Origin of the sequence: uncultured Sulfuricurvum sp. (assembly GCF_937936435.1) — a bacterium.
Taxonomy (GTDB): Bacteria; Campylobacterota; Campylobacteria; order Campylobacterales; family Sulfurimonadaceae; genus Sulfuricurvum.
Map to the genome: position 1 here is coordinate 1 of NZ_CALDDG010000068.1, position 49637 is coordinate 49637.

Sequence of the window (49637 nt, forward strand, 5' to 3'; positions counted from 1 at the left end):
CCAAGCCGCAATAATCGTGAGGGAATCCACTTTGTCAACCCCATTGGTCGCCCAGATTGCAAAGGTATCGGATATAACTACTTTTTTAAAAAGACCGATAGCAAAGAGAAAAAGAGCGGCAGAAATGTTGCGGTAATTAATAACTTTGCTTTTGAGTGAATCAAACTGAGGCATCATCTCTTTGTGATGGAGGATAGGTCCTGCAAGCAGATGCGGGAAGAAAGTGACGAAAAGGGTATAGTTGAGATAATCCATCTCTTTAACTTCATTACGGTATGCATCGACCAAATAGGCAATTTGAGTGAACGTAAAGAAACTGATACCCAAGGGAAGGACAATATGCATCAACTCCCAATGTGTCCCTGCAAGTATATTAACGTTTGTAATAAAAAAATCCATGTATTTAAAATAGCCCAGCAAAAGGATATTTGAGATGACTCCAAATATCAAAACTGATTTGGGTGAGAATCTTTTATACGAAGAATTTGTGTCGTTTAGTCGGGTGATGGTAGAACCGATGGTAAAGTTAAAAAGAATCGATCCTAAAATAAGAGGAAGATAAAGGATATTCCACCACGAATAAAAAAACAATGAGGCAAATACCATCCATCCTTTAGATGCTTGTGTCAGCCGCTTTTTATTGAGCCAAAAGTAGATACCGAATGTTATTGGTAAAAAAATAAAGATGAATTCGTAGCTGTTAAAAAGCATGGGGTGTATCCACACTAATTTTCTTGATCAATTTTGCTGGATTTCCGGCATAAACGGCATTGGATTCCAAACTTTTGACGACGACCGAACCGGCACCGATAATGACGTTGTCCCCTATTGTGACGGGACCGATAATGACGACGTTGGAGCCGATATCGACGTTGTCCCCGATGATCGGTGAAGCGGAAAAAGTCCCGTTGGAGAGTTCTTTGTGCCCGATCGTCGTATTATGGCGAAGGGTACAGTTGCTTCCGATGATGCTGTGGTCATTGACGACCAGTCCTTGGCCATGGTAGAGCTTTAGGCCCGAGCCGACCGAAGTATTCCACGGCAGTTCGATTCCTAATATCCATTCGACGATGATACGATAGAAGATTAAGTAGGGGATTGACAGAATAAGAATCGGTTTCGGTGCTCTACGGCATATCTGGGCCGATCGGAATAGAAAAAGGACGAGCCTACCTTTTGTATTTCCTATGTTGGCGCTATAGTCTTGAAAAAAATAATAGCAAAATGTCATAGAGTATTTTCTTTATAGAGTTTTGATATCGTTTTGGAGTAGAGATTAGCAATATTTTGCCAGCGTAAAAAGTCACGTGTTTTGAAAGTATTTAAGCCAGTCTGGCAAATTGTATTTTGACTCTTGTAGAGTTCAATTAATATATCAGCAATCTGTTGATCGGAATCGAAGAGAAAACCATTGTCACTTGGAATAATAATGTCTTCTGCAATACCTGTACGTCTGGAAATTACACATAATCCTAGAACAAAAGGTTCAGCAATCGCATGACCGAAAGTTTCAGAGTTGGAAGGGATAATTGCAATATTTGATTTTTTGTATAATGAAAGAATTTCATCTCTGCTCATTTGGCCCGGGAAGTGAATATTGGAGGATAGGTCTAACTGAGATGTGAGTGATTGATAGCTTGACTTTAAAGGTCCCTCCCCAGGTAAATATACTTGAATAGTGTTGTCCTTGGTTTTTGCTATATATTGAGAGACCGCATTAATAATGAGGTGTTGATTTTTACCAACTCTAAATTGTCCAGGAAAAATTATTGTTAATGGAGTAGATGCAACGCAAGTTTGGATATCAGAACTGAAAAAAGATTCATCAACACCTAGAGGGAGGATAGATGTTTTTTTCTGGATAAAATTAAATTTTTTGTAAACAGCTGTGGATGCTGCGAAAACATGGTCTGCAAAGATTGAAAGTAAAAATTGGATAACTAGTAGTGCAATGTAGGATATATACTTTTTATTGTGTCTATATCCGTGAATAGTGTAAATAATTTTAAATTTTTTGGTTGAGCGGAGTTTTACGAGTGCTGAAATGATGAGCTGCCAATTGGTTTGTACATGCACTATGTCTGGTTGATTCGTGGCGACAAAGCTCCAGAATTCATTAACCAGTTTCCAAAAATCTTGATGATAGTCTAGGCCATTGATAATCGTATAAGCTAGATGACAATCAATCAGTTTTTTCTTTAATCCTTTTTCTTGTTCATTCTCTCCAGTTAAAAAAACAAATTCTAGATCATGTAATTTTGAAAAATGAATGGCCTGTTCTGTGAGTAACGTCGAAAGACCAATATTGTGGCTTGAAAGAAACATTGCAACTTTCATAACTATACGGCCTCTCTATATTTGAATGCTTTCCTAATAATTGAATCAGGTGTTAAAGTAAGAAGTAAAAACACGAAAATTTTAGGGTAAAAAAATCGCATACGTAATGCCTTTAATACTTCTTTAAATGCTTTAAACCGTTTTTTATGACGTAAAAAAGTTGAGGCTCTCATCCCATACCAGTGGGCAATATAGTATTTATAAGATTGTAAAGATTCTTTTTGGACTATGGGGATTAAACACAATAATTCATTTCCTACTACATCAATATCTGAGACAGGACGTCCTGGTTCCCAAGCTTGTATTTCGTTGTGATAGATACTCATGTTTTGTTTGGAATAGGCAATACCATTGTGGATAGAGAGTTTTGCCCATGTTAAAAGATCTTCGCCTGATTTAATTCCAATGGGAAAGCCACCGATGTTTTGAAGGCTCTCTTTTTTTGCGCATACAGCCGACGTCCAGAGTGGTGGAAGATTTTTAGTAGCAACAGAAAAATAATTATCGAGTATACCGTCAGGAGATGAAAAAGAGAGCCCTTGAAGCTGAACCATTGTAGAGGAGGAATTATTTTGAATAGTATAGCTTGTCGCATAGACATTGCAATTCGGATACTTAGTAATAAGTGAGTAAATTACAGATAGGTATTCTGGAAGCCATTCATCATCAGCATCTAAAAAAGCGATGTAATTAAATTGTGCTTCTTCGATTCCGCGGTTTCTCGCGGCTGAAACCCCAGCATTGAATTGGGAAATTAGGCGAATGCGTGAATCATTGAATTTTTTAACTTCAGTTGTGCTGTTATCAGTTGAACCGTCATCTATGACAATAATTTCAAAGTCCTGATAGGTTTGTGCTAAAACAGACTTAAGTGTTGAAGCAATATCTGCTTCTTTATTGTATAGAGGAATGACAATACTGATCATACAGTAGACCTTTGTTCTTTTGTAATTTTCGTATATGCTACTGCTATCCCTATGAAGATAAAGGGATAAGCATGCGCTGCAAAACTATAATTTACCACGTTATCTGTATACATTGTACTAAGTACAGGGATGTATGATAAAAATGCTAATGCATGGGTGATTTTCAGACTATCCATTTTTTTACGCATAATAATGTTATGGGCATATAAAAAAAATATCAAAGGAAAGGAGGCGTATAAGATTAGTCCAATATTTCCGGAATCCGAGAGTATTTGTACGTAGTCATTGTGCAATACTTGCAAACCACCGAATACAAAATTTTCATACATATATTGTTGGACACTTCCGAGCCCTGAACCTGTCCATTCGTGTCCGGTGTAAAATTTGTCAAGTGCCCATTTCCACATTGCAAAACGGGCATTACTATCAATATTATCTGTAGAAATGGAAGATAAGTCACTAATGTTGCTCACTTTTGCGGTTTCATTAAACATTTTTTCTCGTACTTGAGGGATGAAGACGACGCTTGAGACTGCTACTAGCGCTATTAATGCAATATAAGGGAGAGAAAGCGCTTTATATCGTAGATAGGAGGCGAACATCATGACTAAAATAATGGCCAATAAGCCTGTACGAACACTTTGCAAGACAGAGGATAGGAAGAACCATCCGATTAAAATAAGGTATTTTTTTTCTCCGGTATGCCACCACATAACAAAGGAAAGAGCACTCATGATTCCAAGAAAATCAGCCAGTGTGGACATAGGCCAGAAGAGTCCATCACCATAAAAATACCAAATTTCCAAGACATGTGTCATCACACCGCCGAGAAGAATAGAGAAAATAAATGCGGCGAATATCATCCAGCGCATGGCAACATAGATAAATAGAGGAGATCGAACAAAGGTGGCCGCAAAAAGCATAATAAGAAAAGGATAGAGATATTTTAGATATGCGCGGATACCGTATCCGATATCAACAGTCCATATTAGCGATATTGCCAGCCATGTAAGAAATAGTAGGTAAGGCAAATAAATAGGTTTGAGTTTAAGAGATTTACTATAAAAAGCAAAGGCTAACAAGATCATGGTAATCCAGACCATCAAACGAAATGCCGATAAGCTGACGCCTACATTAACGCCGACTTGTACCATCCCAGTAACCATCGTGACGAGAAGGAATCGCTCTCGTCCACTGAGTAGAACTTTTTGAGTTTTAGAAAGTCTAACATAAGCCGGACTTGAAAATAAAAGTTTAAACGCATACCCTGTTAACGCTAAAAAAACAATAATATTTAACAAGGCAAACATGAGTTTTTAAATCCTTTTTAAAATATTGCCGTAGATGTCAGCTATTGTTTTTTGGTAAATATTGTATGCAAAAGTAGCTTTAACTTTGTTATGTCCATTTTCACTCATCTGGTCCCGTAATACGGGATTTTTAAGCAATTCGATAATTGCATTAGCAAAGATAACTGGATCGCTTGCATCAGTTAAAATACCTGAATTATTATCTATAACTTCCATAAGACCGTCGACTTTTGAAGCAACAACGGGGATTCCGTAACTCATAGCTTCGATGGCTGTGAGCCCAAAACCTTCGAATCGTGAAGGTATAACGACAATGTCCATCTGCAAATAATGATCTTGTAACACTTCTTTAGGCTGGAGACCTGCCCATGTAATAGCATGGGCAATATGTAGTTCTTGTGAAATATTAACTAGTGTTTCTCTTTCACTTCCGTCTCCAATGATAAGAAGTGTGAGTTTTGGAAAAACGGAGAGTATTTTAGGCATGGAAAATAAAAGTCTGTCGATCCCTTTTTCGTAGCTGAGCCTGGAGACAACACCGATTGTAAAAGAGTCAATGGTTTCTTTTTGCAGAAGTTTTTCAGGAATATCGGTGCAATTGTATACGGTAAAGTGCTTTCGCCCCTGTTTATGGAGTTGCGGATTGTACAGACTGGGGTTTATTTCGAAAAAAGCTTGTTCGGAAGATTGTGAAACGCATAGAAACAGGTCGCAAACATAGCGGCTGAGGAGTCTCGGAACCCATTTTCGCGTGTAAATATGGCCGGGAACGTGCGCCGTGGCAATGATACGGCGTGCTCCTAAAAGTTTGAAGATAATAATTGCCAGAGATCCCGGTGCCATGTACTGTACATGAATGATATCAGGTTTAGACGTATGAAGGGCATTTTTAAAACCCTTCCATAATGTTATAAATGTAGACCAAGGCCCTTTCGGACGTTTCCCGTCCGGACTCATCAAAACGACTTCGGCACCTTCGGATTTCATATAGTTGACCATTCGAGGATCGTATTCGAAATAGCATAGTACGACGGGAAAATAGCCACTGTCTCTCAGTGCATGTACAAGGTTAAGAGTTTGGTATTCCGTTCCACCGAGCATGAGACATGGGATGGCGATAAGAACTTTATTTGAATGTTGATTTCGCATTTTGTAACCACTGTTTTAGTCTAGAAGTCGGTGAAAATGAATAAACTGTATAAGAATAAATTTCTTTTGTTTGATCTGTAAATAAATTTTTATAAGATTTAGCCCCTCTCATTAGATCATAAGTGTGGTACTTACGTTTTAACATATCTTCTATTGTTAGTAATAGATGGACTTTACTAGGTGCAAATTTGGCATATGTCGAATCAAAAACAGGCATATACGAATAATACACTTCTTTAAAGGTGAAACCTATTCTCCAACTGATGATATTATTTTCTAAGATTAGTACGGAAAAATGTAATAACCCTTTTGTCAAAAGATATTTAATGAGATTTTCATGAAAAGAGGGAGCTTTATAAGCATTCGGGTATCTTTCTTGATGTGTTTTAATCATAATCGGTAGTGTTTCCAATGCTTCTTCTGTATTTAAAACTTCATAGCGTAAAGTTCCATTTTCTCCTAATATACGCGCTGAGCGCTTCAGATCTTTTCGGCTACTTTTCGAAAGGGTATTGAGATATTCTTCTAATGTTTGATGGTTTTTCAGATCGATATAAGGACAAAGTTCATTACGTTGTTTTTGAAATAGAGGGTTCTGTATTGCATTAAATATGTCATCGGTCAATAATTCATCATATTGGAAGTTTTGTAATCGGCATTCTTCTAATAGTGCAGTCCAAAAAAAAATCATATCTGTCGTTTGACCGATAAGTAACGGTTCATGATAGTCAAAATCAGAGTATCCTGCAGGAATAATTGTGTGCATGAAAGCATTTTTCCAATTTTTTTTCCAGAGGATTAGTGGAAGAAAAATGGTTGTATTTTCATTATATGCGACACAAAACATTGGGTGAAGTTCGCGTAGAGAGAAATAGGTATCAATCCATACCCGTACCATTTCAGGATGGAAAAATATATGAGTATTTTCTGCTTTATCAATCCATTCTCGCCAACGGGACTGAAAAGGTTCGGACCAGATAGTATCCCAGTTGGTGATCCATTCAAATTTCATTGGTAATCCACCTTTTCAAAAATTTCATAAGGCCATTTAAAAGCGCTGATAAAGCGGTTTGGAAGAATCCCGCAATAGGGACGACCATCGGAAGTTTGATCTTTAAGATAACTTTGAATAGCAATGTTTTTTTCATGGATAACATTGTCGATTGATAGTCGGAAGGTATGGTCGAAATTAAGTGCTTTAATATTTCGTAGGGGAACTGAAAACCATACCCACACCCAATATTTATATAAATCAGCCGTGCTATTCATCTGTCGAAGAGTATCATAGGTGAGCTCGAAAGCTGCTGTATGATCAGACCATCCCTCGGCATCATGAGTACAAAAAACTTCCTTCGGATTGATATCGCGTAATTTTTCTAACAGTACACGCAAAGCGCTTTCGTAACCAAATTCACCTCTATTTGGGATGGAACCATCTGTTAAATTGAGGCAAAGTATTTGTCTTACACCGAGTTTCTTGCAAACACGATAGGCTGTATTGAATCTATGAAAAGCGATCTCATCTGTCGAGATATCAGATAGGCTACTTTCTCCTCGTGTCAAAAAAATAACTGTCAGATCAGCATTTAGGAGAGTCTTTTGGCAGATAAGTCCAGCACATCCAAATGTCTCATCATCAGGATGAGGGGCAATGATGACTGTGGAAGAAGAAGTTGGTATTATAGCTTTTACTTTGGAAAGCTTATGTCGGAGGATAAATTGTCTCAACAAACGAAAAGTATCTTTTGCACTCATTGGATTATTCCGTTGCGGAGAATTTTGAGATAGAAATTCGCAACACATTGTGCGGAATATTCAGGGGAAAGGAGCGGTTTGAAACGGTTGATTCCATTTTGTATGATTTCTTTTGTTCGAAGGGGATTTTTAAGAATCTCCAAGGTTTTGCGAACGATAACTTCTTCGTCAAGAGGATCGGCTAAAAATCCGGTTTCTCCATCCACAATGAGTTCCTGAGCTGCTCCTTTGGCCGGAGCAATGACGGCCGTACTGCAAGCATTAGCTTCAAAAGGGACTCGACCGAAGGCTTCTCCCCGTGTAGTTAGAGAAAAAACAATATCGCTGGCCTTATAAACACGGGCTACTTCGGAAATTTGCTGTTCAGTGAAGTGTACTTTGTTTGTAATTTCAAGTTCACGGCAGAGTGTCTTAAGTCTGGAAAGTTCACTTTCATTTCCACCTCCCGCGATCATTAATAAATGTTTCGGATAATCTGTAGCAATTCGAGCGAAAACACGAATGGCCATATCGTGCCCCTTGTGTGGAGAGAGCAATCCTACGGATGATAATAAAAATTGATCAGCTGAGAAGCCGAGACTTGCTAATGCTTCATGCTTTGTGTATTTTCCCTCATATTGATTGTAGTCAATCGGATTGTATATTGTAAATGCAGATGTGTTCTGCGGATTCTTAAGAAGAACTTTTTCCCGTACAAATTCAGATACGCAGATAACTCCATCAAGTATGGTTTGAAGATTTTTTGAGGGAATCCAGTGCATTGTATCACTACGTGAGTGACCAACTACTTTTATGCCAAACAACTTTGGTAGCCATACACACCAAAATGTGTTCGGTCGAAGTAAATTAATGTGCAATATATCGATCTTTTCTTTTTTGGTAAAAATAGCAATTTTTAAGGCAAAGAGAAAGCGTTTCAGCATATCACTGCCACGCATAGGCTTTTCCCACCGATCGCTTCCCATCCACCATTTTTTTTCGTTTGCAAGATAGTGGAATCTGCAGTCAAGGTCAGCATAGCGTTCTTGATGAGGTAGCGGATATCGAAAAATAATTATAGGTGTGAAATCATTACGATTGAGATGTTTAATCAACGAGTACATACTGCCTTCTGCACCTGAAAAAATATCGCTGTACTCAAGGTACGCTATTTTTATGGATTTCATTATCAGAGCCTTTTCTTATGCATATGTGAATGTTCTTTTCAGCTTTAGAAGATGTTTTTCAAAAATCTCCCAACTAATCCAGGCAAAAAGAACACTAATTAAAATAGATAATACGGTATATGCCGCCGTAATTTCTAACACATGTGACGGACCATATAAAATAACCCACTTTTGATAGAAATAAGTTTTATAAAATGGCCGTAGCCATGCATGAAAAATATAAATACCATAACTTATTTTACCTATGAAGATAAGCCATTGTGCAGTCAAGATTTTCGATTTTTGATGGAGACTTAATATCAAAACGGCACTAAAACCGATCAAAGCTAATATGTGTATAAAAAAATCTCTGAAAAATCCTAGGCTTCGAGGGATAAAAATAGCTATAAGAAAGATTGCAATGAGTAAAAACAAATTTGATTTGAGCCAAGCTGTAAGTTTTAGCAAGTAATTTTGGTTTGAAAACTCGTAATAAGCAATGATGCCCCCTAGAACTAAACTTCCGGATTGAGTGAGTGTCGTCCATCCAAAAAAAGGATGAAGAGATGCTAAAAGCCAAGATATAAGAGATATAAAGAAAATTCCCCACATCCATTTCGCTAAAGTGTGTATAGGTATAAAAAAAATTAAAAACGGCCATAATAGATAAAAGTGTTCTTCGACACTCAATGTCCAGAAATGCCCAAAATTTACGAAATTTGGAGTATCCCATGCGACAAAATGAAAAAAATGGACATTTGATACATACAACCATAGTTTCCACTGTTCTTTGAATATAGGTTCAGCATCTGTCGGTATAGAAGAGAAAAAGGGAATTATAAAAAAACTGATTAGAAGAATAAGATAATAGAGCGGAAAAATACGCAAAATTCTTCGGATAAAAAAAGATTTGAAATAATTTTGCGAATCTGTACTATGTATCAATATCCGAGTAATAAGATATCCTGAGAGGATAAAAAACAGTTCCACACCTTTTGTTCCAAACATTGATATTTTAGTTAAGAAGGGCCCTAAAAAGGGATAATGAATAAGAAGCTGTGCTTCGTCAACATTAAAAAAATGGGCCATCATAACCATAAGGATAGCAATACCGCGCAAACCATCGAGCTCAGGAATATGCTTGGATCGAGAAAAATCTTTATTTTTCATAGTTTGTCATGGTGATTGAATCTATCAAATGCTGATAGTTATTCGACATTATCGACAGTGATAACACTGTCTTGGCCTGTATTGCAGCGTTGAGAGAGAGTGTGTTTTTTAGTATTTCATTGCTGCCGATTAAAATACATTTTTCAGCGAACGCATCGATATCGTCTTTGGGAACCAGATAACCCGTTTTACCATCCGTGACAGTGGCATCGGTAATCCCAGGCAGCAATGTAATGACGGGAATAGCCCCTTCCATCATTGCTTCAGCGATGACGAGACCGAATGCCTCGACGCGGGTTGGAAAGAGGAGAATATCAGATGACGCGAGTATCTGCCTCACTTCATCATGCGGTATTACACCCATAAAATATACTTTCTGAGATAAGCCTTTGTTTTGAAAAATATTTTTAAGTTTACCTACCATTTTACCGTCACCGATAATTCGTAGACGGGCATGGGGGAGTGCTAAGACGATTTTTTCGAAAATGGCTGGAAGCAGGTCTGCTCCTTTGTGTTCGTAGACGGCTCCGACAAATGTGATTGTAAGATCGGAAGGATCAGTGAGATGCTGAATAGTGCTCTTTGAAACGCCGTGAGATATAACATACGTATCGGATGCAGCACGTTCAAACTGACTGTAACGGATAAAACCTTCTTTGATTCCAGGTGTTGGAGCGACCCATGCATCGATATACTTTTCATTGATTCCAGAGATGCGGTAAAAATCATTGATATCGTTATGGATGATATCGATAACGGTACATTTTGGGATAAGCGGAAGGAGAAAATGAATAACCGCATTGTAGTTGATAATAATGACATCGGGACGGCTTATTAAAATATGCCACCAAATGGCAATGTATTTGAGTAACTTCGGATAGTTACCGAAATAAGCAGTAGAGTTCGTAATGGATGAAAAATTATGATAGTTATCTTTGTCCGAATGGGTTACGAGTCCTATAACGGTTTGTCCGTATTCACGAAATCCTTCAGCGAGAGAAAGGGTAAACTGTCCCAATCCACCCCAGGGGATGTGACTGTTTATAATCATGATTTTCTTCACTCAGTTGTCTCCATCGGTTTGATTATAAGTTCAGTTTTTCCGTAAACAATGGAATTAGACGGGATAGACCTTGTTATGACGGTATTTGCCCCGATAACAACATTACTCCCTATTGTAACACCTTGACCGATAAATACACGACCGGCTATCCAGACATTATTTCCGATAGTGATTTGTGCTCCTTTATATCCTTGAGATTTAATGGATGTATTAGGATCCGAAAATACATGATTATGATCGATGATCATCGTATTATCACCTATCATGCAATTATTTCCGATGGCAATACCGTATCGAGCTACAATAGAAGAGTTTTTATTCATAAAAAAATTGTTGCCTATTCTGACAGATGCTCCGTTTCTAGCTTCAATATCACAGTTCTTTCGTAAATGAACTTGTCGTCCTAAGTACACATGAGAGTGAAGATCAATTGTAAATTCAGCCATAGGTTCCCAAGAAAGACGAAATCCCAGTACATGTAATCTACCCTTATTTTTGAACAATAGATAGAATTGTTTTAAATAAAAAAATACAATTAACGGATTCATCAGATTTAAAAGTTTCATCTAGTGCGCTTTCTTATCGTAGTTAATGGTTTAAGTAGCAAATTAACTATTGGATTATTTAGTCTTACTAAGTACCAATAAGATGCATAGATAAAACCAAAATGAGATTTTTGTACTTTAAACATTTCAACATTCGTATTAGCAGTCGTAGAAATTCCGCCCAAACAAAAATTCGTAAATTTTTTCTTTAAATATTTATATGTCAACCCTTGTCTAATCAATTTAATTACAAAATCATAATCGGCGGCGATACGATAACTTTCATTAAATTGTAGTTTTGCCAAAATATTCTTTTTTACAAAAAGAGCAGGGTGCGGGATAGGCATATGATGTTTGTAATTGTCTAAGTTTACTGTGAAATGACTCTTCAAGATACCTTCTTCATCGACAACATCCAAGTCTCCAAAAAAGTAGTCAACATCATTTTTTAAATTTTCGACAATATAACCAAAAGTGTCAGGCTCATACCAATCATCGGCGTTTAAAAAACCTATGTAATCCCCCGTGCATAAGCCAATCGCTTTGTTCATAGCATTGTAGATTCCAGTGTCAGGCTCGCTGATCCAGTAATCGATTTGGTCATCATATTGCTTGATGATATCTAGGGTATGGTCTTTGGAATTACCATCAACGATGATATATTCGATGTTGTCGTAGTTTTGATTGATAACACTGAGTATGGTTCGTTCTAGTGTGTTTTCGCCATTGAAAACCACAGTAACCACACTAAAAAGAGGTTTATCTTGACGAGATGATTTTAAGTGACCTTTTAGCCTGCATCCACCATTTTTTGAAATTGAATCACCCATTTTTTCTCCCTTTTAGAAGATATAAATTTCGGTAAAACCAGTACGGCGTAAACCAGTTATTCGTAATGGCATGTGCGATCAATGTCCCCATCGCAATGCCAGGAAGCCCATATGCTTTTGCAAATAGAACCGAAAGGAACACATTTAAAACCGCCTCGATCAGCACTACCCAGGCTACCTCTTTGTGTAATCCCATCGCCATGACGAACACGGAACTGACATGATTCCATGTATGAATGAAAGAAAATAACAGAAGAATATTAAAAACATCCATATCTACCTGCAGTTTATCTCCAATCCATAGTTTGATCAGCCAAGGTCCGATAAAAAAAAGCGTACCATAACCCAGAATGGCTAGACTTACAGATATAAGCATGGTTCGGTTGTGCAGTCTCTTGATTTCATCATAGTTTTCTTCATGAAAAAGTTTCGCAATGTCCGGAAACATAATATCTGTAATTTTGAAAAGTATTTTTTCGCTGATGCTGACCACTTTTTGTGCAATCGAATATACGGCTACAGCTGCTAGTCCCAATACAGAAGAGATAACGAGAGTATCACTGTAAAAAGAGATGGTTACCCCTATACTGATTAGAAAGTAATAAATACTAGGTTTGAACAGTTTTTTTAAAATTTGAATATCCACGTCTTTTAGGTGAATACTGAAATCAATTATTTTACGGGTATAAAGATACATGACAGTAGACAGTATCGCCGAAATTGCCAAATTACTTATTGCCAGGGCGATGATGGAGTAACCGTTCAACAGCAAGAAAACCGTTACACTGGTTGTCATTATTAATGAAATGACTCTTATAATGTTTGAAAGGAAGAGAAACTGCCTGGCAAAGAGAATTGAATCAAAAATTGAAGAGACTAGTCCTATCGAAAAATTTACAAAGAAAATGAGAAGTAAAAGCTTACTGGTTTCTAAATGGTTCACACTGATGGAAAAAAAGGTATCCAAATTAATAAAAATTATGAGTGTAACAATGGATACAAAAACGATAACTCCAACGAAAAAAAATGTCATTGTAGAGATGAGAGTGTTGATCAGAGAAGTATTGATATCACCACTGATTTCTTTTGTAAAAGCCGTGTTTAATCCAAGGTTTGAGAGATAAAAGTATGAGACTATGGTATTCATCAAGATCCATAAGCCATATAGTTCAGCCCCTAATTTACCCAGTATAAAAGGTGTCATTATGATAGGTATTACAATACCGAGTAGGATGAGGAAATACGAAGTAATCAGATTTTTTGAATATGTTTTACGCAAGGACATGTACCTGCTTATAAGACGGCTGTAAAGTTAAAAAGGTTGATGCAATACTATAGTTTATATACATATGTGTCATGAAAAATACCATTTTACATGAGTATGGATTGTAGGATCGATTAGCAAGGTATCTATCGATTGCCATCTATAGGCATTGTGCTGATCGTTTAGTATGATTTGATCATGTGGGAATGTTAGTACGTATGCCAATACTATATAATGGGTTGAAATATGATTTCCAAATACACTGTCTTCATATAAATGCTCAAAGACTCCATGGAAATGGGCCTCGTGTATGGGTATTAATTTTCCCAGTTCAGCCATTGTGATCCGCTCAAATGCATTTTCTAAAGATTCATTTTTATAAATACGTCCGCCGGGGGTAAACCAGAATCCCCTTGCCGGAGCATTGAGTCGTTCGCCTAAGAGAATCTCGCCCGAATCGTTTTGAACGATAAGATCGATTGCGATGAGAGGGGTGTTGGCAACGACAGTCGTAAATGTTTCGGTATCGAGAAAGGACATTAATCGTTCCCGAAGAGATCGCGGCTATAGACTTTATCGGCGACATCATCCAAAACATCGGCATGGCGGTTGGCAATAATCACATCCGAGAGCCGTTTAAATTCACCGAGGTCACGGATGATGCGCGAACGGAAAAACTCCTCTTCGTGCAGAGTCGGTTCGTAGATGACGACTTCGATCCCTTTTGCCTTGATCCGTTTCATAACGCCTTGGATAGCGGAAGATCGGAAGTTGTCACTTCCCGCTTTCATAACCAGTCGATAAATCCCGACGATTTTCGGATTTTTACGAATGATCGTATCGGCGATAAAGTCTTTGCGTGTCGTATTGGCATCGACGATAGCCCGGATCAGGTTGTTAGGTACTTCGTTGTAATTGGCAAGAAGCTGTTTGGTGTCTTTGGGGAGGCAATAGCCGCCGTATCCGAATGAAGGATTGTTGTAATGGTTTCCGATACGGGGGTCCAAGCCGACACCGTTGATAATTTGGCGGCTGTCCATTCCGTGGCTTTCGGCGTAGCTGTCAAGCTCGTTGAAAAAAGCGACCCGCATCGCCAGATAGGTATTCGCAAAGAGTTTGATCGCCTCGGCTTCATCCGCATCGGTAAAGAGTGTCGGAATATCTTGTTTAATCGCACCTTGTGCTAACAATGCGGCAAACATGCGTGCCCGTTCGCTTTGTTCTCCTACGATGATGCGGGAAGGGTAGAGATTATCGTAGAGTGCTTTTCCTTCCCGTAAAAATTCGGGAGAGAAAATAATATTGTCGGTATTGAACTGCTGTTTGATTTTTTTGACGTATCCGACGGGAATGGTGGATTTTATCACCATCACGGCATCGGGATTGATAGAGAGGACGTCATTAATGACGTATTCGATCGTTTTGGTATTGAAATAGTTGGTGTCGGGATCGTAATCGGTCGGTGTCGCAATGATAACAAAATAGGCTCCGCTGTATGCTTCGGTTTTATCCAGCGTCGCTTTAAAATTCAAATCGTCTCGTTTGAGATACTCTTCGATCTCCTTATCCTCGATAGGAGACTCTTTGCGGTTGATCATTTCGACTTTGTCGGGAATGATGTCGAGGGCTACGACCTCGTTGTTCTGGGCGAGTAATAATCCGTTGGAAAGCCCGACATACCCTGTTCCGGCAATGGCTATTTTCATTTATATCCTTTTAAAATCGTCATCGATGCGGACTATGTCGTCTTCACCCGTATATTCGCCGACTTGAGCTTCGATCAATACGAGATCGATTTTACCCTTATTCTCCAAACGGTGCATCTCTCCCATCTTGATATAGGTCGATTCGTTCGGACGGACGAGAAAAGTGTTGTCCCCGACGGTAACGGTCGCGGTACCGCTTAGGACGATCCAGTGCTCGTTGCGATGGTAATGTTTTTGCAGCGAGAGCCGTTTGCCCGGTCGGACGACGATCCGTTTGATTTTATATCCCGGAGTATCTTCGAGGACGGTATACGTTCCCCACGGACGATGGGCTGTCAAATGAATATTCGGCAGGTGGGAGTCACGTTTTTTGAGTTCGGAAACGACCTCTTTTACCTTTTGCGAAGAGCCTTTTTTAGAGATAAGGAGAGCATCTTCGGTATCAATAATGATCAAATCGTTAATATCAATGGTTGCGATTGTCTTATGCGATAAGATTAGATTGTTATGTGAATCGATATTGATATGGTTGTCGGTGAGGGTATTTCCCTGAGCTTCTTGAGGCAATTCTTCGTATAGGGCATCGAAGCTTCCGAGATCGCTCCAATCAATATCGCTGGGAATTACTTTGACTCGGCTGCTTTTTTCCATGACGGCATAGTCGATGCTGTCTTCCGGGATTGCTTCCATATCGGCATAGGAAACCCGAATAACTCCCTCTTTGGACGCATTGGCATAGGCCAGTTGTGCCGAATCATAGATTAGGGGGGAGTACTGTTTTAGTTCGTTGAGGAAAACGCCTGCTTTAAAGCAGAACATTCCGCTGTTCCAGTAATAATTTCCCGCATCTATATAACGCTGGGCCGTTGCCGAGTCGGGTTTTTCTTTAAACGAGATGACATCGGTTCCGCGAGCTTCGATATAACCGAAACCGGTTTCAGGATAAGCGGGGGTAATTCCGAACGTGACCAGATTGTCCTGAAGGGCTTCGAGTTTCGCTTGTTCGAGTACTTCGAGATAACGTTGTTCATTGCGGATGAGATGGTCGGAAGGGGTGACAAGGACGATTTCATCAGGTTCCAGTGCCAGACATGCCAGAGCGATAGCCGGAGCGGTATTGCGTCCGACGGGTTCGAGTAAAAAGGTATTTTCAGTAACGTTCAGTTCACAAAGCTGATCGACGGATAAAAAATATTGTTCGGCATTAGAGACGATGACTTGTGCATCGCATGCTTTACTGTTACGTTCGACGGTCAATTGGAAAAGTGATTTGCCGTTGAAAAGCTGTACGAACTGTTTCGGCATCAGTGTTCGGCTAATCGGCCACAGCCGTGTTCCGCTTCCGCCGCATAGGATAATATTGGTCATTGCAGGTACCATCCGTACATTTTTTCGATCCCCTGTTGTAATTCGACGCGATGTTTCCATCCCATAGCATGCAATTTACTGACATCGGTGAGTTTTTTCATCGTTCCGTCAGGTTTGTCGGTATTGAAATAAAGTTCCCCTTGATATCCTACGATCTCACGCACCATATAGGCAAGATCATGGATGCTGATGTCGATTCCCGTACCGATGTTGATATGGGTATTGCGAATCTCTTTTGTAGCGCTGAACGTATCTTTAAAGTCGCGATTCTCCATCAAAAAGACGCAGGCATCGGCCATATCCTCGCTCCATAGAAATTCACGCATCGGTTTTCCGGTTCCCCAGATTTCGACACGCTCGCCGCTGACGCCGAAGCCTTGGAGATAGCTTAACGCTTTTTCGGGGCTATCCATTTTTAAATCCGCTAAAACCGCTTGGACATTATTCTCATAAAGCAATTTGGCTAAATAAATTTTGCGGATTAATGCGGGAAGGACATGTGATTTTTCCAGATCAAAATTGTCGTTCGGACCGTAGAGATTGGTCGGCATCACGCTGATATAATTGGTTCCATATTGAAGATTGTAGCTCTCGCACATTTTGATTCCCGCTATTTTGGCGATAGCATAAGGTTCGTTGGTGTATTCCAGCGTATCGGTAAGCAGAGCCTCTTCGCGCATCGGTTGGGATGCATTCTTGGGATAGATACAGGTACTGCCCAAAAACATCAGTTTTTTTACACCGTGAAGATAACTTTGATGGATCACATTGTTTTGAATCATCAAATTTTCGTAAATAAACTCGCCTCGGTAGGTGTTATTAGCAATGATTCCTCCAACTTTGGCCGCCGCAAGAAAAACGTATTCAGGTTTTTCGGTAGAGAAAAAGGCTGAAACGGCTTGTTGATCGCATAAATCGAGTTCATGATGGGTACGGACGACAATATTCGTATACCCTTTCTCCCTAAGATTTTCGACGATGGCGCTTCCGACAAGCCCCCGATGCCCTGCTATGTAAATCTTGCTGTTTTGTTCCATCGGTTTACTCGAAATAACTCATGATTTTATAGCCGCCCTCTTGGAGATAGACGTCTTTCGTCATCAGTTTAAGATCCGATTTCATCATATCGTCCACAAGCTCCTTGAGGTTGTATTCACGATTCCAGCCGAGTTTTTGTTCGGCTTTGGTCGGGTTACCGAGGAGGAGGTCAACTTCGGTCGGACGGAAATAGCGTGGATCGACGGCAACGACTTCACGGCCGATTTCGAGCTGATATTCCGGGTTGCTGCACGATTTTACGATCCCTTTTTCATCTACTCCGGTGCCGACGAATTCAAGCTCGATGCCGCAATATCCGAATGCCATGCGGACGAAATCACGCACCATAGTTGTTTGACCCGTTGCAATAACCCAGTCTTCGGGTTCTTCGGCTTGAAGGATCATCCACATCATGCGAACATAATCTTTTGCATGCCCCCAGTCCCGTTTGGCATCGAGATTTCCGAGGAAAAGCTTATCCTGAAGACCTAGAGCGATTTTGGAAGCGGCGCGGGTGATTTTGCGGGTAACGAAAGTCTCTCCGCGCACCGGAGACTCATGGTTGAAAAGGATACCGTTACAAGCGAACATTCCGTATGCCTCGCGGTAGTTTACCGTGATCCAGTATGCGTACATTTTGGCAACCGCATAGGGAGAACGGGGATAGAACGGAGTCGTTTCCGACTGCGGAGTCTCCTGGACTTTGCCGTAAAGTTCCGAGGTCGATGCCTGATAAATTTTGGTTTTTTTGGTCAATCCCAAAAGCTTGACCGCCTCAAGGATACGCAGAGTCCCGGTTCCATCTGCGTTAGCAACGTATTCAGGGGTTTCAAAAGAGACGGCAACATGGCTCATTGCAGCGAGATTGTAAATCTCATCAGGTTGAACCTCTTGAATGATACGGGTTAGATTCATACTGTCGGTCATATCGCCGTAATGGAGAAACAGATTACGGTTATCGACATGCGGGTCTTGATAGAGATGGTCTATCCGATCGGTATTGAAAAGGGAGGTACGGCGTTTGATACCATGGACGATATACCCTTTTTTGAGTAAAAATTCGGCTAGATAGCTTCCGTCTTGCCCGGTTATTCCGGTGATGAGTGCGACTTTAGACATGCGGTTCCTTTGTAACTGATTTGAAAGGTAAAGAGTGAAAAATCATATTTTTTTCTCCCATTCTAGGGCGGTTTTGCATATCAACGAGAGATCGTCATATTGCGGCTGCCACCCTAACGCGTTTTTTATTTTAGTATTATCCGCAATCAGCAAGGCCGGATCGCCAGGACGGCGGGGAGCTATTTCTACCGTGAAATCAGCACCGCTTACTTTTTTAACCGATTCGATTACTTCTCGAACGCTGAATCCATGCCCGTATCCGCAGTTGAAAATATCGCTTTCATGGCCTTCATCAAGGTAGCCCAAGGCACGAATATGAGCCGATGCGAGGTCCTCGACGTGGATATAATCGCGGATACAGGTTCCATCCGGCGTATCATAGTCATCTCCAAAGATAGAAAGTTTGTTTTTCTTTCCTATCGCTGTTTGTACGGCTACTTTTATTAAATGGGTTGCATCCGGGAAGCTTTGCCCAATTCGGTTTTGGATATCGGCTCCTGCGACGTTGAAATAGCGGAGGATAACGTATTTGAATTGGCTGTAGGCGGCTGCGGTATCGCGTATGACCGTTTCACTCATCAGTTTGCTCATTCCATATGGATTGATTGGTTTAGTCGGCATGTTTTCCGTAATTTTTATCTCGTTATCGGTATGGGACATGGAAGTAAAATCGGGTTCCCCGTAAACGGCTGCGGTGGAGGAGAAAATCATTTTAGTAACACCGTACTCATGGCATAGCCGGATTAAATTGGTAGTATTGACCGTGTTATTCATATAATATTTCAGCGGATTGGTGACTGATTCGGGAACAACGATACTGGCGGCAAAATGGATGAGGGCATCAAACGTATCGGTCAGAAAGATTTTTTCGACTGCTGCAAAATCGGCTAAATCGGTACGGTAAAAACGGAGTGTTCCGCGTCCGCTTTGCCGAGAGATTTTTTCAAGAGTATCGAGTGTACTTTCGTGTCCTGTAGAGAGATTATCCAAGACGATGATGTCATGATCGCTTTTTTCCAAGAACTGTTTAACGACATGGCTTCCGATATATCCTGCTCCGCCGGTAATAAGGATTTTCATAAATGCTCCATGTATAGGTTAGTGTTGAACATTGGGAATCATTGATGGGGCCTCTTGCTCATCTGGTATATCGGGTGTTGACGTTTCAACAGGTTTTTGTTTAGATACTTTTGTCCGTATCGCGGCAAACCGTTTTTTGGTGATCCCTTTTTGTTTACGACGTTTAAGCCGTTGGTCAAAGAGCGACAAAAAGATATAAAACATCAGGCAAAATAGAAGCAACGATAAAACACTTTCCGCACTTCGTATCTGGTAACCGATCAGCGTAAACGCTCCTTGGATCGATGCAAGCAGGATAACGACGAAAGGAACATCCATCTTGACGTTATACAAGAAATGGTGGATATGGTTTTTATCGGCGCTGAATGGTGAAATACCGCGCTGAATTCTCCGTGTCATGACGATGAACGTATCCAATAACGGCAATGCGATAATAAACAATACGGCAGTTGGATTGATATATTGCAGAGATAAAATACTCAAAAGAGCAATGATAAAACCGATTGTCAAAGAGCCGCTGTCCCCCATAAAGATTTTTGCTGGATTCCAGTTAAAGAGTAAAAATGCGATGATCGTCCCGATCAGCGATAGAGAGAGGGTAATCATCAGTTCGTCATTGTTTAAAATCCCGATCGATAAAAAAGCGATCAGTATGATGAGTGCGATTGATCCCGCCAAACCGTCTAAACCGTCCATCAGATTGAGAGAGTTAGTGAACCCGGCTACAGCAAAAAAGGTGAAAGGAAGAATGATCCATGCCGTGAGATTGAGGGTATAGCCGAAATAAGTTCCGATAGAAGATATTTCTACCCCATAAAGGTAAAGGATCAATGTGGAAATAAAGATAAAAAGAAATTTCAAACGCGGAGAAACATCAAACTTGTCATCTAGAAAACCGATCAGAAAAATAATGGATATAGCACTGTAAATGTAAAAATATTCGACAAATTGAGCGAGATTAAAAAGGAGACTACTCAGCATAAAAGCACCGAAAATAGCGATTCCACCACTGCGTGGTGTTGCCCTTTTGTGCGCGCTTCGGCTATTGGGGATATCAACCATCCCAACTATATCTGAGTACCGGATAAGCAGAGCTAGAAAAGTCGATGCCAGTAAAAAAGTAGAGAAAAAAAATATTAGCTGCATGATAAAAATTATAGTCTAATTCTTCTTAATTGTTTGAGCAATTTTTTTTATTTGAAATAGTTTTTGCATATTATTTGGATACTTTTAGTAGGTTTTAACGTATGTTACATCGTCAATGTAACCGAATTGTAATCAGTACAGTGAAAAAAGGCTGATTTTGCAAAAAAGATCGTTACAAGACCGTGATCGGAAGATAAAACTCTAGATCGAATTCCCCCGTTTCGTTTAAAAAGTGGTTATTGCGGTAGATGGCATAGGGGGGAAGGGTTTTGGCCTCAAATCCGCTGTACGGAAGCCATATCAGATAGGCGTATTGCATAAAGCGAAGCACATCGCCGTATTTTCCGCTGATATGAAAAACGGCGCATAACGAAGCCGGGATTTCAAAACAGGCGACCGTTCCGTGCGGATGGATGTCTTTGTCGATTTCGATCGCGGCGATATAGGCACATTCGCTCAGAGGGGTGATCGTCGGATTATCATGGTGAAAACCGATTTGCCGTGCATTCTCCCCGATACGGTTTTCCAGGCTCCATGCATAGAGGCGGTTCCAGCTGTTTTTGATCGAGATGTCGTAACCGTTATGGCGGATATAGGCGGCACGGATCGGTGCGGTACGGATGATTTTTGGAATCGTACCGCTGAAATCGCGGAGCGATTCGCTGGCGCTTTTGGAGCTTTCGATGATCTTTTTGGAATACGTGAGATAGGCTCCGTTTCTCCATATCTTGGGAGTAGTCTGAAACCGTTCTTTAAACGCTTTGATAAAGGAAGTTTGGGAACTGTAGCCGCACATCCGGGCGATTTGGGAAATGGTTGCGTATTTGTTGGTTAACAGCAGGCTGGCCGCTTTTTGCAGACGGATCGACTTGATCGTTTCGTATAGGTTTCTCCCCGTCTCTTCTTTAAAGATACGGTGAAGGTGATGGGGGCTGAGGTGATTGAGCGAAGCCAGTTCATTGACGTTGAGATCCGAATCGATATGGAGGTAAATATAGGAGAGGACACTATTGACGGTATCGGCTCTTTGGTTTTTGGTTTCGCGCTTCATATCTAATGTTAGCATAAATGAATCGCAAAAATGTATATTTTGGATAATAATTTTGCCTGTTTGGATAAAGAATAAGTTTTCTGTTTTTTCTACAATGTCGGAAAAAAAAGGATATGCAATGAAACGTTCGTTTATCCGTGAAATTTTAGAGACGATTAATTCCGATACGATCTCTTTTGCGGGTGGATTGCCCAATGAAAAACTCTTTCCGATGGATGCTATCGCCCAATCGGCACAAGAGGTCTTGAACGATCCTAAATCCCTGCAGTATTCGTTTAGCGGAGGGATTCCTCAACTGCGTGAAAAACTGGCGGCGTATTACACGGCGATGGGTTTAGAGACAACGAAAGATGAGATTTTGATCACGACGGGGGCACAGCAGGCACTGGATCTGATCAGTCGTGTCCATTTCAAACAGGGTGCCGTTGTAGAAGCTCCCGCCTATCTGGGAGCATTGAATGCGTTCAACGCAAACGGATGTCCTCTGTTTCCGACGCCGATAAGTGATTTAGAAGCGTTTGAATACCATTTTTCCAAAACCAAACGGGCTTATTTGATGTGTGACTTTCAAAACCCGACAGGGAAGTGCTATACTCTACAGGAGCGGAAGCGGTTTGCACACAGTGCACTCAAACATGAGGGGCTGATTGTGGAAGACGGAGCCTATATGGAGCTGTATTTCGAAGAAAAGATGCCGATTCTGGCAATGTTCGCCCCTGCGAATACGATCCATGTCGGGTCGTTCTCCAAAATTCTCGCTCCGGGATTGCGGCTGGGATGGATACGGGCAGAGAGCCGATGGCTTCAGCCGATTTTGGCACTGAAAGAGCGTTCGGATTTGCATACGTCGACTCTTTCGCAAATGATCGCCGATGATTTCTGGCAAAGAGGCGCGTTCGATACGCATTTACCGAATATTCGGGCGGTATACGCAACCAAATGCGATTATCTTGCGAACAAATTAAAGATTCTTTTACCCGAGTTCGTCTTTGAAAAGCCGAAGGGGGGGATGTTTATTTACGGTACGTTTGAAGGCGATATCGATGCACATGCCCTGGCTATGGAATGTTTAAAAAGAGGAGCGGTATTCGTACCGGGCGGAGAGTTTTATGACGGTTCGCCGAAAAGTTCCGAAGCACGTTTTAACTTTACCCATTCGACATTTGCTGAAATGTTCAGAGGCGTTTCGATTATCGCCGAAACGTATAGAGAATTTGTCAAAATACGGCAAAGTGCGTAAGAAATTACAAAGAGAAGAAGCCCATGCATGAAATCAAATTTCCTTTTTTAGAACATATCGGCGGCAAGTTGATCCGTTATGACAGGGGGATGGCGGAGGTCGAACTTTCCGTCGAAGCGTATCATCTTCAGCATATGGGATTTGTACACGGCGGAGTTATCTCGACATTGATGGACAACACGGGATGGTATGCCGCAGTCTCGAACCTCGCTGAAGGGCACACTTCGGTGACGATGGAGATCAAGATCAACTATCTCAAACCGGTTGTAGGAAAATCCTTGCGTGCCATCGGAAATGTCGTGCGTCAGGGAAGAAGTACCTCTTTTGTCAAAATCGAACTTTATGACGGAGAAAATCTGGTCGCTTTTGCGACGGGAACGTACGCCGTGATCGAGGATAAATCCTGACGCTATTAATAGAGAATTTTACATTAATTTTACATTCAGGGGGTAGACTTTGCGGTATTTATTTATGCGAAAGGGATCCTCATGAAAGCTTTGCTATCGGTTCTGGCAGTGATTTCTTCTCTCTGGGCGGGAGATGTTGTCAGCTATAAACAAATGTCATTGGAACTTGCGACCGTAATTGCACAGGAAGCGGTAAAAACATGCCGTGAACGGGGATATCAGGTAAGTGCGGTCGTGGTGGACCGCAGTGGGAATCTGCAAGTCGCGTTACGGGATGTTTATGCCAGCCGGTTCACGACCGAGATCGCACAGCGCAAGGCCAATACGGTCATTTTGTCGGGAACGGATAGCGGAGTATTCCGTAAAAACCGTGAAGATATCCGTCAGGAACTCAACCACATCGACGGAATTATCGTCATGGAAGGAGCTCTCCCCGTCATCTCCGGCGGGACGCTGCTAGGAGCCATCGGTGTTAGCGGTGCTCCGGGGGGTGATAAAGACGCCTCATGTGCCGAGGCTGCTTTGAAAACAGTCGAAGACAGGCTCGTTTTCGCCTCTGACGAATAGAGGTATGAATCGGCGCGATTTTTTTGCGAAGGTTAAAACGTACAATTTTCCGAAAGAGTTTTTTCGGAGAAACGATGTCCCTTATAGAAATTTTTACCGATTACGTACAGCATAAAAAAAGTCTCAAAGAGTATGTGGAAATACGTAAAACGATTCACGAACGGGGTGAGTTTAATGACGAATCGCTGATTAGAGCGGAAGAAAATCTGATGCGGCTTCGACAAGAAAATCCGGAGGTTTATACCGGGATGTATGATCTCCTTTCTCAAATTTACGAACGTAATCACGGCCTGACAATCGAGTATCCTATCGAGTTTATCCGTCAAATCCTTCAAATGTACGACTCTCCTTTCTCTCCAATTCAAGTTTATGAAGAATACAAGCGGGTACTAGATCACTATCATCACGATGTCTGAACCACGAAACGAACGGTGCGAGTTTTTTGCGAATAATTTTCTTTAAGATGGACGCAACTTTTTACACAGGAGCTTCGTTTTATGAAAGAGTACATGCCGTTTATCAATGGAAAAAATAAACCTTCCCATCCGGGAAAGGTGATCGATGATGTGAATCCGGCAACAGGAGCAGTATTTGCAAAAGTCCATTTAGCCAGTCCGGAGGATATAGAAGAAGCGATCAGCACCGCGTATGCGGCATCTAAGCTTTGGGCTAAAACGACTCCGCGCGAAAAAGAGGCGGTATTACTGAAGGCAGCAGATATCTTTGAGAGTCGTACGGATGAAATCCGAACGATTTTAATGCGGGAAAGCGGTTCTGTGTATGCCAAAGCAATGTTTGAAATCGGACTTGTTACAGACATTTTGCGGGTAGCTGCCGGTGAAGCAAGACGGGTCTTCGGCCAAACCTTTACGTCGAATGATCCGGGAGTGTTATCGTACAGTACACGTCGCCCGTTAGGAGTCATTGCCGGTATCTCTCCGTTTAACGCCCCTATGATTTTAAGTACGAAAAAATTTGCCATGGCAATAGCTGCGGGCAATGCATTCGTCCTTAAACCTTCCAGTCATACGCCGATTTGCGGACTTATTTTCGGTGAAATTTTTAAAGAAGCAGGATTGCCGGATGGAGTCCTAAATATTATCCCTTGTTCGAGCGGCGATTTGGGGGAGACTTTTCAGAGCGATCCACGCATTGAGATGATTACATTGACGGGTTCTACCCGTGTCGGCAAACTGGTAGCGGCTTCTGCAGCGATGCATTTAAAAAAATGTACGGTTGAACTAGGCGGCAAATCACCGATGATCGTACTTGGAGATGCGGATATCGATTATGCCGTTGATACGGCGATATTCAGTATATTTCTCCATCAGGGGCAGATCTGCATGGCTGGATCACGTATCATCGTCGAAGCCGATATTTATGATGCATTCTGCGAAAAATTTGCGGCTAAAGTCAAAATGCTGAAAGTAGGAAACCCTGAAGATCCGACGACGATTATCGGACCGTTGATTGAAGAAGCACAATGCCGTTTTATCGACGGGCTTATCGATGATGCGCTGTACAAAGGGGCAACCCTCCTTTCCGGACGCGAACATGAGGGATGCTTTTATAAACCGACAGTTATTGCCGATGTCACCGAAGAGATGGTGATCTTTCATGAAGAGGCATTCGGCCCGGCTGCAGCGATAATCAAAGCGCGTGATATCGATCATGTCATCGAATTAGCTAACAACAGTACATATGGTCTCAGCTCATCGGTCATTACGGATAACCTTAGCGCGGCATTGAAACTCTCAGAAGAGATTGAATCGGGTATGGTACATATCAACGGCCCGACCATTCAGGATGAAGCCCACATTCCTTTCGGCGGAGTCAAAGAAAGCGGTATGGGACGCGAGGGGGGACATTTCGCGATCGAAGAGATGACGGAACTCAAATGGGTCACCGTCGAAGCAGCTGGAAACCGTTCTTATCCTTTTTAACTCATGGAGTACTTTGGAGCTTCAACTTTACGGACACAGGTTTTATTATGATTAACAGATTTGCAGATTTCCCGATTAACGAAGAGGTGCAAAAATATATTTTCGTCTTTTTCGGCGCTGTATCACTGGGATTGGGGGTCGTGTTATTTTTGATTCCGAATCATATCGTCGCTGGAGGGACTCCCGGTATTTCGATTCTGATTAACTACTTTAGCGGAATTCCCGCAGGGATACTGATGTTTTTGATCAATATTCCGCTGGTTTTGATGAGTATTAAGTTTATCAGCAAAGGGTTCGCTGTCCGGACTGTTTTTTCGATTGTCGTTTCATCATCGACGGTGGATATGCTGCGCGAATATTTTCAGGTAGCGGCATGGACGAATAACCCGCTTTTAGCCAGTTTGTTCGGTGGTATAGCGATAGGAATCGGTTTAGGGTTGATGATCGCCGGCAATGCTTCTGCCGGAGGTCCGTCGATTATAGCGCGCTATATAGCGGATCGGATGCAATGGAAACAGAACAATATAATCATCGCGATGGATTTCGTCATTGTCATAGTCGCTGGGATTGCGTTTGAACGGGTAGAGAGCGCTTTGTTGAGTTTGATCGTCGTTTATGCGACGGGGAGAGGATTGGATACGATCATCTCCGGAAGACCTTCTAAAAAAGTGGTCCACATCTTTTCAAAAAATGTGAAACTTTTAAGTCATCATATTATCGAATCTTTGGGACGTGAAGGCGTTATTCTCGAAGGGGTCGGAGGTGATCCTGACGAAACGCAGAAAGTATTGATGCTTATTATAGAAAACCAAAAGATCCGTGCCGTGCGCGAGATCGTAAAAGCATATGATCAAGAGGGATTTTTAGTAGTGATCGAAGCCTCTGAACTTCATTAGGAAAGAGCCTCTTTTTGGAAAGATCAGAGGGTGATTTTATATCCGATTTTAGAATGACAGGCGATAAAATCCTTCGGCAGTTTTTGCCGAAGTCTAAACATTAGGGATCGCAATGCCCCTTCTCCGACCAGTTCCCCATCCCAAACATAATCTTCAATTTGTTCAACCGTGACGACTTTGCCCAGATTTTTTATCAACAGTTTCAACAGTTTATTCTCTTTTTCATTCAACTCCAACTTTTCACCGTTGAGTAGAAGCTCAAAGTTTTCGGTATCGTACAAGTAGCCGTGCGGAAGGTTAATCAACCTTTTTTTGGCGTGTTCATCGACTCGCAGCTTGCTTTGTAGCGACAAATTTTCAGAGGTGATATCACTGATTTTAGCCGTGAGCTTTTGAGCTTCGGAAAAGGTTTTAAGAGCAATTTCTACAGCTGTTTTCAATTCAACCGCTTTAAACGGTTTGAGGACGTAGCCGTAAGGTTTGATGTTGATCGCACGATCGATTGTCTTGTTCTTGTCGTTCGCCGTCAAAAAGACGATCGGTACGGAATATATTTTGGAAATTGCTTCGGCAACTTCGATCCCGTCTTCCCGGTTTTGAAGTGTGATATCCATCAAAACCAGATCGGGTGTTTTGGCCGTTACGAGTTGAAGAGCTTTTGTACCGTTGGCGGCAATTCCGACAATCTCATAGTCAAAATCGCTCAACATTTCTTTGATATTGAGAGCGATAATGCTTTCGTCTTCGACGATCAAAATTTTTGCTTTCAAGCGTTTCCTTTCTCTTTAGGGATGAACGTGATGGAACATTTAAAACCGTTGGAAGAATCAGAAACGATTTCGCCGTTTAATTGCACCTCCGTGATAGTATTAATCAGCTGACATCCTAGCGAAGCAGATGTTTTTACCGTATCGCCGTTGATTCCCACTCCGTTATCGTTGACGCCGAAAATAACCGAACCGTTGATTCCGTTTCGAATAAAAATATCAATGCTTCCGCTCTCTAATCCGACAAAAGCGTGTTTGATTGCATTCAAAAAAAGTTCATGAATAATCAAGGCGACGAGAACCGCATCATCCATCGTCAAAAAAATATTTTCGGCATTGAGGTGGAATGTAATATTTTTATGCTGGGCGTACAGATCGATCATTGCTCGGGAAAGACGTTCGAGATGCGACTTCATATTGATCGTCGCGAGATCACTGTTTTGGTAAAGCATCTCATGCACCAATGCGATCGCATAAATACGGCTTTGGCTTTTGGAAAGAGCCTCTTTGACATAAGGGTTTGTTTCACGCCGATTTTGCATTTGCAGGAGAGAAGAGATAACTTCCAAATTGTTTTTGACACGATGGTGAATCTCTTTTATCAAAACTTCCTTGTCTTGCAAAGAACTTTTTAATGCGGCATTCTGGTCGATGATGATTTTCTCTTTCTCTTTTTGTTCGGTGATATTTCGCCCGAAAGCACAGATAAATTCCTGCTCCGTACTGTAAAAATAACTGGCAGAGATTTCTGCCGGGAAAATACTGCCGTCCTTACGGGTTTGCATACGTTCAAAACGCAATTTTTTGCGTTCCTTGATTTCGCGTAGAAATTGCTCTCCCTGTTCTGTAGGGAAGGCATGATCGACGCTCTCCAGCGACATTGTCAAAAGTTCCTCTTTCGAATAACCGAGCATAGAACAAGCGGCATCGTTGACGTAAAAAAAATGGGTATCCATGGTAAACCAGTAAATGGCATCGGCACTGTTGTCGAGTGCAAAGTTAAAAAGCTGGAGTTCTTCTTTCTCTTTTTTCTGGTATTCAGAGAGTTTAATAAGAGCGTCTTCTGCAATAAGAGCCGTACGTCTTAATAACGTATACAAGAAGAAAGCACTGAGGATAAAAAATACGACACCGATAAAAAAAGGAAGACTGAATGTATCGTCTCCGGGAGTAATCAGGTGAATCGATACCCTGTCCACGACAGCCACTCCGATAACTCCGACGATTGCGAACCCGAGTGCCTGTATTTTGGCGCGATTATCCGTGGACATTTTTTTGATTTTAGAGATCAATTCTCATTCCTTTTTCTTAATCCGAAGCCCTCTTTGAGTGCATCATTTTATCCTATATAAGCGGTAAAAAGTCAAATTATTCTCGTCATAAATGAATTTTTTTTAAAACCGATACATGCGATTTTTATGCGAATTTTTTAGTTTATATTTACCCCGTTCAAAACTTATTGAGGGGGTTATATGAAGAAGTTGGCTGTAAGTCTGTTATTAATGACGTATTCTGTCTTTGCGGTAGAGCAGGGTCAAAATTTTAAATTTAAAAATGGAGAACACGCTTTTCAAAAAGTGTGTTTTCATTGTCATTCGCTTAAGACCGCTCCGCATACTATTTTTACCAAGATGGATGATGCTGAAGGTATAAAGCTACGGGCTGAAGGGATTTTTCAAACGGTTAGACACGGCAGTAACGCGATGCCTGCTTTCCGAAAATCGGAAATCGACGATACGACGTTGAGAGACTTGGCTACCAAATTGGCCAACGGTACGATCACCGATCCGTCCGTACATTGAGGAGCAAGCCATGGTTCGTAGAGATTTTTTAAAAAATACTGCGCTTGCGGCTGCGACAGCCGCTGTGTATTCTCCGCTTTCGGCTGCGACGTTCGGTAAGGAGGCCCAACAAAAAGTTATCGCTATCGTATCCGAATCTGCTTATGAGACGGGATACCGCAGTGCATTGGAAAAAGGAGGTAAAGCGGATGAGGTGATTTCGCTCGGGACAGACGGTATGAACAATCTGTATACATTGACCCGTGCGATTGAAAATAATCCCAGAGCAATCTTTTGCGGACTTTTGACCCCAAGCGATCATGTGCTTTTAAACCATGTCGCCATGACAAATTCGCTTTCGTTCGTATCTGAGATCGCTCATACTCCGGTTTATTCAGGAATAGCACACACTGAAAGTACGTTTGCGATGACATCGGCTAAAAAAGCATTTGATCAGTTTGCATCGTTGAATACCGATCAATACGGAAGAGTGCTCTGCTCGTATCACACGAGCGGAACATATCATACATCGGCAATGGCAAAACAGGTTGATTTTGTGTCGGATCATGCATCTAAAAATGCGTTTGTATCTTTTGTTTTAAAAGCTTAAAAGGGGACTTAAATGGGTAAAAAACTGACTGCTTTGCCGAAAAACGTTTCGGTAGAGACAATGAATAAAGCAATTAAAGAATTTGTAAAAATAGTAGGTGCCGATAATGTGCTCATCGGCGATGAGGAAATGGTACCGTATAAAAAGATCATGATGGCAGTTCCGATCGAGGAACATATGCCCGCTTTGGCGATTCAGGCATCCACAAAAGAAGAAGTTATCGCCATCGTAAAAGTCTGCAACAAATACGTGATCCCGCTATGGACGTTTTCTACCGGTAAAAATATGGGTTACGGTACGGCTGCACCGGCTCAACGCGGAACGGTGATTCTTGACCTTCATAAGATGAACAAAATTATCGAAGTTAATCCGGATTTGTGTTATGCGGTACTTGAACCGGGGGTTACCTATCAACAATTATTTGATTATATCCATGAAAAAGGATACAAACTCTGGCTCTCCTGTCCTGCACCGAGTGCGATTGCCAGTCCGGTCGGTAATACGATGGACCGCGGTGTCGGTTATACCCCATATGGCGAGCACTTTATGATGCAATGCGGTATGGAAGTTGTTTTAGCTGACGGGTCATGCTTCAAAACCGGTATGGGAGGAATCAAAAATTCGACCAGCTGGTCGGTTTTCAAATGGGGATTCGGCCCTTCTTTGGACGGTATTTTCACCCAAAGCAACTACGGTATTTGTACGAAAATGGGGATTTGGCTCATGCCTGAACCTCCGGCGTACAAACCGTTTTGCGTCACGTTTGACAAAGTTGAAGATGTCGAAAAAATCGTTGAGGTTCTTCGTCCCCTTCGTATCGCAAACATTATTCCGAATGCGTTCACGATCGCCAGTACTTTGTATGAAGCAGCCGGTGTCGTCAGTCGTGCCGATTATGTCGACGGAAACCGTTCTATTACCGACGAGGAAATCGAAAAAATCAAACAGCATACGGGTATGGGAACATGGAATGTGTACGCCGCATTGTATGGCACTCCTGAAGGGAACGAAATGAACTGGAACATTATCAAATCGGTTCTATCGTCCAATTTTGAAAATATTAAATTCCTCACCTCCGCAGAGATGGGCAATGATCCGGTATTTAAATACCGTGCGGATTTGATGCGTGGATATATGACCCTTCAGGAATTCGGTCTCTACAATTGGAGAGGCGGCGGAGGGAGTATGTGGTTTGCTCCGGTATCTCCGGCGGAAGGGAAACATACTCTAAATCAATCGGCGTTAGCTAAAAAAATCATGAATAAATATGGATTCGACTATGTAGCTGAGTTCATCGTTGGCTGGCGCGATATGCACCATATCATCGATTTGCTTTATAACCGAAACGATCCGGAAGAGATGAAACGTGCGCACGATTGTTATGCGGAACTGGTACGTGAATTTGCGGAGCAGGGATACGGTGTTTATCGTACAAGCAGCGGGTTTATGGATTTGGTTGGCGAAACGTACGGACCGGAAATCCGGGGAGTATTCCAAAAAATCAAACGGGCACTCGATCCGAAAGGGATCTTGGCTCCCGGAAAATCCGGGATTTATTAATGAAAACGCGTTTGAGTATAGGTGGGGTGGCGTTCCTCATCGGTTCAGCTGCGTTTAGTGCCGATTCCTTGGTATCGGCACTAAACGAGGGACATTTTTCCGGCGGTGTACGGGCTCTGTATGCTCAAACGTACAATGACGTTGGAGACGATCGATACGGGACGGGGATAGGACTCCGCCTCTCGTATGAGACGGCTTCTTTGTACGGAGTGCAGGCAAAAGTGACAATGTTCTCTGCGAGTGGTTTGGGATTAAATTCGGGCAATCCGAATGAAGTGGAATCGATCTTTTTTGAAAATGATCAAAGCAAACAGAGCCGAGATGCCTTTGGGCGCGTCAATACCGTTTACGGATCGGGGGCGGACAGCTACGCCGTTTTAGGCGAGGCATATCTCAAGGCGACATTTGGAAAGACATTCATTCAGATAGGACGTATGATGGTCGATGCTCCGTTTGCATCATCACATGACATCTATTTGGTCCCCAACACGTTTGAAGCGGCCCAGATTGTAAACGTCAATATCCCCGATATGACTCTTGTACTGTCTCACGCCACCCGTATGAGCGGTCCGGATATGGTACAAAGCAACAGCTTCGCAGGTTCTTCACAAAATGTCAAAGCCTCCGATTTCGTCAGTATTTCCAGAGCATCATCTTTTGAAGGATTAGCAGACGGAGACGGCGATTTGACGACGGAAAAAGATAATGCCGGAGCTACGGTAGCCGGTGCGATTTACACCGGTATCAGTGGATTAATTTTACAGGGATGGTTTTACCGCGTATGGGATGTCATGGATATGCCGCATTTACAGGCCGATTATCATCTTAAAGCGGCAGATACCGATCTGTTTGCGGGAGTACAGTGGGCATCTCAAAAAGCGATCGGAGGTACCAAAGACACTCTGGCTCATCCGGTAGCCGGATCGCCGTTGATCGCATTGGGAATCGACAATATCGATGCATACCATTATGAAGCGAAGATGGGAGTTTCGTATGCGGGAGCTACACTCACTGCGGCGTATGCCAATACTCGTGGAGTCTCCGGAAACGCAGCACGGGGAGGATTTGTCTCTCCGGTCGGCGGAAATGCGTCGTGGGTGCGTACCCGTTATCAGTCGCCTCATTTCGGTTTTACCGATACCTCATGCTACACCGGCGGCACGGATGCATATTCGCTTGGGGCAGAATATGATTTCGGCTATGCAGGGCTGGAAGGATTAAAAGGAGGACTAAAATACCTTTTCTTTAACCGTGACAACCAGTATTCGTCAAGTCCGGGACTGCTGTATTATAAACCTAATGCGTATCAAGATACGAATGCCATAGAAGCTTCACTGGATTATGAAAAGCTTTTCGGCGTGAAAGGGTTTGACGGCGGTATAACATTACTCTCGGTCGATAATGATGACGCTGCGGGCAACGCTTCCACCGATCATATAGACCTTCGGGTCGCTCTCAACCTTATGTTTTAATGCGAAAACAGTTTTCTGAGAATTTCTCAGAAAGCCGTCGCACCGCATCTTCCAAAAGTTATAATAATCTTTCAATTTTTTTGTATATACTGTTAATGCCTAATGATACTAAAAATTTACTCTTGTTATACTACAATGATAGTATTCGATCATTGAGAAGACCCGAAAAGCGAGTTAATGTGATAAAGATTATAAACAGTGAAGAGTTTTCCTATTTCCTGCGCGTTCATAGAAATGAGATCATCAAACGGTGGATGAATAAAAGCGAAGTGCAAAACGTGCTTCATCGGCATTCTCTCCCCGCTATTGAAAAAAATACCCATTTATTTTACGAATTTTGCGATTGTTATATCAGCATTATTGAATGGCGCTCGACGATCTCCGAGTGTCAGGTTAAAATCGATTTTTTACAGCTTCTCAATAATTACAATGTAACGACTGCCGATCTTTTTACCCTTATCACAAAACTCAAAAATGCTATCGAATCCGTTATTTTTGAAAACGGGAACCTTTCGTATGCTTTGCAAAGTGAAATCGATGCTCTGACGTTAGAGATGGCAAATGATCTCGCCGTCAATTTTGAAAGTATTATCGGAAGCAATAAAAACTACAAAAGTGAAAACTCTAACCTCCTTGCCGAGTATAAAAAAGCGGTGGATTTAAGCAATATCGTCTCAAAAACCAATCCCAAAGGGGTCATTACCTACGTCAATGACAAGTTTTGCGAAATCTCGGGATATACGCGCGACGAGCTTGTGGGTAAGCCGCACAATATCATCCGCCATCCGGATATGCAGAGGGAGACGTTTAAAAATTTGTGGGATACCATCAAGGCCAAAAAGAGCTGGAACGGTATCGTAACCAATATGCGAAAAGACGGAGGACAATACATCGTCGATACGACGATTATCCCGATCCTGGATGTGGACGGAGATGTCGTGGAATACATAGCGATACGACACGATATCACGGAACTCGAAGAGACAAAGCAGCAGCTTAAAAATATCAATAAAGCGATGAAACAAAAAGTCGATGAACTTTATTCGATGACCAATACGCTGGAACAAAAGGCATATCGGGATAATCTCACCGGTATCAATAACCGGGAAAATTTCGAAGATATTTTTGCGATTGAAATCGCGAACGCAAAGCAAAACAATGTGCCGCTGAGCCTGATCATCTTTGATGTGGATAACTTTAAATTGGTTAATGACACTTACGGTCATCAGGCAGGGGACGTTATTTTGATCGATTTAGTCAATCTGGTTGCGAGTAATATTAAAAACGGCGATATTTTTGCCCGATGGGGAGGGGAAGAATTCGTGATCCTAACCCCTTCTACGGAGATGAACGGTGCACGTAATCTGGCCGAAAATCTGCGTAAAATTGCACAAACGCATACATTCAGCTATGTCGATAAAAATATGACACTCAGTTTCGGGATTGCCCAAATGAGCATCGAAGATGATAAGAAAACGTTGTTTGAAAAAGCGGATGCAGCATTGTATGAAGCGAAAAAGAACGGTAGAAATCGTGTGGAGATGTATAACGCCTAAGGGATATCGGCAATCGAATCCGCGATAAAATCGGGCATTATCCCCGATTCCAGATCCTGAACTACAAACTTGCCCGTCTTGACCAGCAGGGTTTTAAGTCCTGCTTCCTGAGCCCCGAGAATATCACTCTCGATATCGTCTCCGATCATCAGGCATTCGGCAGGTTCGACATTCATACTGCTGCAGGCAAGACGGTAAAAGTCGTGGCTCGGTTTTCCGATGATATGTGCCTCTTTTCCACTGGCATATTCCAAAGCACTGACGAATCCACCCGCATCCATGCTTAATTGATAGTCGTTGTCTTTAAAATAGCGGTTTTTGGCGACGGCAATCAGTTCGCTTCCGCTTTGCAAAAGTCGAAATGCTTTGTTGAGTCTTTCATAGGTAAAGTTCTCCTGAGCATCGCCTACAACGACGTAATGTTGCCGCTCGATTTCGTTCAAATCGTCGAAAAATGCGGTTGCATCGTCGGTCAGGAGATAAAATCCCCGGCTGTCATGGTTTTTAAGAAACAGTTTCGTCACATCGAGCGCGGTGAGAACTTCATCTTCGGCAATGTCAAAGCCCATTGAACGAAGGGCTTCTACAACCTGCTGAGCGGTCTTTTGCGTCGTATTGGTGACGAAACGGACAGAATAACGGCTTTTGATCCTGACAAGGGTCTCTATCGCGCCGGGAATAGGGGTGTCACCGACATAGAGTACACCGCCGATGTCACATAAAACGGCTTTGATAGAAGGATCAAACATATGAGTCTCGACAGCCTGAAATCTAGGCTGCCGCCTCCTCTTCGTCGAGGTGGAGATAGAGTTGGAAAAAAGCGTCGACATCATCGATCTGCAGACTTTTAGAGATAAGCCATTGTGAACCGTTTTCCGCCTCATAGCGGATACAATTTTCGGTATCGATATATTTCATCGGATAGATTTCACCGATGTGTTCGACCATGATGTCCAACGGATAGACGAGGGCATTTTCATGTTTTAAATCCATGGTTTGAACCCATAGCGTGTCTAGCTCTGCCATAGCATCGGATTCATCCGGTCCGAAACTCATTAATGCGACTTGACGCATTGTTGTACCGCGTGTATTCATAACATCTCCTTTAAGAAGGTTATTTGACGGCTCCGACTAAGGAGTCGTGATACGTCTGAAAGTTCACCGATTAGCGAACCATACATTGATCCATTGTTCTGATTGAAATATAGCACTCTGCGTTTATCGGAGATATTAATATGTTTACTATGAGAATAAAAATCAATTTTCTTTAAACAAAAAATTTCGTGGATTTAGATCGGAAAGTTTGTTTTTAGGATTTGAGGTGAATGGTTTTTGAAGGTGGTGGCCAATCTCGGAATGCTACTTTCGTCTTTTTTAAAAGCGTATTCAGCGAAGAATCCCGTAAAATAGGACTTTATACAAATCATCTTATTCTCCATATGTGGTCAATTTTGTGGTTAAATTGTATGAAGACTTCAAGACGATAAAATGAAGTTTCATAATATTTGAGTCAAATATTATGATATCTTTACTTGATTACTTCTGGGATTATTTCAACATATTTTTTCTTGTTTTTTGTATATGTTGAATAACGTCATAATAGAGTGGTTCGGATTCATATTTATAAGTGTTTTGTGTATTAGACAAATCTAATAAAGCTACTGTTTGTCCTGAACTTTGAACCATGATTTTTCCAAATTGGTTCCAGCCCTCATATTGTAAATTACCATTCATACTTCTTCGAAAGGCAGTTGTTAAAATATCCGCCAACTGTAATCCTAAACTATTTTGTGAATGCTCAAAAATAATATTTTCACCAAAAATACTTTTTGGGTCAAAATAATTATCAGGATTTTTATCATCAGTAACTTCATCTAAGTATTCTGGAATTTCAAAAATTTTCCGTGAATTAAAAAAATGACTATAATCGCCTTCTTTTAAAAACATAATTGGATTTCGTAAAAATCTTGTTTGTGAAATTGGAAGAATTAAAGATTTCCATAATTTTTCATAGGTAGTAATTTTTTGATTTTTTGCATCTACCGAACAAATAAAATTAGCCAGTGAAGTTGGAATGCGTTGTGAATAGTATAGTGTTGATTTTTGAAGTATAATCATTAACAATTCTATTGTTAATTTTGCTTGTATATATAACTGATTCGGTAAGTTTTCTATGTCTTGTTTAGTTTGATGAAGATTAGCAATAAGAGTAGAATTAAATTTTTCGGTAATATTTTTAATAATAAAGTTTGCTTGTTCTATCTTATGTTCAGTGATTAACTGTTCATCTTGTGTAAGCATATCTATTACTACAGTTTCAAACATAACATCGTAATTACTTAAATGCTGGATTACATCTGAAATTTGTTTTTCATCAAGTTTGCTACCTTTGATTTCATCATTTACAATTCCCCATTTTTCTTTTAATGCTACAAACCCTTCAAATATTGAATCAATTTGATTTTCTGGAATTATTAAAGCACCAATGGCAGATACGTTTGATTTATTTTCTTTTGGCTTGATAAATGCGCCCGCTTCATCGATGAAAATATGCAAAATACGTCCTTTGAACTTAATGGTTATGAATATATCTAAATATTTAATAGAAAAGTAGAAAGTGATGGCCAATACCTGAATCGCACCAAGGCGACCAAAACCATTAAATAGGGAGTTTGGTGGTTAATTTTGTGGTTGAAATAGGTAAAAAGTGTGGTTAAAAACGATTTAGGAAATTTTCAATGTGTTTGAAAGTTCATTGTTTAGGGAGTTTTTAAAAAGTGGTGGTGGCCAATCTCGGAATCGAACCAAGGACACAATGATTTTCAGTCATTTGCTCTACCGACTGAGCTAATTGGCCACGTTTGTGAGGCCGAAATTATAGCTATGAAAGCTTAAAATATAGCTTAAAGTGCAAAAAGCGATTATTTTGTCGCTTTTGCCAACTCTTTGAAGAGGTTCCCGCGCTGCGCGTAGGAGGTAAATTGATCCAGGCTCGCCGCTGCCGGAGAGAGCATTGCGATACTGTGACGGTTGTGTTTTTTGCTGATCTGCTCCACAGCCACGTCGAGGGTATGGCACAGGGTGCAGGGGATATCGTATTGCTTGCACAAGGCTTCAAGGCGCAGTGCGTTTGTTCCGATGGCATAGACGCTAACATCGTATTTTTTAAGAGGCCCGAATAGCTCTTCGAGCTCGACTCCTTTGTCGTCTCCTCCCAAGATGATATGGATGGGATAATCGGCATAGGTACGCAAAGCGGCGAGAGTCGCATCGATGTTGGTGGCTTTGGAGTCATTGACCCAGAGACGGTCTCTGGAGTCGCGGAACTCTTCTTGGCGGTGCGGATCGAGGATAAACGCATTGATACGGTCATAATCGCAGCGATCGTAGAGGATTTTATCGATACCCATGGCGATCATCGCATCCATCAGAAAAGCACCCTTGAATTTGATTCTGCTCGCGTCGAATCCGAAGTATTTGGCAAGGTCTTTTTCGTTCTCGTAAACGATTTTAAACCCCTTTGTCGGTGCATCGGCAAACATCTTCGGTAAAAGGATTGCTTCTCCCTCTTTCATCATCGAAAGCGGCTTTAGTTTGGCGTCAAAATAGGCCTGCATGCTCCCGTGCCAGCTTACATGATCGGGGGTAACGGGGAGCAGGGCATAGATATTCGGACGGGCGACGTCAGTGTAGTGCATACTGAACGAACTGGTCTCCAAAATCCAGATCGGCGCTTCGCTCGACATTTCGGCGAGCGGTGTACCGATGTTGCCGCCGCTTATGGCTCCTTTGTCACTGAGGAGGTATTCTACCATCTGAGTCGTCGTTGTTTTTCCGTTGGTGCCGCTGATCCAGATCGAAAACGGCATGGTCGGAGCGAAGAAGTCATATTCGCTGATCAGATGCGACGCTTGCTGGATAAGAGTATGCGAAGGGGGAAAGCCGGGTGAAGGGATTTCATGGGTGAAAAGACGCGTATCGAATTCGGTGACGGGCTTGAGAAAGTTCCCCTCTTCGTCCGCAGAAGGAACAGTGATCTTGTCGTCAAAAAAGATGCAGGGACCGAAAGCTTTGGCAATGGCGCGGGTTGTTTTGCCGTACCCGAAACAGGCGATATTACGTTTTTCCATATTAGCGAATCTTCAATGTAATTAGGGCGACGATATTAGAAAGAAGCGCGATGATCCAAAATCGGACGATGATTTTGTTCTCAGCCCATTGCTTCATCTCGAAATGGTGATGAATCGGTGCCATCAAAAAGACCCTTTTTTTGCGCAGTTTGTAGCTTCCGACCTGCAAAATGACCGAAACCGTCTCGATGACGAAGATAAGCCCGATCAAGATCAGGAGGACTTCGCTTTTCCCTATGATCGCCATATAAGCGATAAAAGCTCCCAATGTTAACGAACCGCTATCTCCCATAAAAACCTGTGCGGGATGGCAGTTAAACCATAAAAACCCGATGAGCGAGCCGATCAGTGCCGAAGCGATGATGACCACCTCCCCGGCAGGAATTTTCGGCATCAAGAGATAATGTGCCAAAGCGGCATTCCCGACGACGTAAACGATAATACTGAGTGAGAGAAGGGCAAAGATCGAGGGGACGGTTGCCAGCCCGTCGAGTCCGTCGGTGAGGTTAACGGCGTTAGACGTAGCGATGATGACGAGAACCCAGAAACCGATACTGAACCACCCTATATCGAAAAGGCTCGATTTGAGGAACGGAACGTAAAAACCGGTTTCGAGTTTGGCGACAAAGATCAAAAAAACTCCGATAGCGATACCGAATACAAGCTGTAGCATCAGCTTCGCACGGGGGCTGAGACCTGCGAGATTATCACCGCCGCGGATCTTTCCCCAGTCGTCTGTAAAGCCGATGTAGGCATAAAACACTAAAGTGAGCAGTCCGCCGATGACAAACGGATTCATCACATTGACCGTAAGAAGCGAAGCGATAATCGTCGATACGATAAAAACGATCCCTCCCATCGTCGGAGTTTTTGCTTTGCCCTGATGGGCCGCTACGTATTCATTGATCGGCTGAACGCGCGACGAGCGTTGGGCCCAGGCGATAAAACGGGGCATCAGAAAGAGGGTGAGCAGCAACCCGATAAAAAAAGCGACTCCGGCGCGCACGGTAATATACTGTAATAGGTTGATCCCTAAAACATGATGAAGCCAATATAACATTCAGTGAACTCTTTGTGATTAAATTTCAAAAGCAATGCAAAAGTGACATTTTAATATAATCCCCCCAAAGTTTCATTAATCAAGGAGCTAACTTGAGCAAAAAAACTGTTTTAGTCATTACTGACGGGATCGGGTACTCGCCGAAGCATGAATACAATGCGTTTCGTTCGGCATCGAAGCCGACGTACGATCGGTTGTTTCAAGAAGTTCCTCACGCATTTGTGGATACTTTCGGCCTGAGTGTCGGACTCCCCGAGGGACAAATGGGCAATTCCGAAGTCGGACACATGTCTATCGGAAGCGGACGGGTTTTGTATCAGGATCTCGTTAAGATTTCATTGTCGCTGGAAGACGGGAGTTTCGCGAAAAATCCTCTATTCTCATCGTTGCTCAAAACCAGCAAACGCCTTCATCTGATTGCTTTGATGAGTGACGGAGGAGTCCATTCTCATATCGATCATATGATGGGTGTCGCCGATATCGCGGCGGAAGAGGGCAAAGAGGTGTGGCTGCATCTCATCACGGACGGACGCGACGTTGCGCCAAAATCGGCTAAACTTTTTTTACATACGGTCAATGCACACGGCTATAATAATGTGAAAATCGGTTCGATCGGGGGACGTTTTTACACGATGGACCGCGATAACCGATGGGAACGTGTCCAAAAAGGGTATGAAGCGATTATGTCGGCACATCCGAAAAGCGAACAAAGCGTCGCGGACTATATCGAAAATGCGTATGCGGCAGGCGAGACGGATGAATTTATCACTCCTACGGCATTTGAGGGATTTGAGGGAGTTCAGCCGGGTGACGCCGTGTTGATGCTCAATTTCCGAAGCGACAGGATGCGGGAGATCACGACGGCGATCGGAGATCCGGAATTTAGCGGATTCAAACGCACCTTTGTCCCTACCCATCTCGCGACGATGACACAGTACGATAAAAACTTTCCGTATCCGGTACTGTTCCCGAAAGATGCCCCTAAAAATACCTTGGCAGAAGTGATCAGTCGTGCCGGATTGCGGCAGCTTCATACGGCGGAAACCGAAAAATATGCCCACGTCACTTTTTTCTTTAACGGCGGGATCGAAGAGCCGTACGAAAACGAGACACGTGTACTGATCCCGAGCCCGCAAGTGAAAACATACGATATGAAACCTGAAATGAGCGCTCCCGAAGTGGGTGATGTCGGCGGTAAAGCGATCGACGACGGATACGATTTCATCGTTGTCAATTTTGCCAACGGCGATATGGTCGGGCATACCGGTAATTTCGAAGCGGCGGTCAAAGGGGTCGAAGCGGTTGATGCGCAGTTGGGACGTATCGTCGAAGCGGCACAAAGGAACGGCTATGCGATGGTATTGACTTCGGATCACGGCAATTGTGAAGAGATGCGTGATGATGCGGGGAACATGTTGACGAATCATACGGTCGGTAAAGTATGGTGCTTTGTTATGTCTGACGGCGTAACACAAGTCCATTCCGGTGCGCTGAATAACATTGCGCCGACCGTGTTGAAACTGATGGGATTGGAAATTCCCGCAGAGATGGATATGCCGCTGATCTAAAGACAGTATCGTGCGGGAAAAATTATAAAACAAAGGAAACAGCAAATGAAATTTAGCGGTAAAAATGTATTGGTAACGGGTTCCAGCCGTGGAATCGGTGCGGAAGTGGCAAAAGTGTTGGCGGGATACGGGCTTAAAGTATGGATTAACTACCGCAGCGGTGCGGCGGCAGCCGATGCGATTAAGGCAGAGATCGAAGCTGCCGGAGGAGAAGCGGCGGTGATCGGGTTTGACGTAAGCGATGAAGCGGCATTTGTGGACGCGGTCAAAACAATCGTGGATGCAGACGGCGAACTTTCATACCTTGTCAACAATGCGGGTATTACCAATGACAAACTTGCTCTTCGCATGAAAGCCGAAGAGTTTACGGGCGTACTCGATGCGAACCTCACTTCGGCATTTATCGGATGCCGCGAAGCGATGAAAGCGATGCGTAAACAAAAATTCGGAAGCGTCGTCAATATGGCATCCATTGTCGGGGAGACCGGAAACGCGGGACAAACCAACTATGCGGCGAGCAAAGGGGGGATGATCGCAATGACGAAGAGTTTCGCAATCGAAGCGGCGACCAGCGGAATCCGTTACAATTGTATTACACCGGGCTTTATCGCAACCGATATGACCGATGAGCTCAAAGAGGAGATCAAAGCCTCGTTTACGTCCAAAATACCGATGGCACGTTTCGGGAACGCAAGCGAAGTGGCCGAAGCGACCGCATTTTTGCTAAGCGATCACGCCAGCTACATAACAGGGGAGACTTTGAAGGTCAACGGCGGTATGTATATGTAAAAGCCGCTTGGGGCGCGAAGTTTGCCTCTTAAGCTAAATATGCTATAATTCTACGATTTTATTCATAAGAACAGGAGCTATTATGGCACTTATCGACGATATTAAAGAAGTAGTGGTTGAGCAGCTGAGCGTTAACCCGGACGAAGTTAAAGAGAATTCTAAATTCGTAGAAGATCTTGGCGCTGACAGCCTTGACGTTGTAGAATTGGTAATGGCTCTTGAAGAAAAATTCGATATCGAAATCCCTGATGACGAAGCGGAAAAAATCCAAACCGTTCAAGATGTAATCAACTACATCGAAAGCAAAAACTAAAAAAATTTTATCGGGGGCCCGCCTCGATAAATCCGGCATGTCCAATATTTTTATGGTCTAAGAGATTGGCTTAACGGAGCCAAAGTTTCAGACCATCCATCATCAGGAGAGAATGTGAAAAGAGTAGTAGTAACCGGAATGGGAATGATCAATGCGCTTGGTCACGATAAAGAGAGCTCATTCAAAGCGATTTGTGACGGCGAGTGCGGAATCGATACGATCACGATTTTCGATGCTTCGGCTCAAAGCGCTCAAATCGCGGGAGAAGTTAAAAATTTCGATCCTGAAACGGTCATGGACCCCAAAGAGGTGAAAAAAGCGGACCGTTTTATTCAGCTTGGTATCAAAGCGGCTCAAGAAGCGATGGCGGACGCCAATTTCCCTGAAGGCTTTAATAAAGAGCGCTTTGGAATCGATGCCGCATCCGGTATCGGCGGGCTCCCTTCGATCGAGAAAAACTCGATTATTCTTGAAACCAAAGGTCCGCGTCGTATCTCTCCATTCTTTATCCCGGGAGCTTTGGTCAATATGCTCGGCGGGTTTATCACAATCGATCAAGGTTTGCAAGGGCCTAATCTCTCTGCGGTAACGGCATGTGCTGCGGGAACCCACGCGATCAGCGAGGCGGCAAAAACGATCATGGTCGGCGGAGCGGATCAAATGTTGGTCGTTGCGGCGGAATCGGCGATTACCGGTGTCGGTATCGGCGGATTTGCATCAATGAAAGCGCTTAGCACACGTAATGACGATCCGAAACATGCGTCACGTCCGTTTGATGCGGAACGCGACGGATTCGTTATGGGTGAAGGTGCTGCGGCATTGGTACTTGAAGAGTACGATGCGGCAGTTGCGCGCGGTGCCCGTATTTATGCGGAACTCATCGGATTCGGTGAGAGCGGGGATGCGAACCATATTACTACACCGAGTCTGGAAGGCCCTCTTCGTGCTATGAAAGCGGCACTCACAATGGCGGGAAATCCGAAAGTCGATTACGTCAATGCACACGGAACCAGTACTCCGACAAACGATAAAAATGAGACTGCGGCACTTAAAATCGCATTCGGCGGCAAAGAGAACTGCCCTCCGGTGAGTTCGACGAAAGGGCAAACGGGTCACTGTCTCGGAGCAGCAGGCGGTATCGAAGCGGTTGTCAGTATTATGGCGATGCGTGACGGTATTATCCCTCCGACCATTAATTACGTCAATCCGGATGAAAACTGCGATTTGGATATCGTACCGAATACGGCTCGTAAGGCAGAGCTTAATATTGTAATGTCTAACTCTTTTGGATTTGGCGGTACCAACGGTGTCGTCATTTTCAAAAAAATATAAGAGGGCAAGCCGTTGGCTACCTATTTAGATTTTGAACAAAATATCCGTCAAATTCAAGAAGAGATTATCGCCGCAGAAGTGCGTTACGATCATCATGCGGTAGAGATTCTTAAGCAGGATTTGGACAAAGAGGTTCAAAAAACTTATAGTAACCTCTCTCCGTATCAGGAATTACAGCTGGCACGTCATCAAGACCGCCCGTATGCAATCGATTACATTAACCTTCTTCTGGATACCAAATACGAAATCCATGGCGATCGCCATTTTCGCGACGATCTTTCCATTGTCTGCTTTATCGGTACGATCGGCGAAGAACGGGTTATGGTTATCGGCGAGCAAAAAGGGCGCGGAACCAAAAACAAGCTCAAGCGCAATTTCGGTATGCCGCATCCGGAAGGGTATCGCAAGGCACTTCGTGCCGCAAAAATGGCGGAAAAGTTCAATCTTCCGCTTTTAATGCTGATCGACACTCCGGGTGCTTATCCCGGTCTAGGAGCGGAAGAACGTAATCAGAGCGAAGCGATTGCCCGAAATCTTCTGGAACTCTCCAATCTCAACACGATTACCATTTCCGTCGTTATCGGAGAAGGGGGAAGTGGCGGAGCATTGGCTATCGGCGTAGCCGATCGTTTGGCCATGATGCGCTACTCCGTATTTAGCGTTATCTCTCCTGAGGGGTGTTCCGCCATTTTATGGAATGACCCTGCCAAAGTCGAAGCGGCGACCAAAGCGCTTAAAATCACCAGTGCCGATTTGAAAGAGCTTGATTTGATCGATGACATCATCGACGAACCGCTGATCGGTGCTCATCGTGACAAAGAAGGGGCTGCGGAAGCTCTTAAAAACTATTTCTTGCGGGAAGTTTCAACGCTTCGTGCTCTCAGTGATGCGGAACGTTTGGAAAAACGGTATAACCGTCTTGTCGGCATGGGGCAATTCAGCGAATAATCGCTTTCGATCTGCGGTCTCAAACGACCGTTCTCTCACTCTTCTTTTTTAATCTCTTTTACCGGTTTGGGACGTTTGAGTCTTTTTGCCTCTTTTGAAAACGCTATCAACTCTTCTGCCGTTCGAATGGTATCGGGAACCAGAGCCAATGTCCTCTTGAGCAATTTTGCAGTCGTCATGGCATCGGAAAGGGCACGATGGTGGGTCGCCTCTTTATACAGTTCCAATTGTTCGTTGAGATAGGCGAGGCCGTAACGTTCCGATTCAATCGTACGTTCGGCGAGATCGATGGTGCACAAGGAACGGTTAAGCAGTTTTTCCAAACCGACCCGTTCCATCATTGCCGAGACAAACCCGTAATCGAATTTTGCATCATGCCCGACAAATACACTATCACTTAAAAAAAGACGGAACTCTTCCATTACATATTTTAGAGGACGTGCTTGGAGGGTCTGCTCCGGTGTTATACCGGTAATCTCTTGGATTTGTGTGGGGATCTCGGCGCAATAGACCAAACTCTCATAGGTATCGATGATGGAACCGTTTTGCAGTTTTACCGCCCCGATTTCGATGATTTGGTGATGGGCAGGTTTTGAGCCGTTGGTTTCGATATCGACGATGCAAAAAAGGGTATCGTCAACCGGTGAGAGAGACGTTGAAAGGCGGTAGTAATTGCCGTAAAGAAAAAGATTGAGGCCTCTGGCATTCAACAGCTCCAATGAAAGTTCGGCCGGTTGAGGGAGAGAGGATTCAAACTCTTCTTTGGGAATACCGTTTTTGCTGAGGCGTTGCAGTGTTTTCGGATCGAGTTGTATCATGCTTTGGCTTTCATGATAAATGTTTGAACCTTCTGATGATCTTTGATCCCTTTTGATGCCTCGACACCGCTGCTGACATCAACACCGTAAAAACCGTATGATTTTAAAGAAGAGACATTTTCAGGATCAAGCCCGCCCGCCAAAATGATTTTGGAACAGTCTATTCCGTCGAACCATTCGATATTGAGACGTTTTCCGCTCCCCCCGTAGTTTTCACAATATGCGTCGATAAGCCGGTATTCATCGGCATACGTAAGAACATCCTCACGGCTTTGGGCGCGTATGACCCGCAGTGAAGGGAAGCCGATTTGAGGAAAAAAATCGTCGGAAACCTCACAGTGGATCTGTGCCAATGTACATCCGCTCTCTAAACACATCGTACGAACGGCATCGGGTGCTTCATTGACGAACAGAGCAACTTTTTCGACAAACGGAGGGAGTTTTTCAATGATGGCTTTGGCTTGATCTACCGGAATGTAGCGGGGGGAATCGGGATAAAAGACAAAACCGAGCGCATCGGCACCGGCATCGATTGCAACGGTAGCGTCTTCAAAATTGGTTATACCGCAGATTTTGACTTTCATATTTTCAGGCTATCAATGGCTTTTTTGTAGTCCTCTTGTCCGAAGACGTAGCTCCCGGCAACACAGACGTCGACTCCGGCCTCTTTAAGCATTCCGATATTGGAGCTTCCGACACCGCCGTCAATCTCAATAAGGCAGTTCGGATTGATGCGATCGCGCAACGCTTTTAGACGATGAATTTTCTCAACGACGGTCGGAATGAATTTTTGTCCGCCGAATCCCGGATTAACGCTCATGACGAGAACCATATCGATATCTCCGAGTAAATATTCAACCGATTCGGCAGGAGTATGGGGGTTGAGAACAATTCCGGGTTTGATTCCCAAAGAGCGGATATACTGAATGAGGCGGTGAGGATGTTTTTCCTCTTCGATATGAAAAGTAATGTATCCCGGTTTAAGAGGAGCAAACAGATCGACAAAAAAGGTGTTGTTTTGTACCATAAGATGGATATCGAGAGGTTTGGTCGCTGCCGCCGCAATCGAATTGACAACGACCGGTCCGATGGTGAGATTGGGAACGAAATGTCCGTCCATCACGTCTACGTGCACCAGATCGCATCCCGCATCGCAAATGGCGCGGACATCGCGTGCTAGATTACCGAAATCGGCAGAGAGGACACTGGGAGCGACAAGCATAATAGACACCTTGAATCTTTTTCCGATATTTTAGCGAAAAAGTTTTGCGGATAGCTTTGCCGCGACAGATACATTGAGAATGCGGCGTCGAACTATCGCGTCAGGAAAAAAATAAAATTGCTCCCCTCGAAACTCAAATCGACCTGAACCCCTTTTTTGTTTTGAGCCATCTCCATCAGAGAACTGACGTCATGATAGGTCCTTGGAAGGGTGATATCGACGCGATGCTTTTGTTCGCCCAGAAGCGCTTTTGTCCGACCACCGATGATATTGACGAATTCGGCCAGAGAATCGAGAATCGCTTCTTCATCTTCCGTTGCTTCGCCGATGAGCAGTTCACATGCCTTCTTCGCAATATTTTTGGGAAAAATGAGGATAATCATCCCGTCTACATCGCCGTAAAAACCGATGGAACTGGCATACTGGTCTGCGCTGTTTTTGACTTCCAGTGTTTGGACCTTCGCAGACTCTTTAGTCGCCTTGGCGTTGGTCATCATGGCAATGGTCGAAACGGTTGCTTCGATGAAGTGGGGAAGTTCATTGACCAGCGCTTTGTTAAGCGTTCGAGTCTGTTTTGAGGCCGTGGCGCTGCTTCCTCCGAGTTCTTGCAGAAGCTCTTTGTTTTTGAGTATATCGTCCATGTTGTCGAAGAAGAGCATGCCGGCATCTTCGAGATCATTCTTAAATGTGATCGGTGTTTTTTCAAACGTCAAACCGACAAAACAGATCGTTGCATTGTATTCTGCCGCGGATGAGGCAAGTTTGGTGAAAAAGTTGAGGGCATGGACATTCATCGAGACTACTTTGTACGCATCGAAGATGAAAAGACGGAAGCCGACGTTTAGGGAGTTGTTATGATAGGCGATGTTGAAGGTGTTTCCGATTTCCGCATCGAGAAAATTGGCGATGGTATAAATGATAGCGTTTCCGGTGACGCGGGTTGCTATTTTTTGGCCGAAAAGTCCCAGGTAGGTGTCTTCGATAATGGCGTAATAGAGATCGGGATTCTGTTTCTTTTCATCGAACTCTTTTTTACTTTGGGCGATAATCGGATTATGCCCGTAATCGAAAAGTTCGATTGCCATTGCCGAACGTTGGGAGGGGTCTTCGTTATAAAGCAAAACGGTTTTGGAATCGCTTTTATTCGTCGGGGCGAAAAGTTCGGCGATTTTTTCGGTGCGGAAGAGAGAAAAATTGAGCGTATCCCCGTAGAAACTATTAATCGTTTTGAATTTAACCGAATCGTAATCGCACAATCCGACTGCAATATGTTTATGGGAACGTATGTTTAAAAGGAGTTTGATAAAAACGTCCAGACCGTTTTTATTGAAAAAGATCACTTTTTTCAAAGAGACCAGAATCATATCGACGTTAAGCGCTTCCGTCGCGCGGATATCGTCGAGAGTAAGATAGGATGGGGTGTTGTTGCCGTCTAAAAATCCTTGGGGATGGAATACGGCGACTCTCCCTTTAACGGTTGCTCTCATCGTACTCCACCACCTGCATAAAAGATACGTATATCGGTTCGACGAACTCGATTTGAAAATCGATAAATTCGTTCAGCCCTGCGGCAACATAAGCTCCTTGACTCAGTTCATAAAACAAGAGTAGATGCATCCATTGCGCCAATATTTTTTCATCGCCCGTAAGCCCCGTGTCGAGTCCCGACGCCCCGTGAACGATTCGGCTAATCAGAGGCGGCATCTCCCATTTTTCGGCGATCACGTTGCAAATATCGAAAAGGCTTTGTCCGCTCAAGCGGAATAGAATGGTGTTGTAATCGAGTGCTTTGACGCTTCGCAGCTGTTCCACTTCGCTTCGGCATGCACCGAACAGGGCATCGCATACTATCATGCTGGCAGGTAAAAGGGTAATGGCGCTCTCTGTATCGTGATTGAGTAAAGAGAGGTGACGGAGAATTTTTTCCCATCTGCGGCTGAGCGATGCCTGCAAATCGTAAAAAGCGTGATTATTGAGGGCAAATAATGACCACTCTTTCGGCGCAAGAAGAGTCATAAGATAACTGTATAGAATCTGCTGTGCGGTAGAAGTTCCCAAAATACCGAAGATTTGCGACAAATCGCTTACTTCATTGCGAAATCCGTAAATAGGGCGATTAACCAATGTTTTGAGATAGAGTTTCAAAGCGGGATCGTTTTCGGCGGATTTCGCCGCTTTTACTAAATCGCCGCCTCGGACATACTCAAGCGTTTCACGGACGACGGTGGGAGCTGGGGGAATTTTTTGGATATAAAGAGCGATTTGTTCTTGTGTAACCACGTTTTACGGCGTCCATTCTTGTTATTAAGTTAGGTATGATTGTAATGGTTAATGGTTAAAGAACTCTTTAAGTCCGAACGGACCGTTCCTGCAAATAGCGCAATCGATATAATACTTAAGGTAAACTTTGGGTTTGATAAGGTAAAATTCGCAACTAAAATTTACGCAAGGAGCCTCAAAATGGCAAGAAAATGTGCTATTAGCGGTAAAGGCCCAATGAGCGGGAACAACGTTTCCCACGCGAAAAATAGAACTAAGCGTCGTTTTTTACCAAACCTTCGTACTGTTCGCGTAACGCTTGAAGACGGTACTACCAAAAAACTTAAAATCGCTGCTTCTGAGCTTCGTACTCTGAAAAAAGATTCGTAAACGTCCC

At 42.9% G+C, this 49637-nt stretch carries 51 protein-coding genes and 1 tRNA gene; 17 read left to right on the forward strand and 35 right to left on the reverse strand.

Translation table 11 applies throughout. The annotated features are described in order from the left end of the window. The 22 genes from Q0389_RS07160 to Q0389_RS07265 all read right to left on the reverse strand — a co-directional run. Positions 1 to 711, reverse strand: a 711-nt coding sequence (locus Q0389_RS07160) for an MBOAT family O-acyltransferase (RefSeq protein WP_298693153.1), incomplete at its 3' end; no start/stop codon positions are given. Next, positions 701 to 1231 carry a serine acetyltransferase gene (locus Q0389_RS07165; protein WP_298693155.1) on the reverse strand — a complete coding sequence of 177 codons (531 nt, stop codon included), beginning with the start codon at positions 1229 to 1231 and terminating at the stop codon, positions 701 to 703. The genes Q0389_RS07165 and Q0389_RS07160, both read right to left, overlap by 11 nt. Continuing rightward, on the reverse strand, positions 1228 to 2337 hold the full coding sequence (locus Q0389_RS07170; protein WP_298693157.1) for a glycosyltransferase family 4 protein: 1110 nt from the start codon (positions 2335 to 2337) through the stop codon (positions 1228 to 1230). The genes Q0389_RS07165 and Q0389_RS07170 overlap by 4 nt, the downstream gene beginning before the upstream one ends. 2 nt (positions 2338 to 2339) lie before the next feature. Beyond that, positions 2340 to 3263, reverse strand: a complete 924-nt coding sequence (locus tag Q0389_RS07175; protein WP_298693159.1) for a glycosyltransferase family 2 protein — start codon at positions 3261 to 3263, stop codon at positions 2340 to 2342. Beyond that, positions 3260 to 4573, reverse strand: coding sequence for an O-antigen ligase family protein (locus tag Q0389_RS07180; RefSeq protein WP_298693161.1), 1314 nt, complete (start codon positions 4571 to 4573; stop codon positions 3260 to 3262). Before Q0389_RS07180 ends, Q0389_RS07175 begins: the two co-directional genes overlap by 4 nt. A gap of 6 nt (positions 4574 to 4579) precedes the next feature. Continuing rightward, positions 4580 to 5722 (reverse strand): glycosyltransferase family 4 protein, encoded by a 1143-nt coding sequence (locus tag Q0389_RS07185; protein WP_366936856.1) that lies wholly within the window; start codon positions 5720 to 5722, stop codon positions 4580 to 4582. Beyond that, positions 5700 to 6734 (reverse strand): GNAT family N-acetyltransferase, encoded by a 1035-nt coding sequence (locus tag Q0389_RS07190; protein ID WP_298693163.1) that lies wholly within the window; start codon positions 6732 to 6734, stop codon positions 5700 to 5702. Before Q0389_RS07190 ends, Q0389_RS07185 begins: the two co-directional genes overlap by 23 nt. Beyond that, positions 6731 to 7477 carry a PIG-L family deacetylase gene (locus tag Q0389_RS07195; RefSeq protein ID WP_298693165.1) on the reverse strand — a complete coding sequence of 249 codons (747 nt, stop codon included), beginning with the start codon at positions 7475 to 7477 and terminating at the stop codon, positions 6731 to 6733. Before Q0389_RS07195 ends, Q0389_RS07190 begins: the two co-directional genes overlap by 4 nt. Further along, entirely contained in the window at positions 7474 to 8643 is a 1170-nt protein-coding gene (locus Q0389_RS07200) for a glycosyltransferase family 4 protein (RefSeq protein WP_298693167.1), read from the reverse strand. Before Q0389_RS07200 ends, Q0389_RS07195 begins: the two co-directional genes overlap by 4 nt. A 15-nt stretch (positions 8644 to 8658) precedes the next feature. Further along, positions 8659 to 9792, reverse strand: coding sequence for an acyltransferase (locus tag Q0389_RS07205; RefSeq protein ID WP_298693169.1), 1134 nt, complete (start codon positions 9790 to 9792; stop codon positions 8659 to 8661). After that, positions 9782 to 10843 carry a glycosyltransferase family 4 protein gene (locus Q0389_RS07210; protein WP_298693171.1) on the reverse strand — a complete coding sequence of 354 codons (1062 nt, stop codon included), beginning with the start codon at positions 10841 to 10843 and terminating at the stop codon, positions 9782 to 9784. Before Q0389_RS07210 ends, Q0389_RS07205 begins: the two co-directional genes overlap by 11 nt. Positions 10844 to 10851: 8 nt before the next feature. After that, positions 10852 to 11421 carry an acyltransferase gene (locus tag Q0389_RS07215; RefSeq protein WP_298693173.1) on the reverse strand — a complete coding sequence of 190 codons (570 nt, stop codon included), beginning with the start codon at positions 11419 to 11421 and terminating at the stop codon, positions 10852 to 10854. Next, the gene (locus tag Q0389_RS07220) at positions 11418 to 12230 is read right to left on the reverse strand and encodes a glycosyltransferase family 2 protein (protein ID WP_298693175.1); all 813 of its coding nucleotides are present in this window, start codon (positions 12228 to 12230) and stop codon (positions 11418 to 11420) included. Before Q0389_RS07220 ends, Q0389_RS07215 begins: the two co-directional genes overlap by 4 nt. Then, on the reverse strand, positions 12223 to 13515 hold the full coding sequence (locus Q0389_RS07225; protein ID WP_298693177.1) for an oligosaccharide flippase family protein: 1293 nt from the start codon (positions 13513 to 13515) through the stop codon (positions 12223 to 12225). Before Q0389_RS07225 ends, Q0389_RS07220 begins: the two co-directional genes overlap by 8 nt. Before the next feature lie 69 nt (positions 13516 to 13584). Next, positions 13585 to 14034 (reverse strand): GDP-mannose mannosyl hydrolase, encoded by a 450-nt coding sequence (locus tag Q0389_RS07230; protein WP_298693179.1) that lies wholly within the window; start codon positions 14032 to 14034, stop codon positions 13585 to 13587. Continuing rightward, a complete protein-coding gene (locus tag Q0389_RS07235) occupies positions 14034 to 15200 on the reverse strand; it encodes a nucleotide sugar dehydrogenase (RefSeq protein WP_298693181.1) in 1167 nt (388 codons plus the stop codon). The genes Q0389_RS07230 and Q0389_RS07235 overlap by 1 nt, the downstream gene beginning before the upstream one ends. Further along, positions 15201 to 16568, reverse strand: a complete 1368-nt coding sequence (locus tag Q0389_RS07240; protein WP_298693183.1) for a mannose-1-phosphate guanylyltransferase/mannose-6-phosphate isomerase — start codon at positions 16566 to 16568, stop codon at positions 15201 to 15203. It abuts the gene before it with no gap. After that, positions 16565 to 17605 carry a GDP-L-fucose synthase gene (locus tag Q0389_RS07245; protein WP_298693185.1) on the reverse strand — a complete coding sequence of 347 codons (1041 nt, stop codon included), beginning with the start codon at positions 17603 to 17605 and terminating at the stop codon, positions 16565 to 16567. The genes Q0389_RS07240 and Q0389_RS07245 overlap by 4 nt, the downstream gene beginning before the upstream one ends. A 4-nt stretch (positions 17606 to 17609) precedes the next feature. After that, positions 17610 to 18725 (reverse strand): GDP-mannose 4,6-dehydratase, encoded by a 1116-nt coding sequence (gene gmd, locus Q0389_RS07250; protein WP_298693187.1) that lies wholly within the window; start codon positions 18723 to 18725, stop codon positions 17610 to 17612. Positions 18726 to 18767: 42 nt separating this feature from the next. Beyond that, positions 18768 to 19805 (reverse strand): UDP-glucose 4-epimerase GalE, encoded by a 1038-nt coding sequence (gene galE / locus Q0389_RS07255; protein ID WP_298693189.1) that lies wholly within the window; start codon positions 19803 to 19805, stop codon positions 18768 to 18770. Between the two features lie 18 nt (positions 19806 to 19823). Continuing rightward, positions 19824 to 20951 carry a glycosyltransferase family 4 protein gene (locus tag Q0389_RS07260; protein ID WP_298693190.1) on the reverse strand — a complete coding sequence of 376 codons (1128 nt, stop codon included), beginning with the start codon at positions 20949 to 20951 and terminating at the stop codon, positions 19824 to 19826. Positions 20952 to 21123: 172 nt separating this feature from the next. Beyond that, positions 21124 to 22017 carry a GyrI-like domain-containing protein gene (locus Q0389_RS07265; RefSeq protein WP_298693192.1) on the reverse strand — a complete coding sequence of 298 codons (894 nt, stop codon included), beginning with the start codon at positions 22015 to 22017 and terminating at the stop codon, positions 21124 to 21126. 103 nt (positions 22018 to 22120) lie between these two features. On the opposite strand from Q0389_RS07265, the gene Q0389_RS07270 reads away from it, so the two are divergent. From Q0389_RS07270 to Q0389_RS07295, 6 genes are all read left to right on the forward strand, one after another. Further along, positions 22121 to 23242: a PLP-dependent aminotransferase family protein gene (locus Q0389_RS07270; RefSeq protein WP_298693194.1), complete on the forward strand. Its 1122-nt coding sequence runs from the start codon at positions 22121 to 22123 to the stop codon at positions 23240 to 23242. 23 nt (positions 23243 to 23265) lie between these two features. Then, a complete protein-coding gene (locus Q0389_RS07275) occupies positions 23266 to 23649 on the forward strand; it encodes a PaaI family thioesterase (protein ID WP_298693196.1) in 384 nt (127 codons plus the stop codon). An 81-nt stretch (positions 23650 to 23730) separates the two neighbouring features. Next, a complete protein-coding gene (locus Q0389_RS07280; RefSeq protein ID WP_298693198.1) occupies positions 23731 to 24216 on the forward strand; it encodes a heme-binding protein in 486 nt (161 codons plus the stop codon). Positions 24217 to 24290: 74 nt separating this feature from the next. Further along, positions 24291 to 24632, forward strand: coding sequence for a hypothetical protein (locus tag Q0389_RS07285; protein WP_298693199.1), 342 nt, complete (start codon positions 24291 to 24293; stop codon positions 24630 to 24632). A gap of 81 nt (positions 24633 to 24713) precedes the next feature. After that, positions 24714 to 26159 carry an aldehyde dehydrogenase family protein gene (locus Q0389_RS07290; protein ID WP_298693201.1) on the forward strand — a complete coding sequence of 482 codons (1446 nt, stop codon included), beginning with the start codon at positions 24714 to 24716 and terminating at the stop codon, positions 26157 to 26159. Positions 26160 to 26206: 47 nt separating this feature from the next. Next, a complete protein-coding gene (locus Q0389_RS07295) occupies positions 26207 to 27055 on the forward strand; it encodes a YitT family protein (protein ID WP_298693203.1) in 849 nt (282 codons plus the stop codon). Between the two features lie 23 nt (positions 27056 to 27078). Here the strand turns inward: Q0389_RS07295 and Q0389_RS07300 are convergent, their stop codons facing one another. Next, entirely contained in the window at positions 27079 to 27825 is a 747-nt protein-coding gene (locus tag Q0389_RS07300) for a response regulator (RefSeq protein ID WP_298693205.1), read from the reverse strand. Then, positions 27822 to 29093: a histidine kinase dimerization/phosphoacceptor domain -containing protein gene (locus Q0389_RS07305; protein ID WP_298693206.1), complete on the reverse strand. Its 1272-nt coding sequence runs from the start codon at positions 29091 to 29093 to the stop codon at positions 27822 to 27824. Before Q0389_RS07305 ends, Q0389_RS07300 begins: the two co-directional genes overlap by 4 nt. A 201-nt stretch (positions 29094 to 29294) precedes the next feature. Between Q0389_RS07305 and Q0389_RS07310 the strand changes: the two genes are divergently transcribed. The 5 genes from Q0389_RS07310 to Q0389_RS07330 all read left to right on the forward strand — a co-directional run bounded on the left by Q0389_RS07310 (position 29295) and on the right by Q0389_RS07330 (position 34801). Then, complete coding sequence (locus tag Q0389_RS07310; protein WP_298693207.1) at positions 29295 to 29624, forward strand: cytochrome c; 330 nt, start codon at positions 29295 to 29297, stop codon at positions 29622 to 29624. Positions 29625 to 29634: 10 nt separating this feature from the next. Next, positions 29635 to 30213: a twin-arginine translocation signal domain-containing protein gene (locus Q0389_RS07315; protein ID WP_298693208.1), complete on the forward strand. Its 579-nt coding sequence runs from the start codon at positions 29635 to 29637 to the stop codon at positions 30211 to 30213. Between the two features lie 12 nt (positions 30214 to 30225). Then, entirely contained in the window at positions 30226 to 31773 is a 1548-nt protein-coding gene (locus Q0389_RS07320; protein WP_298693209.1) for an FAD-binding oxidoreductase, read from the forward strand. Beyond that, positions 31773 to 33245, forward strand: coding sequence for an OprD family outer membrane porin (locus tag Q0389_RS07325; protein WP_298693210.1), 1473 nt, complete (start codon positions 31773 to 31775; stop codon positions 33243 to 33245). The genes Q0389_RS07320 and Q0389_RS07325 overlap by 1 nt, the downstream gene beginning before the upstream one ends. A gap of 179 nt (positions 33246 to 33424) precedes the next feature. Continuing rightward, positions 33425 to 34801, forward strand: a complete 1377-nt coding sequence (locus Q0389_RS07330; RefSeq protein WP_298693211.1) for a sensor domain-containing diguanylate cyclase — start codon at positions 33425 to 33427, stop codon at positions 34799 to 34801. On the opposite strand, the gene Q0389_RS07335 is transcribed toward Q0389_RS07330, so the two are convergent. The 6 genes from Q0389_RS07335 to mraY all read right to left on the reverse strand — a co-directional run bounded on the left by Q0389_RS07335 (position 34798) and on the right by mraY (position 39991). Then, the gene (locus Q0389_RS07335; protein WP_298693212.1) at positions 34798 to 35550 is read right to left on the reverse strand and encodes a TIGR01458 family HAD-type hydrolase; all 753 of its coding nucleotides are present in this window, start codon (positions 35548 to 35550) and stop codon (positions 34798 to 34800) included. The two genes, Q0389_RS07330 and Q0389_RS07335, sit on opposite strands and share 4 nt — an antisense overlap. A 22-nt stretch (positions 35551 to 35572) precedes the next feature. Next, entirely contained in the window at positions 35573 to 35896 is a 324-nt protein-coding gene (locus Q0389_RS07340) for a hypothetical protein (RefSeq protein ID WP_298693213.1), read from the reverse strand. Between the two features lie 453 nt (positions 35897 to 36349). Further along, complete coding sequence (locus tag Q0389_RS07345) at positions 36350 to 37357, reverse strand: DUF3800 domain-containing protein (protein WP_298693214.1); 1008 nt, start codon at positions 37355 to 37357, stop codon at positions 36350 to 36352. Positions 37358 to 37582: 225 nt separating this feature from the next. Further along, positions 37583 to 37658 (reverse strand) — tRNA-Phe (locus Q0389_RS07350). A 64-nt stretch (positions 37659 to 37722) separates the two neighbouring features. Next, complete coding sequence (gene murD, locus Q0389_RS07355; protein ID WP_298693215.1) at positions 37723 to 38931, reverse strand: UDP-N-acetylmuramoyl-L-alanine--D-glutamate ligase; 1209 nt, start codon at positions 38929 to 38931, stop codon at positions 37723 to 37725. A gap of 1 nt (position 38932) precedes the next feature. Continuing rightward, entirely contained in the window at positions 38933 to 39991 is a 1059-nt protein-coding gene (mraY, locus tag Q0389_RS07360) for a phospho-N-acetylmuramoyl-pentapeptide-transferase (protein WP_298693216.1), read from the reverse strand. A gap of 92 nt (positions 39992 to 40083) precedes the next feature. Between mraY and gpmI the strand changes: the two genes are divergently transcribed. From gpmI to accA, 5 genes are all read left to right on the forward strand, one after another. Beyond that, entirely contained in the window at positions 40084 to 41559 is a 1476-nt protein-coding gene (gene gpmI, locus Q0389_RS07365; protein WP_298693217.1) for a 2,3-bisphosphoglycerate-independent phosphoglycerate mutase, read from the forward strand. A gap of 45 nt (positions 41560 to 41604) precedes the next feature. Next, on the forward strand, positions 41605 to 42348 hold the full coding sequence (gene fabG / locus Q0389_RS07370; protein WP_298693218.1) for a 3-oxoacyl-ACP reductase FabG: 744 nt from the start codon (positions 41605 to 41607) through the stop codon (positions 42346 to 42348). Between the two features lie 82 nt (positions 42349 to 42430). Beyond that, entirely contained in the window at positions 42431 to 42661 is a 231-nt protein-coding gene (gene acpP, locus Q0389_RS07375) for an acyl carrier protein (RefSeq protein WP_298693219.1), read from the forward strand. 114 nt (positions 42662 to 42775) lie between these two features. After that, entirely contained in the window at positions 42776 to 43993 is a 1218-nt protein-coding gene (locus tag Q0389_RS07380; RefSeq protein WP_298693220.1) for a beta-ketoacyl-ACP synthase II, read from the forward strand. 12 nt (positions 43994 to 44005) lie between these two features. After that, positions 44006 to 44941 carry an acetyl-CoA carboxylase carboxyl transferase subunit alpha gene (gene accA / locus Q0389_RS07385; protein ID WP_298693221.1) on the forward strand — a complete coding sequence of 312 codons (936 nt, stop codon included), beginning with the start codon at positions 44006 to 44008 and terminating at the stop codon, positions 44939 to 44941. Between the two features lie 35 nt (positions 44942 to 44976). Here accA and Q0389_RS07390 read toward each other — a convergent pair whose 3' ends face one another. From Q0389_RS07390 to Q0389_RS07410, 5 genes are all read right to left on the reverse strand, one after another. Further along, a complete protein-coding gene (locus tag Q0389_RS07390; protein ID WP_298693222.1) occupies positions 44977 to 45759 on the reverse strand; it encodes a 3'-5' exonuclease in 783 nt (260 codons plus the stop codon). Beyond that, complete coding sequence (locus tag Q0389_RS07395; RefSeq protein WP_298693223.1) at positions 45756 to 46343, reverse strand: phosphoribosylanthranilate isomerase; 588 nt, start codon at positions 46341 to 46343, stop codon at positions 45756 to 45758. Before Q0389_RS07395 ends, Q0389_RS07390 begins: the two co-directional genes overlap by 4 nt. Then, positions 46340 to 46981: a ribulose-phosphate 3-epimerase gene (gene rpe, locus Q0389_RS07400; RefSeq protein WP_298693224.1), complete on the reverse strand. Its 642-nt coding sequence runs from the start codon at positions 46979 to 46981 to the stop codon at positions 46340 to 46342. Before rpe ends, Q0389_RS07395 begins: the two co-directional genes overlap by 4 nt. Positions 46982 to 47073: 92 nt before the next feature. Next, positions 47074 to 48468, reverse strand: coding sequence for a chemotaxis protein CheX (locus Q0389_RS07405; RefSeq protein WP_298693225.1), 1395 nt, complete (start codon positions 48466 to 48468; stop codon positions 47074 to 47076). Further along, positions 48452 to 49261, reverse strand: coding sequence for an HDOD domain-containing protein (locus tag Q0389_RS07410; protein ID WP_298693226.1), 810 nt, complete (start codon positions 49259 to 49261; stop codon positions 48452 to 48454). The genes Q0389_RS07405 and Q0389_RS07410 overlap by 17 nt, the downstream gene beginning before the upstream one ends. Before the next feature lie 180 nt (positions 49262 to 49441). On the opposite strand from Q0389_RS07410, the gene rpmB reads away from it, so the two are divergent. Then, the gene (rpmB, locus tag Q0389_RS07415) at positions 49442 to 49630 is read left to right on the forward strand and encodes a 50S ribosomal protein L28 (RefSeq protein WP_013459236.1); all 189 of its coding nucleotides are present in this window, start codon (positions 49442 to 49444) and stop codon (positions 49628 to 49630) included. Positions 49631 to 49637: the final 7 nt, after the last annotated feature.

Coding starts and splice junctions, on each gene's coding strand:
- Q0389_RS07240 (WP_298693183.1), bottom strand. CDS start 16,568: ATGACCAATATTATCCTATGCGGCGGAAGCGGAACACGGCTGTGGCCG.
- Q0389_RS07170 (WP_298693157.1), bottom strand. CDS start 2,337: ATGAAAGTTGCAATGTTTCTTTCAAGCCACAATATTGGTCTTTCGACG.
- Q0389_RS07165 (WP_298693155.1), bottom strand. CDS start 1,231: ATGACATTTTGCTATTATTTTTTTCAAGACTATAGCGCCAACATAGGA.
- murD (WP_298693215.1), bottom strand. CDS start 38,931: ATGGAAAAACGTAATATCGCCTGTTTCGGGTACGGCAAAACAACCCGC.
- Q0389_RS07175 (WP_298693159.1), bottom strand. CDS start 3,263: ATGATCAGTATTGTCATTCCTCTATACAATAAAGAAGCAGATATTGCT.
- mraY (WP_298693216.1), bottom strand. CDS start 39,991: ATGTTATATTGGCTTCATCATGTTTTAGGGATCAACCTATTACAGTAT.
- Q0389_RS07310 (WP_298693207.1), top strand. CDS start 29,295: ATGAAGAAGTTGGCTGTAAGTCTGTTATTAATGACGTATTCTGTCTTT.
- Q0389_RS07335 (WP_298693212.1), bottom strand. CDS start 35,550: ATGTTTGATCCTTCTATCAAAGCCGTTTTATGTGACATCGGCGGTGTA.
- galE (WP_298693189.1), bottom strand. CDS start 19,805: ATGAAAATCCTTATTACCGGCGGAGCAGGATATATCGGAAGCCATGTC.
- Q0389_RS07200 (WP_298693167.1), bottom strand. CDS start 8,643: ATGAAATCCATAAAAATAGCGTACCTTGAGTACAGCGATATTTTTTCA.
- Q0389_RS07210 (WP_298693171.1), bottom strand. CDS start 10,843: ATGATTATAAACAGTCACATCCCCTGGGGTGGATTGGGACAGTTTACC.
- fabG (WP_298693218.1), top strand. CDS start 41,605: ATGAAATTTAGCGGTAAAAATGTATTGGTAACGGGTTCCAGCCGTGGA.
- Q0389_RS07180 (WP_298693161.1), bottom strand. CDS start 4,573: ATGTTTGCCTTGTTAAATATTATTGTTTTTTTAGCGTTAACAGGGTAT.
- Q0389_RS07260 (WP_298693190.1), bottom strand. CDS start 20,951: ATGCAGCTAATATTTTTTTTCTCTACTTTTTTACTGGCATCGACTTTT.
- Q0389_RS07195 (WP_298693165.1), bottom strand. CDS start 7,477: ATGAGTGCAAAAGATACTTTTCGTTTGTTGAGACAATTTATCCTCCGA.
- Q0389_RS07275 (WP_298693196.1), top strand. CDS start 23,266: ATGCATGAAATCAAATTTCCTTTTTTAGAACATATCGGCGGCAAGTTG.
- Q0389_RS07305 (WP_298693206.1), bottom strand. CDS start 29,093: ATGTCCACGGATAATCGCGCCAAAATACAGGCACTCGGGTTCGCAATC.
- Q0389_RS07220 (WP_298693175.1), bottom strand. CDS start 12,230: ATGGGTGATTCAATTTCAAAAAATGGTGGATGCAGGCTAAAAGGTCAC.
- Q0389_RS07340 (WP_298693213.1), bottom strand. CDS start 35,896: ATGAATACACGCGGTACAACAATGCGTCAAGTCGCATTAATGAGTTTC.
- rpmB (WP_013459236.1), top strand. CDS start 49,442: ATGGCAAGAAAATGTGCTATTAGCGGTAAAGGCCCAATGAGCGGGAAC.
- Q0389_RS07395 (WP_298693223.1), bottom strand. CDS start 46,343: ATGAAAGTCAAAATCTGCGGTATAACCAATTTTGAAGACGCTACCGTT.
- Q0389_RS07215 (WP_298693173.1), bottom strand. CDS start 11,421: ATGAAACTTTTAAATCTGATGAATCCGTTAATTGTATTTTTTTATTTA.
- Q0389_RS07320 (WP_298693209.1), top strand. CDS start 30,226: ATGGGTAAAAAACTGACTGCTTTGCCGAAAAACGTTTCGGTAGAGACA.
- Q0389_RS07315 (WP_298693208.1), top strand. CDS start 29,635: ATGGTTCGTAGAGATTTTTTAAAAAATACTGCGCTTGCGGCTGCGACA.
- Q0389_RS07265 (WP_298693192.1), bottom strand. CDS start 22,017: ATGCTAACATTAGATATGAAGCGCGAAACCAAAAACCAAAGAGCCGAT.
- Q0389_RS07405 (WP_298693225.1), bottom strand. CDS start 48,468: ATGAGAGCAACCGTTAAAGGGAGAGTCGCCGTATTCCATCCCCAAGGA.
- Q0389_RS07185 (WP_366936856.1), bottom strand. CDS start 5,722: ATGCGAAATCAACATTCAAATAAAGTTCTTATCGCCATCCCATGTCTC.
- Q0389_RS07190 (WP_298693163.1), bottom strand. CDS start 6,734: ATGAAATTTGAATGGATCACCAACTGGGATACTATCTGGTCCGAACCT.
- Q0389_RS07270 (WP_298693194.1), top strand. CDS start 22,121: ATGAAACGTTCGTTTATCCGTGAAATTTTAGAGACGATTAATTCCGAT.
- Q0389_RS07285 (WP_298693199.1), top strand. CDS start 24,291: ATGTCCCTTATAGAAATTTTTACCGATTACGTACAGCATAAAAAAAGT.
- Q0389_RS07225 (WP_298693177.1), bottom strand. CDS start 13,515: ATGTCCTTGCGTAAAACATATTCAAAAAATCTGATTACTTCGTATTTC.
- acpP (WP_298693219.1), top strand. CDS start 42,431: ATGGCACTTATCGACGATATTAAAGAAGTAGTGGTTGAGCAGCTGAGC.
- Q0389_RS07205 (WP_298693169.1), bottom strand. CDS start 9,792: ATGAAAAATAAAGATTTTTCTCGATCCAAGCATATTCCTGAGCTCGAT.
- Q0389_RS07295 (WP_298693203.1), top strand. CDS start 26,207: ATGATTAACAGATTTGCAGATTTCCCGATTAACGAAGAGGTGCAAAAA.
- Q0389_RS07325 (WP_298693210.1), top strand. CDS start 31,773: ATGAAAACGCGTTTGAGTATAGGTGGGGTGGCGTTCCTCATCGGTTCA.
- rpe (WP_298693224.1), bottom strand. CDS start 46,981: ATGCTTGTCGCTCCCAGTGTCCTCTCTGCCGATTTCGGTAATCTAGCA.
- Q0389_RS07245 (WP_298693185.1), bottom strand. CDS start 17,605: ATGGAACAAAACAGCAAGATTTACATAGCAGGGCATCGGGGGCTTGTC.
- Q0389_RS07290 (WP_298693201.1), top strand. CDS start 24,714: ATGAAAGAGTACATGCCGTTTATCAATGGAAAAAATAAACCTTCCCAT.
- Q0389_RS07230 (WP_298693179.1), bottom strand. CDS start 14,034: ATGTCCTTTCTCGATACCGAAACATTTACGACTGTCGTTGCCAACACC.
- gmd (WP_298693187.1), bottom strand. CDS start 18,725: ATGTCTAAAGTCGCACTCATCACCGGAATAACCGGGCAAGACGGAAGC.
- Q0389_RS07280 (WP_298693198.1), top strand. CDS start 23,731: ATGAAAGCTTTGCTATCGGTTCTGGCAGTGATTTCTTCTCTCTGGGCG.
- Q0389_RS07390 (WP_298693222.1), bottom strand. CDS start 45,759: ATGATACAACTCGATCCGAAAACACTGCAACGCCTCAGCAAAAACGGT.
- Q0389_RS07235 (WP_298693181.1), bottom strand. CDS start 15,200: ATGAAAATAGCCATTGCCGGAACAGGGTATGTCGGGCTTTCCAACGGA.